Source organism: Streptomyces sp. NPDC088725 (assembly GCF_044751305.1).
Taxonomy (GTDB): Bacteria; Actinomycetota; Actinomycetes; order Streptomycetales; family Streptomycetaceae; genus Streptomyces.
This window is the reverse complement of record NZ_JBIVLO010000008.1, coordinates 170,292-227,962: the sequence shown is the minus strand read 5'-3', so window position 1 is coordinate 227,962 and position 57,671 is coordinate 170,292. Positions and strand designations below refer to the sequence as shown.

44 protein-coding genes, 1 tRNA gene and 4 pseudogenes (2 of these 49 cut by a window edge) are annotated in these 57,671 nt (G+C 70.5%); 28 read left to right on the top strand and 21 right to left on the bottom strand.

Annotation, left to right across the window (positions count from 1 at the left end; translation table 11 throughout):
* The 4 genes from ACIP6N_RS21675 to ACIP6N_RS21660 all read right to left on the bottom strand — a co-directional run.
* Nucleotides 1-636: the 5' portion of an alpha/beta fold hydrolase gene (locus ACIP6N_RS21675; RefSeq protein ID WP_401817679.1), read on the bottom strand. The gene continues 363 nt to the left of window position 1, outside the view; the window shows 636 of its 999 coding nt (coding positions 1-636); it begins with the start codon at nt 634-636; its stop codon lies off the left edge, out of view.
* Nucleotides 633-1,151, bottom strand: a complete 519-nt coding sequence (locus tag ACIP6N_RS21670) for a phage holin family protein (RefSeq protein WP_401817677.1) — start codon at nt 1,149-1,151, stop codon at nt 633-635. Before ACIP6N_RS21670 ends, ACIP6N_RS21675 begins: the two co-directional genes overlap by 4 nt.
* Before the next feature lie 275 nt (nt 1,152-1,426).
* Nucleotides 1,427-3,391 (bottom strand): acetate--CoA ligase, encoded by a 1,965-nt coding sequence (gene acs / locus ACIP6N_RS21665; protein ID WP_401817675.1) that lies wholly within the window; start codon nt 3,389-3,391, stop codon nt 1,427-1,429.
* Between the two features lie 245 nt (nt 3,392-3,636).
* Nucleotides 3,637-6,231, bottom strand: a complete 2,595-nt coding sequence (locus tag ACIP6N_RS21660) for a bifunctional SulP family inorganic anion transporter/carbonic anhydrase (RefSeq protein WP_401817674.1) — start codon at nt 6,229-6,231, stop codon at nt 3,637-3,639.
* A 292-nt stretch (nt 6,232-6,523) separates the two neighbouring features.
* Between ACIP6N_RS21660 and ACIP6N_RS21655 the strand changes: the two genes are divergently transcribed.
* On the top strand, nt 6,524-7,783 hold the full coding sequence (locus ACIP6N_RS21655) for a hypothetical protein (RefSeq protein ID WP_401817672.1): 1,260 nt from the start codon (nt 6,524-6,526) through the stop codon (nt 7,781-7,783).
* Between the two features lie 26 nt (nt 7,784-7,809).
* Here ACIP6N_RS21655 and ACIP6N_RS21650 read toward each other — a convergent pair whose 3' ends face one another.
* Nucleotides 7,810-8,796, bottom strand: a complete 987-nt coding sequence (locus tag ACIP6N_RS21650) for an ATP-binding protein (RefSeq protein WP_401817670.1) — start codon at nt 8,794-8,796, stop codon at nt 7,810-7,812.
* A 101-nt stretch (nt 8,797-8,897) separates the two neighbouring features.
* Between ACIP6N_RS21650 and ACIP6N_RS21645 the strand changes: the two genes are divergently transcribed.
* Complete coding sequence (locus tag ACIP6N_RS21645) at nt 8,898-9,776, top strand: oxidoreductase (RefSeq protein ID WP_401817667.1); 879 nt, start codon at nt 8,898-8,900, stop codon at nt 9,774-9,776.
* Nucleotides 9,777-10,160: 384 nt separating this feature from the next.
* Here ACIP6N_RS21645 and ACIP6N_RS21640 read toward each other — a convergent pair whose 3' ends face one another.
* Nucleotides 10,161-10,997 carry an HAD family hydrolase gene (locus ACIP6N_RS21640; RefSeq protein ID WP_401817665.1) on the bottom strand — a complete coding sequence of 279 codons (837 nt, stop codon included), beginning with the start codon at nt 10,995-10,997 and terminating at the stop codon, nt 10,161-10,163.
* Nucleotides 10,998-11,522: 525 nt separating this feature from the next.
* On the opposite strand from ACIP6N_RS21640, the gene ssd reads away from it, so the two are divergent.
* From ssd to ACIP6N_RS21605, 7 genes are all read left to right on the top strand, one after another.
* Complete coding sequence (ssd, locus tag ACIP6N_RS21635; RefSeq protein WP_401817663.1) at nt 11,523-12,623, top strand: septum site-determining protein Ssd; 1,101 nt, start codon at nt 11,523-11,525, stop codon at nt 12,621-12,623.
* Nucleotides 12,620-13,768, top strand: coding sequence for a TadA family conjugal transfer-associated ATPase (locus tag ACIP6N_RS21630; protein WP_401817662.1), 1,149 nt, complete (start codon nt 12,620-12,622; stop codon nt 13,766-13,768). Before ssd ends, ACIP6N_RS21630 begins: the two co-directional genes overlap by 4 nt.
* A gap of 11 nt (nt 13,769-13,779) precedes the next feature.
* The gene (locus tag ACIP6N_RS21625) at nt 13,780-14,655 is read left to right on the top strand and encodes a type II secretion system F family protein (protein WP_401817661.1); all 876 of its coding nucleotides are present in this window, start codon (nt 13,780-13,782) and stop codon (nt 14,653-14,655) included.
* Nucleotides 14,652-15,425 (top strand): type II secretion system F family protein, encoded by a 774-nt coding sequence (locus ACIP6N_RS21620; RefSeq protein WP_401817659.1) that lies wholly within the window; start codon nt 14,652-14,654, stop codon nt 15,423-15,425. Before ACIP6N_RS21625 ends, ACIP6N_RS21620 begins: the two co-directional genes overlap by 4 nt.
* A 106-nt stretch (nt 15,426-15,531) precedes the next feature.
* A complete protein-coding gene (locus tag ACIP6N_RS21615; protein ID WP_401817658.1) occupies nt 15,532-15,687 on the top strand; it encodes a DUF4244 domain-containing protein in 156 nt (51 codons plus the stop codon).
* A gap of 28 nt (nt 15,688-15,715) precedes the next feature.
* Nucleotides 15,716-16,051 (top strand): TadE family type IV pilus minor pilin, encoded by a 336-nt coding sequence (locus ACIP6N_RS21610; protein WP_401817657.1) that lies wholly within the window; start codon nt 15,716-15,718, stop codon nt 16,049-16,051.
* Nucleotides 15,937-16,458, top strand: a complete 522-nt coding sequence (locus ACIP6N_RS21605; RefSeq protein WP_401817656.1) for an Rv3654c family TadE-like protein — start codon at nt 15,937-15,939, stop codon at nt 16,456-16,458. Before ACIP6N_RS21610 ends, ACIP6N_RS21605 begins: the two co-directional genes overlap by 115 nt.
* Here the strand turns inward: ACIP6N_RS21605 and ACIP6N_RS21600 are convergent.
* Nucleotides 16,349-18,889 (bottom strand): DEAD/DEAH box helicase, encoded by a 2,541-nt coding sequence (locus tag ACIP6N_RS21600; RefSeq protein WP_401817655.1) that lies wholly within the window; start codon nt 18,887-18,889, stop codon nt 16,349-16,351. The genes ACIP6N_RS21605 and ACIP6N_RS21600 overlap by 110 nt on opposite strands.
* Nucleotides 18,890-18,969: 80 nt before the next feature.
* Here ACIP6N_RS21600 and ACIP6N_RS21595 point away from each other — a divergent pair, with 80 nt between their 5' ends.
* From ACIP6N_RS21595 to ACIP6N_RS21520, 16 genes and pseudogenes are all read left to right on the top strand, one after another.
* A complete protein-coding gene (locus tag ACIP6N_RS21595; RefSeq protein ID WP_003967428.1) occupies nt 18,970-19,323 on the top strand; it encodes an STAS domain-containing protein in 354 nt (117 codons plus the stop codon).
* A 103-nt stretch (nt 19,324-19,426) separates the two neighbouring features.
* Nucleotides 19,427-19,873 (top strand): ATP-binding protein, encoded by a 447-nt coding sequence (locus ACIP6N_RS21590; protein WP_401817654.1) that lies wholly within the window; start codon nt 19,427-19,429, stop codon nt 19,871-19,873.
* A 258-nt stretch (nt 19,874-20,131) separates the two neighbouring features.
* Nucleotides 20,132-20,713, top strand: a complete 582-nt coding sequence (locus ACIP6N_RS21585; RefSeq protein WP_401817653.1) for a small secreted protein — start codon at nt 20,132-20,134, stop codon at nt 20,711-20,713.
* 132 nt (nt 20,714-20,845) lie between these two features.
* Nucleotides 20,846-22,450, top strand: a complete 1,605-nt coding sequence (locus ACIP6N_RS21580; RefSeq protein WP_401817652.1) for a methyltransferase — start codon at nt 20,846-20,848, stop codon at nt 22,448-22,450.
* Nucleotides 22,451-22,690: 240 nt separating this feature from the next.
* On the top strand, nt 22,691-22,888 hold the full coding sequence (locus ACIP6N_RS21575) for a hypothetical protein (protein WP_401817650.1): 198 nt from the start codon (nt 22,691-22,693) through the stop codon (nt 22,886-22,888).
* A 380-nt stretch (nt 22,889-23,268) separates the two neighbouring features.
* Entirely contained in the window at nt 23,269-26,112 is a 2,844-nt protein-coding gene (gene topA, locus ACIP6N_RS21570) for a type I DNA topoisomerase (protein WP_401817649.1), read from the top strand.
* 181 nt (nt 26,113-26,293) lie between these two features.
* Complete coding sequence (gene tmk, locus ACIP6N_RS21565) at nt 26,294-29,659, top strand: dTMP kinase (protein ID WP_401817647.1); 3,366 nt, start codon at nt 26,294-26,296, stop codon at nt 29,657-29,659.
* A 189-nt stretch (nt 29,660-29,848) separates the two neighbouring features.
* A complete protein-coding gene (locus tag ACIP6N_RS21560; RefSeq protein WP_401817645.1) occupies nt 29,849-31,054 on the top strand; it encodes a DNA polymerase III subunit delta' in 1,206 nt (401 codons plus the stop codon).
* 177 nt (nt 31,055-31,231) lie between these two features.
* Nucleotides 31,232-32,785 (top strand): alpha/beta hydrolase, encoded by a 1,554-nt coding sequence (locus tag ACIP6N_RS21555; protein ID WP_401817644.1) that lies wholly within the window; start codon nt 31,232-31,234, stop codon nt 32,783-32,785.
* Between the two features lie 96 nt (nt 32,786-32,881).
* A tRNA-Thr gene (locus ACIP6N_RS21550) sits at nt 32,882-32,955 on the top strand.
* A gap of 233 nt (nt 32,956-33,188) precedes the next feature.
* A pseudogene (locus tag ACIP6N_RS21545) lies at nt 33,189-33,254 on the top strand (hypothetical protein); the annotation flags it as partial.
* 163 nt (nt 33,255-33,417) lie between these two features.
* Nucleotides 33,418-33,978: pseudogene (locus tag ACIP6N_RS21540) on the top strand (IS3 family transposase); the annotation flags it as partial.
* 213 nt (nt 33,979-34,191) lie between these two features.
* Nucleotides 34,192-34,608: pseudogene (locus ACIP6N_RS21535) on the top strand (2,3-diaminopropionate biosynthesis protein SbnB); the annotation flags it as partial.
* A gap of 78 nt (nt 34,609-34,686) precedes the next feature.
* Nucleotides 34,687-34,962, top strand: a complete 276-nt coding sequence (locus ACIP6N_RS21530; RefSeq protein WP_401817888.1) for a YbaK/EbsC family protein — start codon at nt 34,687-34,689, stop codon at nt 34,960-34,962.
* 19 nt (nt 34,963-34,981) lie between these two features.
* A pseudogene (locus ACIP6N_RS21525) lies at nt 34,982-35,943 on the top strand (TauD/TfdA family dioxygenase).
* Between the two features lie 244 nt (nt 35,944-36,187).
* Nucleotides 36,188-36,664 carry a response regulator transcription factor gene (locus ACIP6N_RS21520; protein ID WP_401817643.1) on the top strand — a complete coding sequence of 159 codons (477 nt, stop codon included), beginning with the start codon at nt 36,188-36,190 and terminating at the stop codon, nt 36,662-36,664.
* A 153-nt stretch (nt 36,665-36,817) separates the two neighbouring features.
* On the opposite strand, the gene ACIP6N_RS21515 is transcribed toward ACIP6N_RS21520, so the two are convergent.
* The 3 genes from ACIP6N_RS21515 to ACIP6N_RS21505 all read right to left on the bottom strand — a co-directional run bounded on the left by ACIP6N_RS21515 (nt 36,818) and on the right by ACIP6N_RS21505 (nt 38,702).
* Nucleotides 36,818-37,387 carry a hypothetical protein gene (locus ACIP6N_RS21515; protein ID WP_401817642.1) on the bottom strand — a complete coding sequence of 190 codons (570 nt, stop codon included), beginning with the start codon at nt 37,385-37,387 and terminating at the stop codon, nt 36,818-36,820.
* An 89-nt stretch (nt 37,388-37,476) separates the two neighbouring features.
* On the bottom strand, nt 37,477-37,770 hold the full coding sequence (locus tag ACIP6N_RS21510) for a chorismate mutase (protein ID WP_401817640.1): 294 nt from the start codon (nt 37,768-37,770) through the stop codon (nt 37,477-37,479).
* Between the two features lie 482 nt (nt 37,771-38,252).
* On the bottom strand, nt 38,253-38,702 hold the full coding sequence (locus ACIP6N_RS21505) for a 4'-phosphopantetheinyl transferase family protein (RefSeq protein ID WP_401817639.1): 450 nt from the start codon (nt 38,700-38,702) through the stop codon (nt 38,253-38,255).
* A gap of 874 nt (nt 38,703-39,576) precedes the next feature.
* Here ACIP6N_RS21505 and ACIP6N_RS21500 point away from each other — a divergent pair.
* Nucleotides 39,577-39,924, top strand: coding sequence for a hypothetical protein (locus ACIP6N_RS21500; protein ID WP_401817638.1), 348 nt, complete (start codon nt 39,577-39,579; stop codon nt 39,922-39,924).
* Nucleotides 39,925-40,061: 137 nt separating this feature from the next.
* Here ACIP6N_RS21500 and ACIP6N_RS21495 read toward each other — a convergent pair whose 3' ends face one another.
* From ACIP6N_RS21495 to ACIP6N_RS21485, 3 genes are all read right to left on the bottom strand, one after another.
* Nucleotides 40,062-40,937: a hypothetical protein gene (locus tag ACIP6N_RS21495; protein WP_401817636.1), complete on the bottom strand. Its 876-nt coding sequence runs from the start codon at nt 40,935-40,937 to the stop codon at nt 40,062-40,064.
* Nucleotides 40,934-41,674, bottom strand: a complete 741-nt coding sequence (locus ACIP6N_RS21490; RefSeq protein ID WP_401817634.1) for a hypothetical protein — start codon at nt 41,672-41,674, stop codon at nt 40,934-40,936. The genes ACIP6N_RS21495 and ACIP6N_RS21490 overlap by 4 nt, the downstream gene beginning before the upstream one ends.
* Nucleotides 41,675-42,627: 953 nt before the next feature.
* Entirely contained in the window at nt 42,628-44,016 is a 1,389-nt protein-coding gene (locus ACIP6N_RS21485; protein WP_401817633.1) for a hypothetical protein, read from the bottom strand.
* Nucleotides 44,017-44,239: 223 nt separating this feature from the next.
* On the opposite strand from ACIP6N_RS21485, the gene ACIP6N_RS21480 reads away from it, so the two are divergent.
* The gene (locus ACIP6N_RS21480) at nt 44,240-47,296 is read left to right on the top strand and encodes an AfsR/SARP family transcriptional regulator (RefSeq protein ID WP_401817632.1); all 3,057 of its coding nucleotides are present in this window, start codon (nt 44,240-44,242) and stop codon (nt 47,294-47,296) included.
* Nucleotides 47,297-47,418: 122 nt separating this feature from the next.
* Here ACIP6N_RS21480 and ACIP6N_RS21475 read toward each other — a convergent pair whose 3' ends face one another.
* The 5 genes from ACIP6N_RS21475 to ACIP6N_RS21455 all read right to left on the bottom strand — a co-directional run bounded on the left by ACIP6N_RS21475 (nt 47,419) and on the right by ACIP6N_RS21455 (nt 52,904).
* Nucleotides 47,419-48,993, bottom strand: coding sequence for a glycosyl hydrolase (locus ACIP6N_RS21475; protein WP_401817630.1), 1,575 nt, complete (start codon nt 48,991-48,993; stop codon nt 47,419-47,421).
* 107 nt (nt 48,994-49,100) lie between these two features.
* On the bottom strand, nt 49,101-50,039 hold the full coding sequence (locus ACIP6N_RS21470; protein ID WP_401817629.1) for a hypothetical protein: 939 nt from the start codon (nt 50,037-50,039) through the stop codon (nt 49,101-49,103).
* Between the two features lie 195 nt (nt 50,040-50,234).
* A complete protein-coding gene (locus tag ACIP6N_RS21465) occupies nt 50,235-51,131 on the bottom strand; it encodes a hypothetical protein (RefSeq protein WP_401817628.1) in 897 nt (298 codons plus the stop codon).
* Nucleotides 51,132-51,289: 158 nt separating this feature from the next.
* Nucleotides 51,290-51,751: a DUF4913 domain-containing protein gene (locus ACIP6N_RS21460; protein WP_401817627.1), complete on the bottom strand. Its 462-nt coding sequence runs from the start codon at nt 51,749-51,751 to the stop codon at nt 51,290-51,292.
* A gap of 118 nt (nt 51,752-51,869) precedes the next feature.
* Nucleotides 51,870-52,904, bottom strand: a complete 1,035-nt coding sequence (locus ACIP6N_RS21455; protein ID WP_401817625.1) for an NlpC/P60 family protein — start codon at nt 52,902-52,904, stop codon at nt 51,870-51,872.
* 186 nt (nt 52,905-53,090) lie between these two features.
* Between ACIP6N_RS21455 and ACIP6N_RS21450 the strand changes: the two genes are divergently transcribed.
* A complete protein-coding gene (locus ACIP6N_RS21450) occupies nt 53,091-53,483 on the top strand; it encodes a hypothetical protein (protein WP_401817624.1) in 393 nt (130 codons plus the stop codon).
* A 60-nt stretch (nt 53,484-53,543) separates the two neighbouring features.
* Here the strand turns inward: ACIP6N_RS21450 and ACIP6N_RS21445 are convergent, their stop codons facing one another.
* The 3 genes from ACIP6N_RS21445 to ACIP6N_RS21435 all read right to left on the bottom strand — a co-directional run.
* A complete protein-coding gene (locus ACIP6N_RS21445) occupies nt 53,544-55,316 on the bottom strand; it encodes a type IV secretory system conjugative DNA transfer family protein (protein ID WP_401817622.1) in 1,773 nt (590 codons plus the stop codon).
* Nucleotides 55,313-56,827, bottom strand: a complete 1,515-nt coding sequence (locus ACIP6N_RS21440) for an ATP/GTP-binding protein (protein ID WP_401817886.1) — start codon at nt 56,825-56,827, stop codon at nt 55,313-55,315. Before ACIP6N_RS21440 ends, ACIP6N_RS21445 begins: the two co-directional genes overlap by 4 nt.
* A gap of 317 nt (nt 56,828-57,144) precedes the next feature.
* Nucleotides 57,145-57,671, bottom strand: partial view of an SCO6880 family protein gene (locus ACIP6N_RS21435; RefSeq protein ID WP_401817620.1) — the 3' end only. The gene runs 967 nt beyond the window's last position; the window shows 527 of its 1,494 coding nt (coding positions 968-1,494); its start codon lies beyond the right edge, outside the window; its stop codon occupies nt 57,145-57,147.

The following is a 57,671-nucleotide window of genomic DNA, read 5'->3' as shown; positions in this document are numbered from 1 at the left end:
CCACTCGTTTATCAGCTGCCCCACCAGTGCGGCGTTGTCCGCGACGAGCCGGCGCTCCGGAACCCACGGCCGCTGGAAGCCCCAGATGTACGAGCCCGCCCTGGTCTGCGAGAAGTCGGAGAGCATCGAGGAGCGCCAGCGGCGCGGGTGCGGCATCGACGACACCGCGAGCCTGCGCACCAGCTTGGGGCGCATCACCGCCGCGGTCCAGGCGAGGTACCCGCCGAGGTCGTGGCCGACGAGGGCCGCGTCGGGCTCGCCGAGCGAGCGCACCACTCCCGTGATGTCGAGGGCGAGGTTGGCCGGGTCGTACCCCCTGGGCGTACGGTCGCTGCCGCCGACGCCTCGGAGGTCCATCGCCACGGCCCGGTAACCGGCGTCCGCGAGCGCCGTCAGCTGGTGGCGCCAGGTCCACCAGAACTGCGGGAAGCCGTGCAGCAGCAGCACCAGCGGCCCGTCGCCCATCTCGGCGATGTGGAAGCGCGCTCCGTTGGCCGCCACGTCGCGATGGGTCCACGGACCGTCAAGGCGTACGGCTGAGGCAACCGTCGCGCCGGGAGTCGCGCCGACGGAAGCACCGGCGGTCGCGCCAGGAATGGATCCGGCGTCACCGGGGCCGTTATCAGGGGCGGTCATGCAGACGAGCGTGCCACAGACTTGGTGCTCCCCCCGACCTCTCGGGGAAGGCTCGGGGCGACGTCCCTGGGGTGAGGTTTCACGTTCTGCAGCACGGACGCCGTCTCCTTGGCCGACGCGATGGACTTCTCCGGTGGCTTGACCTTCTTGAACTTCGACATGGCGATCAGCGCGAGCAGCCCGGCGAGGACCAGATACGCTCCGCCCACGATCAGGAACGACCAGGCGAGGCCCAGGCCCAGATTGTGGATCCCGTACGCGGCCGCGAAGCTCAGCACCGGCAGCGAGAAGAGGGCGAACACCCCCGCGATCCCGATGGCGGCGCCGCCCATCACGCCGCGCTTCACGTCCTGTCGTACCTCAGCCTTGGCGAGCGCGATCTCGTCGTGCACAAGACCGGACATCTCCGCGGTCGCGCTGGCGACCAGCTGACCGATGCTGCGGTCGGCACTGACGGCTTCGACGACAGTGCCGGTCCGCACATCATCGGCAACTTGCTTGCCGGGGTCGCTCATCGGTGACTCCCTCTTCATTGCTTCTTGCCCAAGGAATTACTTCTTGTCCAAGGACCCGTTCGATGGATCCGTTGTCAGATCATGCCGGACTGGCGCCTTCCCCGCGCGTTGCCCCGCGAGTCCGCACACCGGCGGTGAGGCACGTACCCGCGGGAGCGGCCGTGAGACGGCGAGGGCATCCGGCCCGCTGTGCCGGACGCCCTCTACCAGGTGTTACGGGTGTGACAGGTGCTGACGGGCCGGACGAGTACGGCGGACAGCGGTGCCGCGGATGCTCAGTCCTCGCTGCCCGCGCCGGCGGCACCGGGCAGCTGACTCTGGATCAGCGTCATCACGGAGGAGTCGGTGAGCGTCGTGACGTCGCCCAGCTCGCGGTTCTCCGCGATGTCCCGCAGCAGCCTGCGCATGATCTTTCCGGACCGGGTCTTGGGCAGCTCCTGGACCGGCAGAACACGCTTGGGCTTGGCGATCGGGCCCAGTGTCGCTCCCACATGGTTGCGCAGCTCCGCGACGAGCCCGTCGTCCACGGACGCCGTGCCGCGCAGAATGACGAACGCGACGATGGACTGGCCGGTCGTCTCGTCCGCGGCGCCGACCACAGCCGCCTCGGCGACCTTCGGGTGCGAGACGAGCGCGGACTCCACCTCCGTGGTGGAGATGTTGTGCCCGGAGACCAGCATGACGTCGTCCACCCGGCCGAGCAGCCAGATGTCGCCGTCGTCGTCCTTCTTGGCACCGTCGCCCGCGAAGTACTTGCCCTCGAAGCGCGACCAGTAGGTGTCGATGAACCGCTGGTCGTCGCCCCAGATCGTCCGGAGCATGGACGGCCACGGCTCGGTCAGCACGAGATAGCCGCCGCCTCCGTTCGGCACCTCGTGCGCCTCGTCGTCCACGACCGTGGCGGAGATGCCCGGCAGCGCGCGCTGGGCAGAGCCAGGCTTCGTGGCCGTGACACCCGGCAGCGGGGAGATCATCATCGCGCCGGTCTCGGTCTGCCACCAGGTGTCGACGATCGGCGCCTTGCCGGCGCCGATGTGCTCGCGGTACCAGATCCACGCCTCGGGGTTGATCGGCTCACCGACGGAGCCGAGCACGCGCAGGGACGACAGGTCGAACCGCGCGGGGATGTCGTCGCCCCACTTCATGAACGTACGGATCGCGGTCGGCGCCGCGTAGAGGATCGTGACGCCGTACTTCTGGACGATCTCCCAGAAGCGGCCCTGGTGCGGGGTGTCGGGTGTGCCCTCGTACATCACCTGCGTCGCGCCGTTGGCCAGCGGCCCGTACACGATGTACGAGTGGCCCGTCACCCAGCCGACGTCCGCGGTGCACCAGTACACGTCGGTCTCGGGCTTGAGGTCGAAGACCGCGTGGTGGGTGTAGGCCACCTGGGTGAGATAGCCGCCGGAGGTGTGCAGGATGCCTTTGGGCTTCCCCGTCGTGCCGGACGTGTACAGGATGAAGAGCGGCTGCTCGGCCCCGAACGCCTCCGGGGTGTGCTCGGCGGACTGGCGGCCGACGATGTCGTGCCACCACACGTCACGGGTGTCGTCGAAGGCGGTGTCCTGGCCGGTGCGCCGGACCACCAGTACGTGCTCGACCTGCGGGCACTTCGCCACGGCGTCGTCGATCGCGGGCTTGAGCGCGTTCGGCTTGCCGCGGCGGTAGCCGCCGTCCGCGGTGATGACGAGCTTGGCGTCCGCGTCCTGGATACGGGAGGCGACGGCGTCGGCCGAGAAGCCGCCGAAGACCACGGAGTGTGCGGCCCCGATCCGGGCGCAGGCCAGCATGGAGATCGCGGCCTCGGGAATCATCGGCAGATAGACGGCGACGCGGTCGCCCTTGCGGACGCCGAGCTCGGTCAGCGCGTTGGCCGCCCGTGACACCTCGTCCTTGAGCTGGGCGTACGTGAGGGTACGGCTGTCGCCGGGCTCTCCCTCGAAGTGGATCGCGACCCGGTCGCCGTGGCCGGCCTCCACATGGCGGTCCACGCAGTTGTACGCGATGTTCAACTCGCCGTCGGCGAACCACTTGGCGAACGGCGGATTCGACCAGTCCAGTGTTTCGGTCGGCTCGGTGACCCAGGTGAGCCGCCTCGCCTGCTCGGCCCAGAAGCCAAGCCTGTCCGCCGCGGCCTGCTCGTACGCCTCCGCCGTCACATTGGCGTGCGCGGCCAGCTCGGCCGGCGGTGGGAACCGCCGGTCCTCTTTGAGCAGATTGGCCAGGCTTTCATTGCTCACGGCATCTCCCTTTCCCAGGGCGTCTTATGTGTCCCCGGCCTAGCTCATCAGCCAGATGCCCGGGTGACAAGGGGCGTCCGGAAATTGGTTTAGACCTATGCGTCTCTGTGGTGCGTACGCCTGTGGTGATGTCCCCGCCCTATCACGCGAGGGCGGGGAACGGAGAACGGCCCGCTTTTCCCCCGCCGAGGATCAGCGCTCACTCACACTCACGGGCGCGGTACGGGCGCGGTTCAGACCCGCTTTCAGGAACGGCCCCAGGTGACCGGGGAGGCGGTCGGGGCGACGCGGTCGAACACCTCCTCCCCGCCGCCGGAACCCGTACCGGCATGCGTGGCGTCCGCCAGGAGATACGCCTGTGCCTCGCCGACGTGGAAGTACATCCCGTGCAGCTCCAGACTGCCTTCGGCGATACGGCGCGCCACGGCCTCATGGGCGCGCAGGTGCTCCAACTGCTGGACGACATTGGTGAGACAGAGCTGCTCGATCGCGTCGGCGGGCAGCCGGCCGGCGATCCTGGCCCAGGAATGCCGGGGGCTCCGCATACGCTCCAGGCTCGGCTGACCGTGCCGCAGCCAGCGACGCAGCGGCGTCCGGGGCGTTCCGGTGTCCGCGGGCGCGTTGAGCAGAGCCTGCATGGCACCGCACCCGGAGTGCCCGCATACGGTGATGGAATCCACCCGCAGAACCTCGACGGCGTACTCGATCGCCGCTGCCACCGAGTCGTCGGCACCGTCCGTCCCTGGCAGGGGTACCAGATTGCCGACATTCCGCACGGTGAAGAGATCGCCCGGACCGCTTGACGTGATCATGCTGGTGACCAGGCGGGAGTCGGCGCAGGTGAGGAAGAGCTGCGAGGGGCGCTGTCCTTCGCGCGCCAGCCGCGCCAGCTCGTCCCGCACATGCGGCGCAGTATTGCGCTGGAAGGAGCTGATCCCGCTGGCCAGTTGGCGACCGCTGCCCTTGCGGACCGTCGTCCGGCCCTCTACCTGGCCGAAGTCCGGGCTCGCGCCCTCAGGGTGAGTGGTGCCGGGGCGAGCGGTACCGGCGTGAGCGGTACCCGGCGGTGTCGTATCGGCCCGCCTGATGGCGGGATCCGTTTCGTCGCATCGCAGTTCGGCGTCGCCGGCGAGGATCCGGACGGCGCCCGTCTCTTCCGCGCCGGGGCGCTCGCCGCAGTGGTGATTGCGCCAGGGTGTCCAGGGCCGGCAGCAGGCATGCGCCCCGGTGGCGGGCTCGGCGATCCGCCCGCCCGACCGGCCGGTGAAGACCGCCGTGCCGCCGTGCGCGGTGTGTGCCCGCTGCCAGTCGTGCAGGGCCTCGTACGCCGCGTGGTCCATGAAGGACCCGTCCAGCTCGACCACGCAGTGGGTGTCATGGGGCACTTGGTGCAGCACGCGGATCAGCCGCGGCACCGCCAGGAACGTCAACTGGCCCCTGGCGTGCACGCGGTGGACCCCATCCAGCTTTTCCACGGTGATCCGGGTCCTGGCCAGCCGGTGCATCGCGACCGCCACCGCCGCCGCGATGCCGAGGATCACGCCGTGCAGCACGCCGAAGAGGATCACCCCGGCCACGGTCGCCACGTACACCAGGAACTCGCGGTGCTTGTGGACGTTGCGGATATGGGCGAAGGACACCATCTGGACGCCGACCACCATCACCAGGGCGGCGAGCGCGGCGAGGGGGATCCACTCCAGCGCGGAGACGAGCAGCGCCGCGGCGAGCAGCACCCACACTCCGTGCAGCACGGTGGAGGCCCGGCCGGTCGCCCCGGCCCGTACGTTCGCCGACGTGCGCACCGCGCCACCGGACACGGGCAGGCCTCCGAGCAGCCCGGACAGCGCGTTGGAGACGCCTTGCCCGCGCAGCTCGCGGTCGAGGTCGGACCGGGACCGGCCGGGGGCGCCGGGCCGGTGGGCGGCGAGCTTGTCCACGGCGACGGCGGAGAGCAGTGACTCCAGGCTCGCCACGAGCGTCACCGTGAGCACCGCGGTGACCAGCGACAGGACGGGGCCGTGCGGTGGCTCCGGCAGCGCGTGCGAACTCCACGACGGCAGGTCCACGCGGGCGATGCCCGGCGCGGCCACGGCGGCCACAGCGGTGGCGGCCAGCACGCACGCGAGCGCCGCGGGGATCTTGCGGAGCGCTCGTCCGGTACGCCCGGGCAGCCGCGGCCACAGGATGAGCACCGCGATCGTGAGCGCGCCGATGAGAGGCGCCGCCGGGCCGACCCGGCCCAACTGGTCGGGCAGCGCGAGGGCGTTGTCGACCGCGGAGCTCTGCGGGGAGCCGCCGAGAACGATGTGCAGCTGGGCGAGAGCGATGGCGACGCCGATGCCGGCCAGCGTGCCGTGCACGATGGCGGGGCTGACCGCGAGCGCGGAGCGGGCGGTCCTGAGCGAGCCCAGGGCGATCTGAACGAGGCCGGCGCCGACCGTGATGGCGCAGGTGGTGCGCCAGCCGTACTGCTGGATCAACTCGGCGGTGACGACGGTCAGTCCGGCGGACGGGCCGCTCACCTGGAGGGGGGAGCCGCCGATCAGGCCGGCGACGATGCCGCCGACGGCGGCGGCGATCAGGCCGGCTCCCAGCGGGGCGTCCATGGCCACGGCGAGACCGAGAGACATGGGGACGGCGATGAGGAAGACGGTGACGGAGGCGGACAGATCGGCGCCCGTGATCCGGAATTTCCGTCCGCCCCTCGGCGGGCCGTGCGGGCGCCCGAAGCGCGGTACGCGTGAGTGGCGTACGGCGGGTGTGGTGTCGGTCTGTTCGACGGGCTCGGCGCGGTCGGTGTGAGCGGCGAGATCGGTGCGAGTGGGTACGCAGGCGGACATAAGTCTCGTCTCCTCCTGGCGGCGCGGTCGGTGAATAGCGCGGAATGAGGGGTCGGAGCCGGTGAGGCGCGGCACGCGGTTGCAGGACGCGTGGATCAACTCTTGGTAAATGGATCGTAATCCAGAGTAAAGACTCTGGCATGAATTTCGGGGCAAATGGCGCAATCATTCACTCGCACTGGTGAATAGTAATTTTGTCTGGCTTGTCGTTTCTTCCTATTTTCATACGAACTGCGATGTTGGCGGTGCTCGGCGTCGTGCCGGCGAAGGACTTGAGGGAAGAGGTGGGCAGATGATGACCGCCGCAAAAAGGACCGCCTTCAGCGCCGCCGTCGTGGCGCTGGCGGTGGGAGTTGCCGGATGCTCCGGCGCGTCCGCGGACAAGCAGGAGATGGAGAAGGGTGCTCCGGGCGCCAAGAAGGCTCCCGCGGCCCCGAAGGCCGCCGTGCAGCTCATCGGCGACGGTTCGACCGCGTACACCGGCGTCCAGCCCGGTCAGCGGAAGCCGGAGAAGCTGAAGCCCGGCCAAGCGCCGCCGCAGTTCGTGGTGTTCTCCTGGGACGGCGCGGGGGAGGACAGCCAGCAGCTCTTCTCGCACTTCCGCGAGGTGGGCAAGAAGTACAACGCGAAAATGACGTACTTCCTGAGCGGCGTCTATCTGCTGCCCAAGGACAAGGCGAAGGAGTACGACCCGCCTCACCACGCGATCGGTTCGTCCGACATCGGCTTCAACGACACCAAGGGAATCAAGGACACCCTGCGGGAGTTGCGAGGGGCCTGGGAGGACGGCAACGAGATCGGTACCCACTTCAACGGCCACTTCTGCGGCGCGAACGGTGGCGTGGGCACCTGGTCCGTCGACGAGTGGAAGAGCGAGATCGACCAGGCCAAGTCCTTTGTGAAGACCTGGAAGGGCAACTCGGGTCTGAGAGGCGAGGCGCCGCTGCCCTTCGACTACGACAAGGAACTCGTCGGCGGCCGCGCGCCCTGTCTGGAGGGTCAGGCGAACCTGATGCGGGCGGGAAGCGAGATGGGCTTCCGCTACGACTCCAGCGGTACCGGCACCCAGGTCTGGCCGGGCAAGATCGACGGGCTGTGGAACATGCCGCTGCAGGCGGTCCCGGTGCCGGGCCGCGCCTTCGAGACGCTCTCGATGGACTACAACTTCATGTACAACCAGTCGAAGACGGTCGACGGCGATCCGTCCCAGCACGAGTACTGGGGCAAGCAGATGCGCGACGGACTGGTCGAGGCGTTCGACCGCGCCTACCGGGGCAATCGCGCTCCACTCATCATCGGCAACCACTTCGAGTCCTGGAACGGCGGCACGTACATGCGCGCCGTCGAGGACACGATCAAGACGGTGTGCGTGCAGCAGGACGTGCGGTGCGTGTCCTTCCGGCAGCTCGCCGACTGGCTGGACGCGCAGGACCCGGATGTCCTCGAGCAGTTGCGCGGACTCGAGGTCGGAGAAGCGCCGAAGGGCGGCTGGGGGGCGTTTCCGCCCGCAGCCGCCCCGGCTCAGGCAGGCGCGACCCCCGAGCGGCGCTGAATCGCGTCCGGTTCACCGCCGCGTGCTCAGTACGGCTGAGGCACGGCGAGTGATTCGTTGAGGACGAAGCCGGGGTCGATCTGAGCCGCCAGGTCGGCCCCCGTCTTCGCGTTGCCCCAGCTCTCCGCGTTCCTGAGGTGGAAGTGGACCATCTGGCGTGTGTACCGCTCCCAGTCGCGGTTCTCGTACGAGTCCTCCGCAGCGTCCTGAAGAGTCTGCAGCGCGCAGCGGTTCTCTGCCTCCAGCAGCTCGAAGCGGGCGGGGCGGCCCTTCTCCATCGCGCGCACCCAGTCCGAGTGGCCCACGGTCACGAGCAGGTCCTCGCCCACCTCCTCGCGGAGGAAGTCCACGTCGTCCCGGCTCTGCACCTTGTTGCCCACGACCTTCAGCGCGACGCCGAAGTCCCGGGCGTACTCCTTGTACTGGCGATAGACGGATACGCCCTTGCGGGTGGGCTCCGCCACCAGGAACGTCATGTCGAAGCGCGTGAACATCCCGGAGGCGAACGAGTCGGAGCCGGCCGTCATGTCGACCACGACGAACTCCTCGGGGCCGTCGACCAGGTGGTTGAGGCAGAGTTCGACCGCGCCGACCTTGGAGTGGTAGCAGGCCACCCCGAGATCGGACTCGGTGAACGACCCCGTGGCCATCAGCCGGATCTCGCCGTCGTCCAGCATCACGGGGCGGGCACAGGCTTCGTAGACCGGGTTGTCCTCACTGACTCGGAGCAGCCGGGAGCCCTCGCCCGGCGGTGTCGTCTTGATCATCGTCTCGGCGGACGTGATCCGCGGGTTGGTACCGCGCAGATAGTCCTTGATCAGAGGGAGGTGGGCGCCCATGGCGGGCAGCGTGGCGATCTCGGCGTCGCCGAGTCCGAGCGCGGCCCCCAGGTGCTGATTGATATCGGCGTCCACCGCGACCACGGGGGCCTCGTTGGCGGTCAGATGGCGGATGAAGAGCGAGGACAGCGTTGTTTTGCCGCTGCCGCCCTTGCCCACGAAAGCGATCTTCATGTTCACGCAGGGTAGTGGAATTGTCGCGCGCTGTGGTTTCGTTGCGTGAAGAAGACCACTCCATCGTGGCGCGTGGTGCGGGGCGCGTAGCCTCGCTGCCTATGAGTACGACTGCTCCTGATGCCGCCTCCGCCCCACGGCCGGAGGATCCGCTGGCTGCGCTCGCCTCTTTGCCGGGGGTCCCGGAGGCGGTGGACTCCGTACGCCGGGCCGTCGACCGTGTCTACGGGCACCGCGTCATGCGGCGCCGCAGTAACGAGGTCACCTCGGAGGCCGCGCTGCGCGCCGCGCGTGGATCCGCAGCCCTGTCGGGCGCCGACTGGGCGCTCGAAGAGGTGCGCAGGCGAAGCGACTTCGGCGCGGAGGCGCAGGCCCGCACGGTCGGAGCGGCGCTGCGGCTGACCGCGGAAGCCGGTCAACTTCTCTCCATCTGGCGGCAGTCGCCGGTACGGGTGCTGGCCAGGCTCCATCTGGTGGCCGCGGGGAGGGTGGACGCCTCCGACGAGGCGGTGGGGCGGCCTCGGCTGGCCGGCGAACCGGTCGTCGAGACGCCGGGGGCCGACCTCCGCGGACCGCTGACCGAGGCCCGGCTGCCCGGTGCGGACGAGGTGGCGGGACGGCTGGAAGGGCTGTCGCGTCTGGTGATCGGCGGTACGGCGGCTCCGGCGCTGGTGACCGCGGCTGTGGTGCACGGAGAACTGCTGGCGCTGCGCCCGTTCGGTTCTTACAACGGGCTGGTGGCGCGGGCGGCCGAGCGGATCGCGCTGGTCGGCAGCGGCCTCGACCCGAAGGCCATCTGTCCCGCCGAGGTCGGCCATGCCGAACTGGGGCGGGCGGCGTACGCGGCGGCGTTCGAGAGCTATCTGTCGGCGACTCCGGAGGGGATGGCCATGTGGATCGCGCACTGTGGGCGCGCTGTCGAGCTGGGTGTCAGGGAGTCGACGGCCGTCTGTGAGGCGCTCCAGCGCGGAGCCGCCTGAGCGAGAAAGGCGGCCGAACGAGGAGGACGCCTGAACGGGGAACGCATGAACGAGGAACGCGGCTGAGCAAGGGACGGCGGCGCCGTAGTTGGCGCCGCCGCCGACATGTCCACCGAGTTACCAGGCGTCCTCGTAGCTGTGCCCATCAGGTCGGGATCTTGGCCCGTCTCCTGGTGCGGCTGGCCCGTAATCGACGGGTCGACGTCGCGTGGGTGCTCAGCTTTCATGCTCGGTCCGTGGGGCCTCTTGCGTGAAAAGGTGATCCTCTCGGATGCCCTTGGTCTCGCGGGCCGTTGAATCCTTTGTACTCCTGTCGGCGCGGAGGGGAAACCCCTGGCCGCACTTCTTTACTTTTGGGGGCAAACGTGGGCATAGGGGTGTGAGTCAGGAGAGTGTGGACTGACGGCGCCTGCTCGCATACCAGACAAGGCCGGCGGTGGCCGCCGCGGCGCCCACCGCAGCCGCCGTGACCAGTGCGGGCCGGGCGGGCATGGTGAAGCCGGGCAGCCGTTTCTTGAGCCGGACAGGCCGGTCGAAGACGAGAACCGGCCAGCCGCGCGCCGTTGCCTCTCGCCGCAGTGCCCGGTCCGGATTGACCGCGTAGGGGTGGCCGACCGACTCGAGCATCGGCACGTCGGTGATGGAATCGCTGTACGCGTAACAGCGCGGCAGGTCGTATCCCTCGGACCCGGCGAGAGTCCTGACCGCTTCCGCTTTGGTCGGGCCGTAGGCGTAGTACTCCACCTCACCCGTGAAACAGCCGTCGGCGCCGACGGCGAGCCGGGTGGCCACGACCCGGTCGGCCCCCAGCAGTTCCCCGATCGGCTCGACGACTTCCGCGCCCGAGGTGGAGACGATCACGACGTCACGTCCCGCCGTGTGGTGCTCCTCGATGAGAGAGGCGGCCTCGTCGTAAATGATCGGGTCGATCAGATCGTGCAGGGTCTCGGCGACGATGTCCTTGACCTGCTGGACGTTCCAGCCCTTGGAGAGCGCGGAGAGATACTCCCGCATGCGTTCCATCTGGTCGTGATCGGCGCCTCCCGCGAGGAAGACGAACTGCGCGTATGCGGTGCGCAGCACAGCGCGGCGGTTGATCAGACCGCCTTGGTAGAAGGACCTGCTGAAGGTGAGCGTCGATGACTTCGCAATGACCGTCTTGTCCAGGTCAAAGAAGGCTGCTGTGCGCGGCAAGGAGTGGTTTTCCACGAACCCGAGCATATGCGCCCACCATTCGGCGTAAAGTAAGGCGCGTGGGTTTGCCTGAGAAGGCCGTCGGGTACACCATGGAAGTCACGGATCGTTCGCGACCGTGCACCACGCGGTCCGGCTCCTCCCCCCCCGAGTCGGCCGTGAAGACGACCCCCGCTCTCCCCCCCGGCGGGGGTCGTCGCATGTCCGGGCACCTTTTCGGCTCTCGAATCCGGGCATCTTCTCTCCTTTGAGTCTCTTCGGCGGGCCTGTGCGCACCGCCGTCTCCCCAGTCATGCGCATCACGGTGTGTAGTGAATCCTGCGCTCTCCGGAAGTCACCGGTTTGAGCTACCGAGTTATTCACAAGCGCTGAGTTGTCCACAGTTTTCAAGCAAGATCCACACGATTTTCCGTAAGTGCTGCACGGTGATTCCGGCCGCAAAGTTCGCGGTTAGCCGGAATGACAGTTACCGGAAGAGCGCGAGATCGCTTACTCAAGCACGCGCAGACCGGGATCGAGCAGAGATAGGGGGCGGAGATCGTGGCGGGATCCATGACATCCGATCGATCGCAGGTCGCCGAAGGGCGCCGGGCGGGACCGCTGATCGTCACCGAGGATGTGGAACTGCTCGATGATCTGCTGCGGCTGTGCGCCGCGGCGGGGGCGGAGCCGGAAGTGCACCACATGGTGCCCGAGCGGAAGGGGAGTTGGGAGGACGCGCCCCTGGTCCTGGTGGGCGACGACGCCGCCGCGCGCTGCCGCGGCGCCGTGCGTAGGCGGGGCGTGATGCTCGTCGGGCGTGATCAGGACGACCCGGACGTGTGGCGGCGGGCGGTGGAGATCGGTGCCGACTGCGTGCTGCGGCTGCCGGACGCGGAGAGTTGGCTCGTCGACCGGATCGCGGATGCGGCCGAGGGGGTGGGACGGGCCGCGCTCACGGTCGGCGTGATCGGCGGGAGGGGTGGCGCCGGCGCGTCTACCCTGGCCTGTGCCCTGGCTGTTACGGCCGCGCGGGCCGGTCGCCGCAGCATGCTGGTCGACGGCGATCCCCTCGGCGGCGGGCTCGATGTGCTGCTCGGCGGCGAGCAGGTGGAAGGAAGGCGCTGGCCGGATTTCGCGGCTTCCAAAGGACGGGTGGCGAGCGCCGCGCTGGAGGAATCCCTCCCCAAGCTCCATGAGTTGCGCGTACTGAGCTGGGACCGCAGCGATGCCGTGGTGATCCAGCCCGAGGCCATGCGGTCCGTACTCGCGGCTGCCCGCAGGCGTGGCGGTGTCGTGGTCGTGGACCTCCCGCGCCGGGTGGACGAGGCTGTGGCGGAGGCCTTGGCACAGCTGGATCTCGGGCTGATCGTGGTGCCCGGAGAGCTGCGGGCCGTCGCCGCGGCGGGGCGAGTGGCCTCCCGGGTCGGCATGGTGCTCAAAGACCTGCGCGCGGTGGTGCGCGGACCGTACGCGGCCGGGCTCGACGAACAGTGGATCGCTGACGCGCTCCGGCTCCCGCTGGCGGGCGAACTGCCCACGGAGCCCGGCCTCGGTGACGCGCAGGACGGCGGCTCACCTCCGGGATCACGGGCGCGCGGACCACTGGCCGCGTTCTGTACGGCCTTCTGGGAGCGGGCATTCGTCGCCGGGGACGGGAGCGTGAGGGCATGAGTGCCGGGCTGCTCGACGCGGTGAGGCAGCGGCTCGCGGAGAGCGGGGCCGAGCCGACTCCGGCACGGGTCGCGGCGGCCCTCAGGGCCCAGGGACAGCTGCTCGGAGACGCGGAAGTGCTGGGCGCGGCAGAGGAGTTGCGATGCGAGCTGGTGGGGTCGGGGCCACTGGAGCCGCTGCTCGCCGACGCTTCCGTGACGGACGTCCTGGTGTCCGCGCCCGACCGGGTGTGGGTGGACCGGGGCGGCGGGCTTGAGCTGACGCCTGTCTCGTTCCCCGACGCCGCTTCCGTGCGGAGGCTGGCCCAACGGCTGGCCGCGGTGGCCGGTCGCAGGCTGGACGACGCCAGGCCGTACGTGGACGCGAGGCTGCCCGACGGGACGCGCATGCACGCGGTCCTGCCGCCGGTCGCGGTCGGCTCGGCGTATCTGTCGCTGCGGGTGGTGCGGCCGAAGGCGTTCTCCCTGGCTGAGTTGACGGCGGCCGGCACCGTACCGCCGGGCGGCGAACGACTGTTGCGGGCGCTGATCGAGGCCAGGCTGTCGTTCCTGATCAGCGGGGGTACCGGCTCGGGAAAGACCACGCTGCTGTCCACTCTGCTCGGACTGGTGGGCGAGCGCGAACGGATCGTGCTGGCCGAGGACTCCGCGGAGTTGAGGCCGGACCATCCGCATGTGGTGCGGCTGGAGTCCCGTCCGGCCAACCAGGAGGGTGCGGGCCTGGTCACGCTGGAGGACCTGGTCAGACAGGCGCTGCGCATGCGTCCCGACCGGCTGGTCGTGGGAGAGGTGAGAGGCGCCGAGGTGACTGACCTCCTGGCGGCTTTGAATACCGGCCATGAAGGCGGGTGCGGCACGGTCCACGCCAATACGGCGGCGGATGTGCCCGCACGGCTGGAGGCCCTCGGGACAGCGGCGGGTCTCGACCGTGCGGCGCTGCACAGCCAGTTGGCGGCCGCGCTGTCGGTGGTGATCCATCTCGTGAGGGACCGGGGAGGGCAGCGGCGGATCGCCGAGATGCATGTGCTGGAGCGGGACGCGGCGGGGCTGGTGGTGCCGGTGCCCGCGCTGCGCTGGGGCACGGAGGGCTTCGCGTACGACCGGGGCTGGCCGCGGCTGCTGACGCTCATCGGGGGTGCGCTGTGACGGCGCAGGCCATGACCGTGTCCGTGCCTGCCTCCGCCTATGCGGCGGCGCTGTGCGCGGGTGCCGCCGCGTGGCTGATGACCGACCGCGACCGGGGAGTGCGGCGGGCCAGACAGTTGTTCACGGGCTCTGGCGCCGAAGGGCCCGGGGCGGACACGACGCCATGGGAGCGGTGGCGGGCGAGGCTGCCGGTCTGGGCGCGGGCGCCGCGCCGGGAATGGCTGTGCGTGCCGGCGGCGCTCGTGCTCGCCGTGCTGGGCCAGTCGGTGCTGCCGCTCGCCGGTGCTGTGGTGGCGGTGCCGCTGGCGGGTCGGTGGCTGCGAGCCCGGGAGCGGAGGCGGGCGCGGGAGGAGCGGGCTGAGGAAGTCGTCGCGCTCTGTGGCGCTGCCGTGGGCGAGCTGAGAGCAGGCAGCCAGCCTCTTCAGGCGCTGTTGGCCGCTGTGCGTGCCGGTGGTGGGCTCGGCGGCTCGGAGAGCGCTGTACTGGCCGCCGCGCGCTTCGGCGGTGACGTACCGGACGCGCTGCGACGGGCGGCCCGGGAGCCGGGAGCCGAGGGCCTCGTCGGGGTCGCTGCCTGCTGGCGGGTGGCGGTGGACGGAGGGGCGGGTCTCGCCGCCGGGCTCGACCGGCTGGACCGGGCGCTGCGGGCAGAGCGAGACCGGCGGGAAGGGCTGCGCGCGCAGTTGGCGGGTGCCTGGTCGACGGTCGTGGTGCTCGCGCTGCTGCCGCTGCTCGGTCTGCTGATGGGCTGGGCGATGGGCGCCGAGCCGTTGCGCGTTCTGCTGCACACGCCGGCGGGGCTGGTCTGCCTGGCCGTGGGTCTTCTGCTGGAGGGCACGGGGCTGTGGTGGGCGGAGCGGATCGTGCGGTCCGGGGAGGCACCATGACCGGGAAGGACATCCACAGCCTGTGGGTGGCGGTCTCGGCGCTCGCCGCCGCCGGGTCCCTGGCCTTCGCGGCGGCGGGCAGGCGGCGCGACCGGAAGGCGCGCGGCCGGATCGCCGCCCTGCTCGGGGTGGCCGCAGCTCACGAGCGGCGACGAGCGCGGCCCGCCATACCGGCGTGGCTCCGGCGCTGGGGTCCGCCGCTCTGCGTGGTGATCGCCAGCTGCGCGCTCATCGGCGGAGCGGTGGGTCCGGCCGTGGGGATCGCGGCTGCGTACGCGGTGCGGCGCCGGCTGCGTACGAGGATGCCCGACGACCGCCGGCTGCGGGAGGAGGTGGCACGTCAACTGCCTCTGGCGGCAGACCTGCTGGCTGCCTGCATCACTGCGGGGGCGGGGCCGGGGCAAGCGGCGGAGGCGGTCGGACAGTCGCTGGGCGGGCCGGTGGGGGATCAACTGGCCAGGACCGCGGCGGAACTGCGGCTGGGAGGCGAACCGGCCGGGGCGTGGGGCCGGTTCGGCGGCATACCGGGTGCCTCGGGGCTGGCCCGCTGTCTGGAGCGGGCCGGGTCCACGGGAGCGCCGGCGGCCGAACCGGTCTCCCGGCTGGCCGAGGGCTTCAGAGCGGAGCGTGCCCGGGCTGCCACGGCCAGGGCTCAGCGGGTCCAGGTGTTGATCACAGGTCCGGTCGGACTGTGCTTCCTGCCCGCCTTTCTGGCGGTGGGGGTCGCACCGGTGCTCATCGGCCTGGCGAGCGGGTTGCTGCACGGCTGAGCTTTTCGGCCGGCGATTTCGGATCACTCAATTGACGGAGGTCGACATGCGGGTACGAGCGGGACTGAGGCGCGTGGCGCGGACGGCGCGGACGCGGTTGCGTCGGATGCGTACGGATACGGGAATGGCGACATCGGAATACGCGGTGGGGACGCTCGCGGCCTGCGCCTTCGCCGCGGCTCTCTACAAGGTGGTTTCGAGCGGGATCGTCTCCAGGGGCTTGGAGTCGGTGATCGGCAAGGCACTCGATGTGCAGTTCTGAGACGCGAGCCCCAGGAGACCGCGGCGCCGTGACAGCGGAGGCGGCGGTGGCCGTACCGGCGCTGCTGGTGTTCGCGATGGCCCTGCTCTGGGCCCTGACGGCGGCCGGGGCACAGCTTCAGTGCCAGGACGCGGCGAGAGCGGGGGCGCGGGCCGCCGCGCGGTCGGAGCCGAGGACCGTGGTTCTGGAAGCGGCACGTTCCGCCGCCCCCGAAGGGGCGAAGGTCGTGCTGGGGCACGCGAACGGCCTGTGGCGGGTCCGGGTGGCGGCCCCGGCACCCGGACCCGGTGTACTCGCCCTGACGCTGTCTGCCGAGGCGGTGGCCTCGGCAGAGGATGCCTCTGCCGAGGGAGTGGCGCCGTGACCAGGGACCGGGGCTCGGCGACCGTGTGGGCTGCCTTGGCGGCGACCACGATGTGCGTCGTCTTCGCAGCGGTGCTCGCCCTCGGACAGGCGATGGCCGCCCGCCACAGAGCGGCGGCGGCAGCCGACCTGGCGGCCCTCGCGGCGGCCGACCACACGCTTCTGGGGGAGGCGGACGCCTGCGGCAGAGCGGTCGCAGTGGCCGAGGCGCAAGGGGCGGAGGTGGCGCGCTGCGCGCTGCGCGGCGACATCGCGGATGTCACGGCCCGGGCGCGCTTCGGTCCCTACACGCCGGCGATCAGGGCCCGGGCGGGGCCGCCACTCCCGCCGCCGGAGTCGCTTCCGGATCCTCCGGCCTCTCCGGTGCCTCCTCCGATACCGCCACCGCTTCCAGCGGCGCGCCCCTGAGCAGTTCGCTCAGCAGCCGTACGGCGCCTCGCTTGTGCAGCGGATCGTTGCCGTTGCCGCATTTGGGGGACTGGATGCACGAGGGACAGCCGGCGTCGCATTCGCAGGAGGCGATGGCCTCACGGGTGGCGGTCAGCCATTCGCGGGCCGTCCGGAAGGCGCGCTCGGCGAATCCGGCGCCGCCGGGGTGACCGTCGTACACGAAGACCGTCGGCAGCAGGGTGTCCGGATGGAGCGGTACGGACACGCCGCCGATGTCCCAGCGGTCGCAGGTCGCGAAGAGCGGGAGCATGCCGATGGAGGCGTGCTCGGCGGCGTGCAGCGCGCCGCCCAGCTGCTCCGGGTTCACCCGGGCCGCGTCCAGCTGGTCCTCGGTGACCGTCCACCACACGGCGCGGGTGCGCAGCGTCCGCGGCGGCAGATCGAGCTTGCTCTCGCCGAGCACCTCGCCCGTGATGAGCCGGCGTCGCAGATAGGAGACGACCTGGTTGGTGACCTCGACCGAGCCGTAACAGAGGCGTCCTTCGCCCCAGGGGATCTCGGTGTCGGTTTCGAGCACGGAGATGGCGGTGGTGTCGCGGGCGGTGGTGGAGTACGGCGGACTTGCCTCCTCGACCAGAGCGACGGAGTCCGCCAGATCCAGTTGCTTGACCAGATAGGTCCGGCCCTGGTGGAGGTGTACGGCTCCGTCGTGGACGGCGGTGTGGGAGGCCTGCTCGTCGACCGTGCCGAGCAGCCGTCCCGTCGCCGCCTCGACGATCTGTACGGGACGTCCGCCCTCGCCCCGGATGTCGGCGAGATCGGCGGCCCGCTCACGGCGTGTCCAGTACCAGCCGGCCGCGCGCCGCCGCAGCAGCCCCGCCGTCTCCAGCTGCGGGAGCAGCGCGGGCGCGGCCGGGCCGAAGAGTGTCAGGTCTGCCTCGGTGAGCGGAAGCTCGGCGGCGGCAGCGCACAGATGGGGGGCGAGGACGTACGGGTTGTCCTGGTCGAGCACGGTGGATTCGACAGGCTGCCGGAACAGCGCCTCGGGGTGGTGGACGAGGAAGGTGTCCAGCGGGTCGTCGCGGGCGATCAGGACGGCCAGCGCGCCGTGACCCGAGCGTCCCGCACGGCCGGCCTGCTGCCATAGGGAGGCGCGGGTACCGGGATAGCCGGCGATGAGGACGGCGTCCAGGCCGGAGACGTCGATGCCCAGTTCGAGGGCGTTGGTGGCGGCGAGGCCGAGCAGTTCGCCGGAGTGCAGTGCCCGTTCCAGGGCGCGGCGCTCCTCGGGGAGGTAACCGCCCCGGTAGGCGGCCACCCGGTCCGGCAGGGAGCGGTCCACCTCGGCCAGACGTTCCTTGGCGATCACGGAAATGAGTTCGGCGCCGCGCCGGGACCGTACGAACGCCACCGTGCGGACGCCCTGGACGGTCAGGTCGGTCAGCAGGTCGGCGGTCTCGGACGTGGCCGTACGGCGTACAGGAGCGTTGTTCTCGCCGTGGAGGTCGGTGAGCGGGGGCTCCCATAGGGCGAAGACCAGTTCGCCGCGGGGTGAGGCGTCGTCGGCGATCTCGCGGACGGGCAGGCCGGTGAGCCGTCCCGCGGCCAGGGCCGGCTGGGCGGAGGTCGCGGAGGCCAGGAGGAAGACCGGGTTCGCGCCGTAGCGGGCGCATATCCGGCGCAGACGGCGCAGCACCTGGGCCACGTGCGAGCCGAAGACACCCCGGTAGGTGTGGCACTCGTCGATGACGACATAGCGCAGGGCGCGCAGGAAGGAGGACCAGCGGGGGTGGGACGGGAGAATTCCGCGGTGCAGCATGTCCGGATTGGTCAGCACGTAGTTCGCGTACTGGCGGACCCACTCGCGCTCCTCGACAGGTGTGTCGCCGTCGTAGACGGCGGGACGCACCTTGTTGCCGAGCGGGGCGGCGAGCGACTTGACGGAGCGCCGCTGGTCGGCCGCGAGCGCCTTGGTGGGGGCGAGGTAGAGGGCGGTCGTGCCCCGTCCGTTGGGGGCCTCGGAGCCGTCGAGGAGCGACGACAGGACGGGGGCGAGGTAGGCGAGGGACTTGCCGGACGCGGTGCCGGTCGCGATGACGACGGACTCGCCGTCCAGGGCGTGCTCGGCGGCGGCGGCCTGGTGGGCCCACGGATGGTCGATCCCGGCCTGTTGAATGGCGTTGATCACTTCGGGGCGGATGCGATGGGGCCAGACTGCATGACGCCCCGCCCTCGGGGGCAGGTGCTCCGTATGGGTGATGCGCGCAGCACGGCCCGCCCCTGCGGCGAGCCGGTCGAGGACCGTACCGGGGGAGGGGCGATTGTCCCCGCTCTCGGGGGGTTCGCTGGGGCGGTGATTCTTGGCCATCGGCATCGAGTGTGTCACTGGCATGACGGACAATGGCCCCAAGGCGTCGTGCATGACTGCTTGTAAGTGATTGAATGCCATGGCGGCTGGCGATACGTCCCCTGGCTCCGTCGGGGAGACCCCGAGGGGCGACCGCTCGATAGCAAGGTGCTGGAGGATCCGTGGACCTGTCCCTGTCGACTCGCAATGTGTCCGGCCCTGGTGGCGACCGTACGGTCGTCGAGGTCGGTGGCGAGATTGATGTGTATACCGCGCCCAAGCTGCGCGAGCAGTTGGTCGAGTTGGTGAACGACGGCAGCTATCACCTGGTCGTCGACATGGAAGGCGTGGACTTCCTGGACTCGACCGGCCTCGGCGTGCTGGTGGGCGGCCTGAAGCGGGTGCGCGCCCACGAGGGCTCGCTTCGCCTCGTCTGCAACCAGGAGCGCATTCTCAAGATCTTCCGGATCACCGGTCTGACCAAGGTGTTCCCGATCCACACCACGGTCGACGAGGCCGTAGCGGCCACCGACTGACGTCGGTCGCAGGTTTCCGGAGGAATGGGCGGAGGCACCGGGCGTCATGCCCGGCTGCCCGCGCCCCTTGAGTTTCCGCGCTCGTACGTTCGAGGGGAATCGCATGGCCACCGTTGAGCTCCGCTTCAGCGCCCAGCCGGAGCATGTCAGGACGGCCCGTCTGGTGGCGGCCGCCGTGGCACGCAGGGCAGGGGTCGATGAAGCTGTGTTGGACGAGGTCAGACTGGCGGTCGGTGAGGCGTGCAGCCGTGCGGTCGGGCTGCACAGGAGCCATGGCATCACCGCCCCGGTGAGAGTCGTGCTGACCGAGGAGGAGAAGACCTTCTCCATCGAGGTCGGGGACGAGGTGCCGAGCGGAGACGGCTCGGCCGCGGGGTCGGGCGACGGGGAGCCCCTGGGCGCCGTTCCCGACGCCGAGGGAGACGGTGAGGACGAGATGGGCCTCGCAGTCATCAGCGGGCTCGTCGACGACGTCAAAGTCACCTCGGACGGCGACGGCGGCGTGATCCGGATGACCTGGCCGACGACACAGACGGTGGCGATTCCTTGATCGCCGTCGTGCTCACGCGCGCCCAGCTGTGAATTCTTGAACATCGCGAAGAGGGGCCCTGGCGGACAGGGCCCCTCTTCGTCTTCGCCCCGGTCGCTTTCCGCCTGTTTCCCGCCTTCGCAAGGCCGCAATGGGGTGAGGTGTCTCTCTCCTGGTGCAAATGGCCGCAATCGCCCACGTACCGGATGTCCGGCGTGCGGTTGTAGCCCAGATGGCGTGTAAGTTCCGGGGCCGAGAGCCTTGGAAGGGACCAAACCGGTGAACAAGAAGCTCGCAGCCGCGCTGTCAGGCGGCGCGGTAATGGTCATCGCGCTGTCTGGCTGCAGCGATGACAGCGACAGCAAGGTGAACGACTGGGCCAAGCAGGTCTGCGACAAGGTCCAGCCGCAGCGCAAGAAGATCACGGACGCCGGCGCCTCCATCCAGAACGCGACCTCGGACCACGACACGCCGACCGACGTCCAGAAGATCGACTCGGCGGCCTTCCAGTCCATGTCCGACGCCTACAAGGCGCTGGGATCCGCTGTGGACAGCGCGGGCCCCCCGCCCGTCGACGGAGGGGCGAAGACCCAGCAGGCCGCCGTCAGGGAACTCGACGACACGTCAGTGGCGTACGGCCGCCTCGTGAAGAAGGTCGACGCGCTCGACACCAAGAACCAGTCGAAGTTCGCCGACGGCCTCTCAGATGTGGCCAACGAGCTGGCCACGCTCAGCAAGAGCGGTGACAAGGCCCTGAAGGCGCTTCAGTCCGGCGAGGTCGGCAAGGCGATGGCGCAGCAGCCCGGCTGCCAGCTCCCCTCCCCCTCGGCCGGCGCGGCGTCTGCGTCCCCGGTGACGTAACCGCCGAGTCGTCCGCGGCACACCCCGGGAGAGCGGCCCGGTACGGCGATTGGCGGCCTGTTCCCCGAACGGGGCGCCGGGCCGTCGGCCGTTGTCCGGGCCGTTGTCAGTGGAAGCAGCCACAATGGTGGGGTGAGTACGACCGACCTCCCCGCGCCCGACCACTCGCCCCGACTCCGCGACGCGCTGCTCGCGGCCGATTTCACCGCCGACGGCCTGCTCGAGCTGCTCGGCGCCCCCGCGTACACCGCGCTGGCCCGGAGCGAGACCGTGCCGGCCCTGCGCGCCACCCGCGGCGATTCCCCGCTTGAGACGCTCGTACGGCTGTTCCTGCTTCAGCGGACTGTCCCGGAGGAGCGGGCGCGAGCCGCGCTGCCCCTGGACGAGGCGCTGGCCGACGGCTGGGTCGTACGGGACGCCGAGGCCGTGCGGAACGGCCCGGGGGAGGCGCACACGCCGTTGGGCACCCCGTCGGAGACGGCCGAGGACACGGCCGGGATCCGCGCGGCCGTTGACGTACGGCCTTACAGCGGGCCGGAGGGGCAGGACTGGTTCATCGTCTCGGACCTGGGCTGCGCCGTCGGCGGAGCCGCGGGTGCGAGGGGGCATGACGCGGGGGTGGTGCTCGGCGTCGGAGGCGCCTCCACCACCCTGGCGGGGCTCACGGTACGTACGCCGGTCGCGAGCGCGCTCGACCTCGGTACCGGCTCCGGGATCCAGGCGCTGCACGCCGCCCAGCACGCCACGCGCGTCACCGCCACGGACCTGAACCCGCGCGCCCTCGGCTTCACCCGGCTGACCCTGGCCCTCTCCGGCGCGCCCGCCGCCGAGCTGCGTGAGGGCTCGCTCTACGAGCCGGTCGCCGAAGAGACGTACGACCTGATCGTCTCGAACCCGCCGTTCGTCATCTCGCCGGGTGCGCGGCTCACCTACCGGGACGGCGGGATGGGCGGGGACGATCTGTGCCGGACGCTCGTTCAGCAGGCGGGGGAGCGCCTGAACGAGGGCGGGTTCGCGCACTTCCTCGCCAACTGGCAGCACGTGGACGGGGAGGAGTGGCAGGAGCGGCTGCGTTCGTGGGTGCCGCGCGATTGCGACGCGTGGATCGTGCAGCGCGAGGTCCAGGACGTGACGCAGTACGCCGAGTTGTGGCTTCGCGACAGCGGCGACCACCGTACGGACCCGGAGCGGCAGGACGGTCCTGAAGGGCCCGAGCAGTACGCGGCCCTGTACGAGGCGTGGCTCGACGAGTTCGAGGCGCGCAAGACCAGAGCGGTCGGGTTTGGCTGGATCACGCTCAGGAAGTCGGGCGCGGCGCAGCAGTCGATCGTCGTGGAGGAGTGGCCGCACCCTGTCGAACAACCGCTCGGCGAGACCGTACGAGCACATTTCGAGCGCCAGGACTACCTGCGGACGCACGACGACGCGGCGCTGCTCGCCGACCATTTCGTACTGGCGCCCGAAGTCATGCAGGAGCAGGTCGGTCTGCCGGGGGCCGAGGACCCGGAGCATGTGGTGCTGCGTCAGAACCGCGGCATGCGGCGGGCCACCAAGGTCGACGCCGTCGGCGCGGGATTCGCGGGCGTCTGCGACGGGACGCTGAGCGCGGGGCGGATCCTGGACGCGATCGCGCAGCTCATGGGGGAGGATCCGGTGCTGTTGCGTGACCGCACCCCGCAGGCGATCCGGCTGCTGGTGGAGGAGGGTTTCCTGGAACCCGCCGCTGCTCCGCTGTGATCCCGGCGGGTGCCTGCCCGTGGCGATCTTCGCGGGCAGGCAGGCTCACGCGAGCGTGAGCGTTCACGCGGAATTCGCGACCCTGACGTCCTGGCGTGCCAGTCTCTGCCCCCTGGGCCTCACGACGCCACGAGACGTCGGGACGGCAGGACGCGGAAACGCGACGCGCGAACACGGCGCGGGACGGACGACGCGTGAGACGCGACGTCGGACACGACGCGGGACGGGCGAGGTACGGGCATGGAGAGCGGGCCGGCGGTCTTCGCGGGGACGGCGTTCGCGCTGTTCGGCGCCTTCCTGCTGCTGTGGACGGGGACGCGCGTCCTGCACCGGGCGCCGGTGGCCCACCGGGTGAAGCCCGCGGTCTCCCTCACCACCGCGACACTCTCGGGCGTGGTATTTCTCGCGCTCGGCGTCTGGTGCCTCGGTCGTATGTGACTCCGAGTTCCCGGCCCTGAGCGGAATCTCCCGACGGACCTTCCGGGAGCCGCCGCGCCGCGCCGTCAGGCCGCCGGACCTGCACCGCGTCGTCCGCCGGGCCCCTCGGGAAGATCTTCCCGAGGCCCCCGCGGAACCCCGTCGGCCAGGCCCCGACGCGGCAGACAAAGAGGTCCGGGCGGCACGAATGCCCGGAGTCGGGTTACGGTTCGAGTGGCTGTTGCGGGCTTTTGCCGTTTGACACGGGGGCGGGTTGTACCGTCACACTCCGCAGCGGAGCAGCGTCAGGCGAGGCCGCGCCATGTCTCGCCACGACGCACTGCCGTACTCGCGCACTGCTGTACGGGCCCACCGAGCGTCGACCGGAGAGAAGAGCGAAGTTGTCCCCGACAAGCGAAGCCGCACACGGCGGCCGCCGACTCGTCATCGTCGAGTCGCCTGCCAAGGCGAAGACGATCAAGGGCTACCTCGGCCCCGGCTACGTCGTCGAGGCGAGCGTCGGGCACATCCGCGACCTCCCGAACGGCGCCGCCGAGGTGCCCGAGAAGTACACGGGTGAGGTACGCCGCCTCGGTGTGGACGTGGAGAACGACTTCGAGCCGATCTACGTCGTCAACTCCGACAAGAAGGCCCAGGTCAGGAAGCTCAAGGAGCTGCTGGCCGAATCCGACGAGCTGTACCTCGCCACAGATGAGGACCGCGAGGGCGAAGCCATCGCGTGGCATCTCCAGGAAGTCCTCAAGCCCAAGGTCCCCGTCCACCGGATGGTCTTCCACGAGATCACCAAGGACGCGATCCGCGCCGCCGTCGCCAACCCGCGCGAGCTCAACACGCGCATGGTCGACGCCCAGGAGACCCGCCGAATCCTCGACCGTCTCTACGGCTACGAGGTTTCGCCCGTCCTGTGGAAGAAGGTCATGCGTGGCCTGTCCGCCGGACGCGTGCAGTCCGTGGCGACCCGTCTCGTCGTGGAGCGCGAGCGCGAGCGCATCGCGTTCCACACCGCCGAGTACTGGGATCTGACCGGCACCTTCTCCACCGGCCGGTCCGGTGACGCCTCCGACCCGTCCTCGCTGATCGCCCGGCTGAACGCGGTCGACGGCCGCCGTGTCGCCCAGGGCCGCGACTTCGGTTCCGACGGCAGGCTCAAGTCCGACCAGGTGCTGCATCTGGACGAGCAGAACGCGCGAGCGCTGGCCGCCGCGCTGGAGAACACCTCGTTCGCCGTCCGCTCCGTCGAGTCCAAGCCGTACCGCCGCTCGCCGTACGCGCCCTTCCGTACGACGACGCTCCAGCAGGAGGCCTCGCGCAAGCTGGGCTTCGGCGCCAAGTCCACGATGCAGGTCGCGCAGAAGCTGTACGAGAACGGCTTCATCACCTACATGCGTACGGACTCCACGACCCTCTCCGAGACGGCGATCTCGGCGGCAAGGGCGCAGGTCACGCAGTTGTACGGGGCGAACTACCTGCCGGACAAGCCGCGCACGTACGCCGGGAAGGTCAAGAACGCGCAGGAGGCGCACGAGGCGATCCGCCCCTCGGGCGATCGCTTCCGTACGCCTGCCGAGACGGGTTTGAGCGGGGATCAGTTCAGGCTCTACGAGCTGATCTGGAAGCGGACCGTCGCCTCCCAGATGAAGGACGCGGTCGGTAACAGCGTCACCGTGAAGATCGGCGGACGGTCGAGCGACGGACGTGACGCGGAGTTCTCCGCGTCCGGTAAGACGATCACCTTCCACGGCTTCATGAAGGCGTACGTCGAAGGCGCGGACGACCCGAACGCCGAGCTGGACGACCGTGAGCGCAGGCTGCCGCAGGTCGCCGAGGGCGACGCGCTGTCCGCCGAGGAACTGTCGGTCGACGGCCACTCCACCAAGCCGCCGGCGCGTTACACCGAAGCCTCGCTGGTCAAGGAGCTGGAAGAGCGCGAGATCGGCCGCCCGTCGACCTACGCCTCGATCATCGGCACCATCCTCGACCGCGGCTACGTCTTCAAGAAGGGCACGGCGCTCGTCCCGTCCTTCCTCTCCTTCGCCGTGGTCAATCTGCTGGAGAAGCACTTCGGCAGGCTCGTCGACTACGACTTCACCGCGCGGATGGAGGACGACCTCGACCGCATCGCGCGGGGCGAGGCCCATTCCGTGGGCTGGCTGAAGCGTTTCTACTTCGGCGAGGGCGGCGACGACGCGGGAGCCGCCTCCGGCGCGGGCAACGGCGACGGCGACCACCTCGGCGGGCTGAAAGAGCTGGTCACGGACCTCGGCGCGATCGACGCGCGTGAAATCTCGTCGTTCCCGATCGGCGACGGGATCATGCTGCGCGTCGGCCGCTACGGCCCGTACGTGGAACGCGGCGAGAAGGAAGAGGAAGGCCACCAGCGCGCGGACGTGCCGGAGGACATGGCGCCCGACGAGCTGACGATCGGTTACGCGGAGGAGCTGCTGGCCAAGCCGAGCGGCGACTTCGAGCTGGGCACCGACCCGGTCAGCGGACACCCGATCATCGCGAAGGACGGCCGGTACGGCCCGTACGTCACCGAGGTCCTTCCCGACGGCACCCCGAAGACCGGCAAGAACGCGGTCAAGCCGCGCACGGCGTCCCTCTTCAAGTCCATGTCCCTGGACACGGTCACCATCGACGACGCCCTCAAGCTGATGTCGCTCCCCCGGGTGGTCGGCGAGGACGCGGAAGGCGTCGAGATCACCGCGCAGAACGGCCGCTACGGCCCGTACCTGAAGAAGGGCACGGACTCGCGGTCGCTCCAGACCGAGAACCAGCTCTTCGACATCACGCTGGACGAGGCGCTCGCGATCTACGCCCAGCCCAAGCAGCGGGGCCGCGCCGCGGCCAAGCCGCCGCTGAAGGAGCTGGGCACGGACCCGGTGAGCGGCAGCCCGGTCGTGGTGAAGGACGGCCGCTTCGGCGCGTACGTCACGGACGGCGAGACGAACGCCACGCTGCGGACCGGCGACAGCGTCGAGGAGATCACGCCCGAGCGGGGCTACGAACTGCTCGCCGAGAAGCGCGCCAAGGGCCCCGCCAAGAAGACGGCGAAGAAGGCACCGGCCAAGAAGAGCACCGCGAAGAAGGCCCCGGCGAAGAAGACGACGACGGCGAAGAAGGCCGTCGCGAAGAAGACCGCCGCCACTACGGCCGCGAAGAAGACCACGGCAAAGAAGACGGTGGCGAAGAAGACGACCGCCTCGGCGAAGACGGACGAGTAGCAGGTCGGTCCGGGCAGGGCGGGCAGGGCGTGAGCCGGAGTACGGACGGCCCGCGCCGGTCACGGTCTCGCACCGGACGAGTGGTTTGAATGAGGGCCGAACAGGAGGAGTGACCCCCCTGTTCGGCCCTCAGTTCGGACGTGGTCTCCGAACTGTCATCGGCTCCGGATAGGCTGAGCAGATGACGCGAGCCGAGCAGCCAACGGTCGTGAGCCCCACCTCCGACTCCGACGCACTTGCCGCAGACTCACGAGAGCGCGCCGTACGCTCACTGCTGCGCCTCCCTCCGCTCAGGCGGTTGTGGGGCGCCCAGTTCGTCGGCAGCGTCGGCGATGTACTCGCCGTACTCGTGCTTCTGCTGTTTTCGTTGCAGGCGGCGATCGGTGAGGGCTCATTCGGTACGGGGTACCGGGGGGCGGCATTCGCCGTCGCCGCGGTGTTCGGGGCCCGGATCCTTGCCACGGCGTTGTTCGGAACGGTGCTTCTCGGTCCGCTCTCGACGCTGATGGCGCCCGGGAGCCGTACGGACCGGACGAAGAGGCCCACCGCCCCGGACACGTCCCCGGACACCTCCGCCACATCGGCCGGGGCCACGGGCGTGGGCAGGCCCACCCTCGACGCCAAGCGGGCCAAGGCGCGGAAGCCTCCCAGGGACGGTGGCCCGCTGGACCGCCGCTGGACGATGATCGTCGCGGACGGTCTGCGCCTCGCGCTCCTGATCGTGGCGCCGCTCTGGCTCGACTGGACTCCGGAGCGCGCGCTCCCGATCCTGCTGAGCACGGTCTTCGTCGCCGGTGTCGCCGAGCGGTTCTGGACGGTCGCCAAGGAGAGCGCGGCCCCCGCGCTGCTGCCGCCCCCGCCGCCCGAGGGCGCGTCCGTACGCCCGATGCCCGACCACCTCGACGCGCTGCGCAGGCTCTCCCTGCGTACGACCTTCCTCGCCGTTCCGGCGGCGGCCGCGGTCCTGCTGGTCGCCACACTGATCGGCGAGCTGCTCGGTACGGGCATCGACTGGTTCTCGCTGCACCAGGCGGCGCTCGGTTCGTACGTCGCGGCCGGGCTGTTCGCCGCCTCCGTGTCGACTCTGTACTTCCTCGAACTGCCGGGCGGCCGCACGTCCAGGCCGCGTTCCCTGCTCGACGGCCTGCGCAGGCCGACCGCGGGCGGCTCCGGCGGTGGCGGCGGCCTGGACAAGGGCCGTACGGGCGCCATCCCGCTGCTCGTCCTCGCCTGTGCCGCCGTCGCCGCGGCCATCGCGTCGGCCGTGGCCGTTTCCGTACTCCACGCCAAGGATCTGGGCGGCGGCCCCGTCGCGTTCGCTCTGCTCGTCCTCGCCCTCACGGGCGGTACGGTGCTGGGTATCCGCGGCGCGGCGAAGGTGCTGCCCGCCCTGTCCCGGCGCCGGCTGATCGCCTTCGCGATCGCGATCACCGGCATCGCGCTGCTCGCCATGGGGCTCGTACCGGACACGGCGACGGTGCTGTTCCTGGCGCTGCTCGCGGGCCTGTCCGCCGGGGTCGCGGTGAGTACCGGCCACACGCTCATCGATCTGGAGTCCGAGGAGTTCCGCAGGGGCCGGATCGCCGATCACCTGCACGCCGTCGTACGGATCTTCATCGGTCTCGGCGTGGTCGTCGCACCGCTGGTCGCGGCCGCCATCGGCCCGCACCGCCTCGCCAACGGAGACTTCGTCTTCGCCCATGACGGTGCCGCGTTCACCCTCATGCTGGTCGGCGCACTGCTGCTGCCCGTCGCGGCCGTCGTCCTCGCCAGGACCGACGACCGCTCGGGCGTTCCGCTGCGCCGCGATCTGCGTGACGCGCTGCTCGGCGGCGCGGACCCGGCGCAGGCGCCCGCCGCCACCGGTTTCTTCCTCGCGGTCGAGGGAGGCGACGGAGCGGGCAAGTCGACGCAGGTCGAGGCGCTGGCCGAGTGGATCCGCGCCAAGGGCCACGAGGTTGTCGTCACCCGCGAGCCCGGCGCCACCCCGGTCGGCAAGCGGCTGCGCACGATCCTGCTGGACGTGTCGAGCGCGGGTCTCTCGAACCGCGCGGAGGCCCTGCTGTACGCGGCCGACCGCGCCGAGCACGTCGACTCGGTCGTACGGCCCGCCCTGGAGCGCGGCGCGATCGTCATCTCCGACCGCTACATCGACTCGTCCGTGGCGTACCAGGGAGCGGGCCGCGATCTCTCCCCGACGGAGATCGCCCGTATCTCGCGCTGGGCGACGGACGGTCTCGTGCCGAATCTGACCGTGCTGCTCGACGTCTCCCCGGAGACGGCGCGCGAGCGCTTCACGGAGGCACCCGACCGGCTGGAGTCGGAGCCGGCGGAGTTCCACCAGCGAGTGCGTTCCGGCTTCCTCACCCTCGCGGCGGCCGACCCGGGCCGCTACCTCGTGGTGGACGCCGGACAGGACCCCGAGGCGGTCACCACCGTCGTACGGCACCGCCTCGACCAGCTGCTGCCGCTCTCCGAAGCCGAGGTGAAGGCCCAGGAGGAAGCGCGCAGGGCCGCCATCGAGGAGGCGCGCCGCAGGGCCGAGGCAGAGGCCGCGCGCAAGGCGGAGGAGGAGCGCCTGGAGCGTCAGCGCGAGGAGCAGCTGGCCAAGCTCCGTGCCGAGGAGGAGGAACGCAAGCGCCGCGAGCTGGAGGAGGCGCGGCAGCGCGAGGCCGACCGGCAGGCGGAGGAGGCCGAGGCCCGTGCCGAGGAAGCACGCGTGCGCGCCGAGGAGGACCGCAAGCGCCGTGAGGCCGAGGACCGTGCGCACGAGGCGGAGCAGGCGCGCCTCAGGAAGCAGGCCGAGGACGAGGCCAGGCAGCGTGCGGAGGCCGAGGAGCGGCGCCGCGAGAAGGAGCGCAAGGCCGAGGCCGCGCTGCTGCGGGCCGAGGAAGCGCGACGGCGCGAGGAGGAAGAGGCGGCTGCGGCTGCCGCCGCCGAGAAGCCGACGGTCTCTCCGAACGAGCTGACGGTCCCCACTCCGGTCGTCCAGGAGCCGGAGACCGAGCGGCAGGATCGCACGGAGCGGCAGGATCGCACGGAGCGCCAGCGGCCCGAGCGGCCGGACGACGAGCCGCGCGACCGCAGGCAGGAACAGGGGTACGGGCAGGGGCCCGGACGCCGTCCGAGGGTGACCCCTGACGACGTGACGCAAGAGGTCCCCGTCGTACGCCCCGAGGACCAGCGGCCCCAGGACCGCGGGTCCGACCCGGCGGAGACCGCGGTGTTCCCGAGGATCACGGACCAGTCGCCGGACGAGACCGCGGTGCTCTCGCGCGTATGGGACGCCCGTCCTGCCAACCGTTTCCCGGCGGACTACTTCCGCAAGCAGGACTCGGCCGCCGCCTCGCCCGCCGAGGGCGGGAACGACCGTACGCGGGAGATGCCGCAGGTCGATTCGGACGGCGAGACGCAGCGTACGGCGCGCGTGGAGCAGCCGCGCCGTCGCTCGGACTGGGCGGAGGAGACGCCGCTCGACGACCTTCCGACCCTGGCGGACGAGCTGCTGGGACCGCACGACGAGGGCGACGGCGGCAACCGGGCGTAGGCCCGGTTGTCCGGACGTTCTTCGGAGAACGCATGCCACCGGCGGTATTTCCGCTGGTGGCATGCGTGTGTGAGGGGGCCGTCGCTGCCTGTGCGGAGGTGTTCCGCCGCCGGTGGATCCGGATTGTCAGACCCTGGCCCCACAATGGATCGCGACGGACCACACATGGCACGAAGGCGGTGACGGCGCATGACCGTATGGGACGACCTGGTCGGGCAGGACCGCGTCCGCGAGACGCTTTCCGACGCCGCGCGCGACGCCGACGCGCGCGTCACCGCCGAGTCCTTGGGCCACACGCCCCCCGAGGCATCGAGGATGACGCACGCCTGGCTGTTCACGGGACCGCCGGGGTCGGGCCGTTCCACCGCGGCCCGTGCCTTCGCCGCGGCGCTCCAGTGCACCAGCCCCGACCGCGCGCTCGGCGGTGAACCGGGCTGCGGGTTCTGCGACGGCTGTCATACGAGCCTGATCGGCACGCACGCGGATGTCGACGTGATCCGCACCGACCTGCTCTCCATCGGGGTCAAGGAGACACGCGAGCTGGTCCGCCGCGCCGGGCTCTCCCCGGCCGGGGGACGCTGGCAGGTCAACGTACTGGAGGACGCCGACCGCCTCACCGAGGGCGCGGGCAACGTTCTGCTGAAGGGGGTCGAGGAGCCGGCCCCCCGTACGGTCTGGCTGCTCTGCGCGCCCTCCTTGGAGGACGTCCTGCCCACGATCCGTTCCCGCTGCCGCCATCTCGTACTGCGCACCCCGCCCGTGCAGGCCGTCGCCGACATCCTGATCCGACGCGACGGCATCGACCCCGAAGCCGCGCACGCGGCGGCCCGCGCCACCCAGGGACACATCGGCCGCGCCCGCCGCCTCGCCACCGACGAGCGGGCCCGCGCCCGTCGTACGACGGTGCTCAAGATGCCGCTGCGCGTGGCGGACATCGGCGGCTGTCTCAAGGCGGCGCAGGAGCTGATCGATGCCGCGACGGAGGACGCCAAGCAGGTCTCGGAGGATGTCGACGTCAAGGAGACCGAGGACATGAAGGCGGCGCTCGGTGCCTCGGCCGGCGGCCGCATGCCGCGCGGCACGGCAGGCGCGATGAAGGAGCTGGCCGACCGTCAGAAGCGCCGTTCCACGCGTACGCAGCGCGACAGCCTCGATCTCGCGCTCACCGACCTCACCGGCTTCTACCGCGATGTACTCGTCCTCCAGATGGGTTCGCGCGTCGGGATCGCCAACGCCGACGTGCGGGACGCGCTGGAGCGTGTCGCCCGCGATTCCACGCCCGAGCGCACCCTGCGCCGGATAGAGGCGGTCGTCGCCTGCCGCCAGGCGCTCGACCGCAATGTGGCGCCGCTGCTCGCGGTCGAGTCGATGGCGGTGGCGCTGCGCGCGGGCTGACGTGACGCGCGCGGCTGCCCGCGTGCCCGGGCCGCTTGGGACTTGGGGCCGCTCAGCCATGCGTCTGCCGGCGCGTCAAGCGCTTTCACGCGCACTCTCACTCGTATGGGAAACGGGAATCACCCGTACGAGCGGTTGACACGGACTCGTGCCGGTTGTTGCGGCTAGGCTCCCGGGATGGACACCAGGCGCCTGTTCCGTATCGCCGCCACCGCGTTCGTGGCGGCCGGCCTGCTCACCTCCGGTTGCAGCTCCGGCATGGCCTCGGGGTCGTCGGCGGGCGCGGAATCAGGATCGGGTCCGGGATCGGGCTCCGCGGATCCGGCGGCGCTGAAGAGCTTCTACGAACAGAAGCTGAAGTGGCGTGACTGCGAAGTCGCGGGTTTCCAGTGCGCCACGGTGAAGGCTCCGCTCGACTACGCGAAACCGGGCGGGACGAAGATCGATCTGGCCGTCGCCCGCAAGAAGGCGACCGGCCCGGGCAAGCGCCTGGGCTCGCTCCTCGTCAACCCCGGCGGCCCCGGCGGCTCGGCCATCGACTACCTGCAGGGCTACGCGGGCATCGGCTACCCCGCGCCGGTCCGGGCCCGGTACGACATGGTCGCCATGGACCCCCGCGGTGTCGCCCGCAGCGAGCCCGTCGAATGCCTCAGCGGCAAGGAGATGGACGCGTACACGGAGGTCGACCAGACCCCGGACGACCAGGCCGAGACCACAGCCCTGACGACCGCCTTCAAGGAGTTCGCGCAGGGCTGTGAGAAGCGCTCGGCCAAGATCCTCCCGCATGTCTCCACGGTCGACGCGGCCCGTGACATGGACATCTTCCGCGGCACGCTGGGCGACAAGAAGCTCGCGTACGTGGGCGCCTCGTACGGCACGTTCCTCGGCGCGACGTACGCGGGCCTGTTTCCCGAGCGCACGGGGCGGCTCGTCCTCGACGGCGCGATGGACCCCTCCCTCCCGGCCCGCGAACTCAACCGCGATCAGACGGCGGGCTTCGAGACGGCCTTCCGCTCCTTCGCCGCGGACTGCGTCAAGCAGACCGACTGCCCGCTCGGCTCGAAGTCCGTCGCGGACGTCTCCTCCCGCATGAACGCGTTCTTCACGACCCTGGACGCCAAGCCGGTCCCGACAGGGGAGAGCAGGGAGCTGAGCGAGTCGCTGGCCACGATCGGTGTGATCGCCGCCATGTACGACGAATCAGCCTGGCCCCAGCTCCGCCAGGCCCTCGCGGCCGCCATGGGCGGCGACGGAGCCGCGCTGCTGACCCTGGCCGACTCGTACTACGAGCGCGAGAGCGACGGCACGTACGCGAACCTCATGTACGCCAACTCCGCCGTCAACTGCCTCGACCTCCCCCCGGCCTTCACGGGCCCCGACGAGGTCACCAAGGCCCTGCCCTCCTTCGAGAAGGCATCACCGGTCTTCGGCAGGGGCCTCGCCTGGGCGTCCCTGAACTGCACCTACTGGCCCACGAAGGCCACCGGCACGCCCCACCGCATCGAGGCGAAGGGCGCGCCCCCGATCGTCGTGGTCGGCACCACCCGCGACCCGGCCACCCCGTACAAATGGGCCCGGTCCCTGGCGGCCCAGCTCTCCTCCGGCACGCTCCTCACCTACGAGGGCGACGGCCACACGGCATACGGCCGCGGCAGCGGCTGCGTCGACACGGCGATCAACACGTACCTCCTGGACGGCACACCGCCACCGAAGGCCAAAAAGTGCACCTGACCTGCGCAAATCCCCCATCCTCCGCCGTGTACGGAGCACCCCTCGAAACTGTGTAGACTTGGCGTCGCTGCTGACCCACCATGGTGCAGACGGCAAGCCGCCTTAGCTCAGTTGGCCAGAGCAACGCACTCGTAATGCGTAGGTCTCGGGTTCGAATCCCGAAGGCGGCTCAGCGAAACCCCAGGACTCACTCGCCGTGACCTGGGGTTTTGTGCTTTCCGGGATCTTTCTTCCGTCGGTGCGTCAGCCCAGAAGCGCGGTCGGATGCCCACCCGTGGCCATTCCGTGGCCAAACGTGCAACGGCCGTGCAGCAGCCGTGGCCAAAGGTGTTGCTGGAAGTCGGCAGATGGCCGCTCGGCTGTTGTTCCATCCCTACAAGGTCTTAGAGTTCCGTGAGGGGCTGTGCGGATCGTCACGGAGACCGGCAAGACGATCGCAGAGGTCGCCGAGGACCTGGGGATCAACGAGACGACTCTGGCGAGCTGGGTCTCCCGTGCCCGTCGGGCAGGTACACCGCACCGGCCGGCGGGAGTGACGAGCTGGAGCGGTTGCGGCGGGAGAACGCCCAGCTCAAGCGGGACAACAAGGAACTGGTCATGGAGCGTGATGTCCTCAAACGCTGCATGCTCCTGTGGGTGAAGTAGCCGTGGCGGACCCGGCGTCCGTCGTCGGGGTGATCAGCGACTTCAGGACCGAGCACGGCATTTCGCACCGCGTCTCGTGTCGCGCCTTGGGCGTGAGCGAGTCGTGGTTCTACAAACACCGCACCCGTCAGCCCACCAGGCGTGAGCTGCGCAGACAGCACGTGAAGGGAGAGTTCGACACGTCCGGCGGCACCTACGGCTCGCCGAAGATCTGGATCAGGCTGGTGAGGCAGGGCTGGCGGGTCTCGGTGAACACCATCGCGAGGATCATGGCCGAGCTGGGCCTGGTCGCGCGGAAGGTGCGCAGACGGCGGGGGCTGACCCGGCCGGGCAAACGGCCGGCCGCCCCGGACTTCGTGCGCCGCGACTTCACCGCCGAGGCACCCGACCTGGTCTGGTGCGGGGACATGACGGAGATCGAGACCGGCGAGGGCAAGCTGTACCTGGCCACGGTCATCGATCTGTTCTCCCGGTGCCTGCTCGGCTATGCGATGGGTGCCCGTCACGATGCCGAACTGGTCGTCGCCGCCCTGCACATGGCCGCGACGACCCGCGGGGGGACGTGTGCGGTGTCATTTTCCATACGGACCGCGGCAGCGAGTACGGCCCCGAAAGGACTGCCCGCACCGCCTGTTTCCGCTGTTGATCCTGGGGCGCCCGGTGCGGCCCGCCGGCCACGTCCTGCCGTGAACCAGGGCCCGTTCGCACCCCGCGCGGGCCCGGCCGTACTCGCACTGCCCACCAGTCACGGAGACCCACCCATGTCACAGACCCCCTCGTTCGCGGTGATCCCCGGCGCCGACGTAAGCCGCGTCCTGGACAGACGGCACCGCGAGGCCGTCGGCATCATCGAGTCCGCCTACCGCATCCACGGCCAGGGCGACACGGTCAACCCGCCGTCGTACTTCCTGCGCTTCCCCGACCGGCCCACCTCCCGGATCATCGCGCTGCCCGCCTCGGTGGGCGGCGTCATCCGGGCCGACGGGATCAAGTGGATCTCCAGCTTCCCGGAGAACGTCGCCGCCGGCCTGCCCAGGGCCTCGGCCGTCCTCATCCTCAACGACCCGGACACCGGCTATCCGCTGGCCTGTCTGGAGAGCTCCATCATCAGCGCCGCACGGACCGCCGCGTCCGCCGTGCTCGCCGCCGACAAGCTGACGGTCGGCCGGGCTCGTGGTGCGGGTCGCACTGGGGCGCAAGAAGTCCCGATACATCCTGGCCGTGATCCCCGGCGACAGAAGGGCCGACCTGGGGCCGTGGCCGCGGTGGCGGGCGGGGTCCGGGCTGGTTTCGCCGACCGGGCCACCGCCGAACGGCTCACCGGCTGCGTCAGCGGGGCGATCGTGCCGTTCTCCTTCGACGCCGACCTGGCTGTCATCGCCGACCCTGACCTGCTCGACGAGGACGAGATCTACTTCAACGTCGCCCGGCTCGACCTCTCGGTCGCGCTGCCGGTGGCCGCCTACCGCCGGCTCGCCGCACCCTTGGTGGCGTCCATCACCGAACCGGCTTCCGCAGTTCAAGCCACCTGATCAGAAAGCGAATGTACGCATGACTCTGATTCTGGACATCAGCGCGACCACCCCGGCGGTCACCGTCGGCGCGGACCGCGCCCGCGACATCGAGAAGGCGGCGCGGCGGTTCATGCCGGTCGCCGGGGGCCGGGTCGACAGCCCCGAGTGGGTGGCCGCTGCCCGCGACAGCTGGGCGGACCTCCCGTCCGAGCTGCGCAGACCGCTGGCGGCCTTCCGGCGGGACTCCGGGCCCACCGGTTCGCTGCTGCTGCGCGGACTGCCGGTGGCGAGGCGGCGCTGCCCGCCACTCCGGCCGCCGACGGCTCGGCCCAGCACTCGGCCGACGTCTCAGCGGCTGTCCTGGTGATGATCGCCGCCGGGCTCGGCGACCCGGCGGCCTTCCGCCCGGAGAAGGGCGGCGCCCTGTTCCAGGATGTGGACTTCCAGGGCAACGCGGGCTCCGTACTGCTCACCTTCCACACCGAGAACGCCTTCCACCCGCACCTGCCCGACTTCGTCATGCTGCTCTGCCTGCGGGCGGACCATGAAGGGAACGCCGGGCTGCGCACCGCCTGTGTGCGGCAGGCGCTCCCGCTGCTGTCCCCGGACGGACGGGCGGCCCTGTCCAGCCAGGAGTTCATCACGGCGGCCCCGCCGTCCTTCGGGGCTGCGGCGGGCGGCACCGCGTCGCACGCCGTGCTGACCGGATCGGCCGAAGACCCGGACGTACGGGTCGACTTCGCGGCCACCGAGCCGCTCACCGAGCGGGCCAGGGAGGCGCTCGCCGAGCTCCATGAGATCTTCGACCTGACTGCGCAGACCGCCTACCTCGCCCCCGGTGACCTCGCCATCGTCGACAACCGGGTCACCGTGCACGGCCGCACAGCGTTCCGGCCGCGCTACGACGGCCAGGACCGCTGGCTGCGGCGAGGCTTCGTCCTGACCGACCTGCGGCGTTCACGGGCGGTGCGGCCGTCCGACGGCTATGTCGTCGACTGACCCGAGCCGCCCGCCCCTCCGTCACCGAGCTGAGAGAAGGTCGACCGCCCATGCGCATCGTCATCGCCGAGGGCTCCGCCGTGCTGCGGGCCGGACTGGCCCAGGTGCTCGCCGAGCGCGGTCACCAGGTGAAGGCCGTCGGCGATGCCGGTGCGCTGGGTGTGCAGGCCGGCGCCCACCGGCCCGATGTGCTGGTCGCGAACGCCGCCCTGCCGTCGCCCGTACGGACGACGGCATCCAGGCGGTGCTCGCGGTTGGCCTGCGGTGGCCGCGCGGCGGGCTCCTCGTCTACTCGGCGGTGCCCGACCCGCGCTGTGCGGCACGCCTCTTCGCGGGCTCCGGCCGCCGGACCGGGGTGGGGTACCTCCTCCAGGAACGCATGTACGATGCCACCTCCCTGCTGGAGGCGGTGGCCGCCGTCGCGGCGGGCGGCACGGTCGTCGGCTCCCTGGCGGCCGGCGGCCCAGCGGACGACGAGCTGGGCGTGCTGAGGTGCAGTGAGCTGGAGGTGCTCGAACTGATGGTCCAGGGCCGCACCAACAGCGCGATCGCCCAGCGGCTGAACGTGTCGCCCGGCACCGTGGAGAAGCGGGCCGCCGCGGTCTTCGGCAAGCTCGGCATCCCCTGCACCAGGGACGACAACCGCGGGTGCTCGCCGTCCTGCGCTACCTCGGGGCCTGCCCCGGCGCGCTTACCGGCCGCGAGTCCCGGATGGCACTGACCGACGTGGCCTGAGGGCTGTCCCGTACGCCCCGGCGGTGGCATGACGCCGGGGCGTACGGGACAGCCCTCGGAGTCTTCGGTCCAGGACAGCGCTCTGCCCCCGGCGGTCGGCCGACCGCCGGGGGCAGAGCGCTGTGTCCGGCGTGGCCGGTCAGCCGGTGCCGATGATGCTACGGGCCACCCGTACCTGCCAGTTGGTGAACGCGATGATGAGCCAAGGGCCGAAGAAGAAGGCCACCACACCGGCCGCGAAGTGCAGCGCCACCGCACCGGCCGGGCTGGGGCCGCCCCACGCCGGGTCGGGGTAGGGCGCCCAGCCCCAGATCGGGTACGTCAGATTGCGCGCGGACACGATGAACCAGCCCACGACGAGGGCGAACGAGACGGAGCTGATCAGCAGGTTGACCAGCATGAATAAGAGGCCGCGGCCGATCCGTCCGACACCCGAACGGTGCCCGATGTCCTCCCCGAGCAGCAACTGCGCGCGCAGCCGCTCGACCATGGGCCCGGTGAACGCGACCACCACCAGCATGATGAGCAGGACCAGCACGCCCATCTGCTGGCGTCCGTGGGCCTGGGTGGACTTCATGGCGTACGGGAGCACGACCAGCAGCAGCGGACCGAGCGCCACCAGCGCGTACAGCACATGCCGCCACGTCCGTGGCCGGAACGGCCCGGTCAGCAGCCGGAGGCGTCCGGAGCCCGAAACAGAGGTGGACATGGTGAAACTTCCTCTCGTGGGGGATGAGCGCCGTGGGCCCGGGAGCGAGCCAGCAGGGCGCCGGCCCGCTCCCGGGCCGCAGGGCGGAGTCAGGCACCCGCCACGGCGGCCCGACCGTGGGCCGCGGAGGTGCGCTCGGCCTGACTCAGCGCCCGCAGTTGCAGGGCGATGGCGGTACCGGGCTGGCCGAGGGCCTCGTGGTATTGGCTCAGCACGTCGTTCTCACGCGTCAGCTGGAAATCCCGCTGGCCCGCCATCCGGCGCATGGCTCTGAGCTGGGCGGCGGTCTCCGCCCGCTCCCGGGCCAGGCTGATGAGGGACCGGTCCAGTTCGGTGAGCCGGCTGTCCAGTTCGGTGATGGGGCCGGTGGTGACCGGGGACATCTCTGACCTCCAGAGGACGTTCGCAGGGTGGGTGGCCGCCGGGCTCGCAGGCCCGGACGGGGCCGCTCGCCCCCCTTCAGCAGCTTGGGCGGTACGGCACACACAAGTACGGAACTGCGGCGCTGAACAGGGGGACCGCCGGCCACGCGGACATGACGGGGCGCCGGCCGGCAGGGGGTCGGCTGTTCCCTGGAGCTCTCGTCACGCCGTGCCTCCGATGGTCGGCTGTCTCGGCACGCTTGAGGGGCCGAGCACGATGATGAGGCTACCCGGGCGGGTTTTCTTTCCGTTATCGAAAGATAAGGGGCGCGGACGGGGCCTGTTGAGGGGGCAGCGCCGAGCGAGGGGCGCCGCGCGGACCAGGCCCGCGACCGCGCGGCCGGCCAAGCGGCGAGTCAGCGCCGAGGAGGAAGCGCCCGCGTGGTCGGCCCTATGCGGTCGGCGCTGCGCCGCTAGTACTGCGCCGCGTCGGTGCCGTGCGGTCAGCTGTTTGCCGTCAGCCCCTCGCCGGTCGCCTTGAGGGCGGCTTCCTTGCACGTCCAGTACGTCATGAAGGCCGCCGCCCGCTCCGCCCGGGGCAGCGGTATCACCGCCGCGCGTTCCTCCGCGGTGAGAACCAGCTCGTACTCGGGGGGCAGACCGGCCTCCGGTGGGGGCTCCGGCGGGTCGTCCAGCCGTTCGACGTCGAGCCCGACCGGGAAACCTTGGGTGACCGCGACCGCGACCACATCGCCGGAGTGCATGAGGGACAACTCCCACCGGGCGGCGCCGCCCAGCGCCTGCGGCTTGCCGTGCGCACCGCCGCACCCGGGGCAGCGGGTACGCCGTACGGCTTCCGGTTCCGTACCGCAGAGCAGCGCGAGCGCCGACCTGGCGAGGACCCGGCCGGTGACGTAACGGGCAAAATCCAGCTCGTGCAGAAGGCGGAGCAACGCGCCAGCTCGGCCGAGTCCAGCAGGCGGAACCAGTCGGCGGGCCGCGACAGCAGTGGCAGCGACCAGATGTGGCAGTCGGCCGCGGCGGTGCCCGCGGCTGCGGTTCCGGAGGTGCCCGGCTCCCGGACGGGTGTGGTCAGCGGCGTCATGTTCCCCGGTGTCGGCCGCCCGGGGCGCTCCGGGAAGACCGGAATCCCTCCGTACCGCCGGAGGAAAACCCGCCCCGAACCTTGGCGTTAAAGGCCGACGAGGGAAGGAAGGGCGACTCCGGGAGCACATCCGCAGTCGCCGGGCAACGCTCCGTTGCGAGCGGTATTGGGGGTTCCTATAAACAGGCGGTGTTACGGCGCCGCTTGTTGGAACATCGGTCGGTCAGAAGATCACGGTGGAGGATCCGGTAGTGAACGTGATGCGCTTCGACACGGAGGCCGGAGAGTTCGTCCCTTGGTGTCCGGGAGGAGAGCGTGCAGCTCCTGCGGGGCAAGGGCACGATCTGTCTCCAGATGGGGCTTGAGGTGAAGGCGCCTACCGCGGCGAAGGCCAGGCAGGGTCCTGGCGCTGCAGACCGGCCTGTACGGGATCGGAAACTCCTACGAGCGGATGCTCGTCGGACGAGGCACTGAGTGGCTCTCGTTTACGCCCGAGAGGGGAGTCGAGCGCCCGGTCCTCAAGTTCCTCCTCACCTCGGCCCAGCTCCACGCCATCAACGAGGCCCGCGACGGTGACCTTCGAATGGAACTGGAGGTCACCGGAACGCTCCCGCAAGCCCCCGGCTTCCCCGGCAGCACGAAGGAGGTTCTGCGCTTCCGCGTGGCCAAGAGCCGCTGGATCGATCAGATCACCGCCCTCGGTCCCGCGGTCGCGTTCGAGATTGCAGGTCCCGTTCCCGCTGGAGGACTACCCCCGCGCGGAGCCCGCCCGGCACCTGCGTGCTGCCCAGCGCCGACTTCTGGACTGTGACGTCGACGGCGCGATCCTGGAGGCCCGTCGCGCGCTGGAATGGATCAAGGATCACAGCGGCTGGATGTGGCCCGGCGGTAAAGACAGATTGCAGCGCACGCAGGACGAACGCTGGGCCTGGATTCGCTTCGCCGTCGAGGACCAGACGAGCGCAGCGGTACACAAGGACGCGGTGACGTCGGCGTTCTCGTACAGTCACAACCTAGAGTCTCGACCAAACCCGGAACGGTTCTGTATAGGAAGGACTCCACAGTTCTAGGGGATTGACACCGCAGGCTTCCTTTCGCGGGCGGCTCGGAAGGTGATGAGCCGCCACAGCAGGCAACGGCTCTCCTCGGGCTGTACGAGGAGAGCCGCCTGTGTGTTCGCCGAGGTCAGCAGAGGGACCTTGCCGTGTCACCAGGGCAGCGGGTCGGGGCGGCGGTTCCACCACCAGCCGAGTGCCGAGTCCCTGTCGTCCGGACGAAGCAACTCCTTGCGGAGCAGACCGGTGTCCCCCACCGTCAACTCGGCGAACAACGTGTCCAGGGGCTCAAGCGCACTCTGAAGCAACGCGACTACGTTCTCGGGGAGTTGATCCCGCACCTGGTCCAGCTCGTCTCGTGCTTCCAGGCGTTCGCGGTAGAGATCGGGCGGGCACCAACCGGACGGCGCCCAGCCCGATTCCAGTTGTCGGACCAGTTTCTCCCAGGCACACAGGCGATCATTCGCAAGCCACTGCGGAGTCCCTGGAGTCCTGCTCTCCTCAGGGTAGAAGCGCTGAATGTGTGCGTTGAAGGCGGCAGCGAGAGGTGTGGCGATCAGCTGCTCGCGGACCACTTCGGGGATACGGGCGACCGGTACCTGCGGTAGCCGCGCCACGGAGGACTCGACGGTGTCGATCGTGTAGCGCGACTCTTCGTCATCGGAGGCATTCAGCCGTACCCGTGTGACAAGCCCGTCCTCTGCCGCCAGCCAATAGGCACTCGGCGGGGCTTCCTCCGCTGGGAAGAGGACCAGAGCAGGTACCACCTGCGCAAAAGCGGACGCCAGTTCACGCTCGGTGGGCTGTGGTTGCACGGAATCCTGGACGTAGATGTCCAGGGACGTGGAGACATCGCCCGACACCATCGTCTTCTCGCACAGCACCAGGGCATCCCAGTTGCGCAGGTCCTGATCGGTGTCCTCGTCGGCGACGTCCACGTCCTGGACACTCACGCGCAGGCACTGCGCGAGTGCCGCGGCGACGGTGTCAAGGTGGAGCGATTCCACGGTGAGGAGGTTGTACGTCATGATGGATAGGTCCCGTTGTAGATGTCCAGGGCCTTCTGAACGATGCCCGGGTTATTTGTGAAGCGGGGGTTCCTGGTCAACTGCGGCGCAGCGCTCAGGTCACCTTTGGCCTTGACGATCTGCTGCAGGGCGGCGTACTCGTTCGCGTCGAGCTTGGCGATGCCCGTGCCGCTGTCTGGATAGGTCCTTCCGGTGTTCTCGACGCCGTACGTGCGTCCATTGATCTCGTAGCGGTTGATGGCCTTCTTGTAGGTGGCCTTGCCAGCGGCTATGTCGGCGATGTCTTGGGTGACGTCCTTTTCGTAGCCGCGAAGGATGATGCTGCTCACCTTCTTGACCTCGCCACCGCCTGCCCCCGGGACTGTATGCCGGGGATTTGGGGGCTTGAGGTCCTTGCCGGCTGCGGGTCCCTTGACACTGCTCACCGAGGGCCAAGGGCCCTTTCCAGAGCCTGTACCCGCACCGCCGCCGGAACCGCTGACTCGCATCGCGTACGCATCACCGGTTGCGAGGTCGCCAGAGACTCCCGAGAGGTCGCCCGGGACTCCGGCGAGAGCCATGCGCGGTCCCCCGAGGCCGACGTCGATGCTGTCGAAGAAACTGGAGAACCCTCCAGCCCTGGCTGCCCGGTAGGTGGCGCCGGCTCCGCCGAGGAGACCACCGGTCAGTGCGCCGTACACCCCTGCGTCCTGGGCCTCGTCGAGGTTGAGCCCGCCCTTCTGCTCGCCGGTTGCCATGGCGATGGGCTGGGTGACGGCGAGGTCGACGGTGACGGACTCGATGCCGGCGAAGGCGGCGGTGGCGAGGGTGGTGCCGGCGATGGTGGCGATCTCGGTGGTGACGGCGACGCCGAGGGTGCCGGCGAGTTCGGTGATCGTCGCCGCGGCGGCGAGGGCGGCGCCTTCCGAGATACCCGCGGTGAAGATGGCCAGGGCGGTGCCCGCGACGATGGTCGCGCCGACGATCTCCAGCTCGTGTTCGAGTTTCTTCTTGGCTCCGTGTAGGAGGGCGGCACGGGTGGGTCATGCGGCAGGCGGGTTGCGTACCGTCGCGCTCTTTCAGGCCATCTCGAGCTCGAACTTGCAGGTCAGGTCTGGCAGTAGGTCCGCCCGGCCTGGGTGTAGTCCGCCTCGCAGCCCGAGATGGGCTTGACCACCTGTGGCCGGAAGCCTTTGGACGGTGCATCACGGGGTGGTACAGGTCGCCCTGTGACGCATTTTCTCATCAGGTAGAACGTCATTGGGCAGCATTATGGGGCACGGCGCAACACAACCACTCACGGTCTCGTAATACGCAGGTCTCGGGTTCGAATCCCGAAGGCGGCTCAGCGAAACTCCGGGACTCACTCGCCGTGACCTGGGGTTTTGTGTTTTCCGGGATCGGGTCGCGGCAGCTGGACGCCTCTGCTGGGGTGCCATGATCGCCACCGGTGGAGAACCGGGTGGGCAGGCGTGCGGCGAGCGTGTGGAGCGGTGGGCCGCCGGCCGCCCGATGGCGCGCGGCCTGCCGGGCCGGGGTTTCGCGCCGGATCTATGAGGACGGTCCGGCACCGGCGACTGGCCGGCGGGCATCGCCCGGCCGGTGAGGGTGGTGGCGTGGTGCGACGCCGGTTGAGCTGTCCGGCCTGGTCGTCGGCCCGGGCCCTGTCCGGTTCGGGTGCCGGACAGGGCCTTCGTGCTGTCGCTGTCATTCACACCGTGAACTTCACGGCCTCCAGATACACGTCGTTGCGGAGAGTGCCGCCGAAGGTGTAGTTGGGGCGTGGGTCGGTGCAACCGGGCTCTCCGAAGCTGCCGTTGTGGAGGAGCGCGGCCTGGCAGATCGTGCCGTTGCCGACGTTGATGGCGTACCCGAGCATGTTCGGGGCGCCCTGCTTCGAGCTGCCGATGTAGAAATCCTTGCCCTCGGTCACGGGGGACCACGGCGTCTTCCACTGACCGTTTCCGTCGGTCGACTCGGGATAGTGGACGAAGGCGTTGGCAGCCGAGCCCCCGACACCCCGCACCGCGATGTTGATGGCCTTGAGCGCCCGGTTCCGGCCCGAGGTGCCGGCCATCGTCCCGTCGCACACCGGCTTCTGCCAGCCCTGTCCTGAGACGTAGGCGCGGTAGCAGATGTGCCGGCCCGAAGGGTCGTTCTTGGCAAGGCGGTTCACGGCGGTGGCGGCGGTGTCCTGCTGCGGCTTCGCCGTCACCGTCGCCGTGGCCTGCGGGGGTCTCGCGGTCACGGTGACAACGCCGCCTCCGGGCTCCTTCGCGTCCGCCTTGTGCTTGGGTTCGGGCTTGGGCTTCGGCGTCGGTGACGGTGAGACGCTGGGCAGCGGCGGCAGTGTGACGGGGGAGACGGAATGCGTCGGCTCCGGCTTCCTGCTCGGAATGCTGCTCGTCGCGCTGCTGGAACGGGCGCTCTGCTTCTCGTCCTCGCCGCCGCTGCCCAGCATCACCAGCGGAACGATGACGAGGGCGGCCACGACGAGTGCCACTGGGCCGACGAAGAAGGGCCTGCTGAGCAGGCCGGGACCCTTGTACTCGTCGTCCGACTGGCGTGATTCGTTTCTGCGGACGATCTTCGGCGCGGGAGCGGGCGCGGGCGCGGGCGTGGGCGCGGGTCCGGCCTCTGCGGACGGCGGCAGCGCGTTCGTCTCGTCTTCTTCATGTTCGTGATCGAAATCGTTGCCACCGCCGTCATCGTCGCCGTCGAGATCCTCGTTGCGATCGAGATCGGCGTCGTCGTCATCGGCGGGCGGCAGCGGCTGCTCCTCCTGCCGCTCCTCCTCCTGCTGTTCCAGCAGCCTGCTCGAACCGTCGGGCGTGACCTCGACGTACGCCACGTACCCTGCGGAGGGATCCGAGATGGCCGCCGTCACAGGGGCGTTCCGGTCGCGTGCGCTGCGGTGCAGTGTGTCGAGGATCGCGGCGTCGACCGGCTCACCCTCCCCGGCCTCCACAGGTACGCCGTCGATGGCGGCTGAGCCGTCGCCGGTGATGACCACGGCGAAGTGGGGCGACGGCCGCGGTTCCGCGGGTACGGAGCGGTCGCCTCCTGTGCTCGGCTCGTCCGTCTCTTCACCCTCGCTCATACGCACCCCTTTCCTTGGGACAAGGGCCGCTCGGCCCGGGCGGGTACGCACACGGCGAACCCTGCGTACCGCAACGCACACCGCGCCGGAACGGTTCAATTTCCGGGCCGCCGGACCTGAAGATCTCGCGGAGAAGGTGCCCAGGTAACACTGATCGGGGACGGAACCAGATATTCCGTCAAGGTGGTGTGAAGGACAGCCGCCGCTCAGTAGAGTCCGCGATGTGAACGCCTATACGAATTCCGTACGCTTTGCCGTGCTGGGGCCGGTCCGGGCGTGGCGCGGTGAACGAGAACTGGGCCTCGGCTCGCCCCAGCAAAGAGCGGTTCTGGTGGCGCTGCTGTTACGCAGGGGGCGCCCCGCCACGCTCGACGAACTTCTGCACGCCGTATGGGGCGAGGACCGGCCGGCGGCCGCCGTATCCGTCCTGCGGACCTATGTGTCGCGTCTGCGCAAGCTGTTGGAGGCCGGGCGCGAAGCGGCCGGATCCCCACGGATCATCGTCTCGGTCGGCGACGGATACCTCGCCAGGTTCCCGGAAGACGCCCTGGACCTCGCGGTGTTCGAGCGACAGGTCACCGAGGCGAAGAAGCTGCGCGCCGCGGGTGAGCTGTCCGAGGCGGCCAAGCTGCTGCACACCGCGCTCGCCGGGTGGCAGGGGCCGGCACTCGCCGGAGTCCCGGGCCCACTGGCCGAGTCGGAGCGCTCCTGGCTGAGCGAGGAGCGGCTGACAGCGCTGGAGGCACGGCTCGATGTCGACGTCGAACTCGGCCGCCACGAGGAGGTGATCGCCGAACTCGTCTCACTGACCGGTCAGTACCCACTGCGTGAGCAGCAGTGTCAACTGCTCATGCTGGCGCTGTACCGGTCGGGAAGACAGGCCGAGGCGCTGGCGGTGTACCGCACGACCCGGCGCACCCTGGTGGCGGAGCTGGGCATCGAACCCGGCTCGGCACTGCGGGAGATGCACGACCGCATACTCGCCGCCGACGCCTCCCTCGTACCCGGTCGGCGCCGCCGTTCCGACCCGTCCGGCGAGCCGGATTCGCCGCCGGTGCCCCAGCAGGCCTGCCCCGCTCAACTGCCCGCCGATCTCGCGACCTTCGCCGGACGGCACACCGCACTCGACAGGACCCGTGCGCTGTTGCCGGCCGGCGGCCACGCCCCCGCGACGGTGGTGATCAGTGCGATCGGTGGCATGGCGGGCATAGGCAAGACCACACTGGCCGTGCACTGGGCCCATGAGATCGCGGACCGCTTCCCCGACGGACAGCTCTACATCAACCTGCGCGGCTTCGACCCGACCGGTTCGGTCGTGACACCGGAAGAGGCCATCCGTACCTTCCTCGACGCGCTCGGTGTTCCCCCGATGCGCATCCCCACCGGTCTCGCCGCCCAAGCGGCGCTGTACCGCAGCATGCTCGCTCAGCGGCGGGTACTCGTCCTCCTCGACAACGCCCGCGACACCGAACAGGTCCGCCCGCTGCTGCCCGGCTCGCCCGGCTGTGTCGTCATCGTCACCAGCCGCAACAAGCTCACCGGCCTGATCGCGGGTGAAGGGGCCCATCCGCTGACGCTGGACCAGCTGACGCCCGGCGAGGCGCACGATCTCCTGGCGCGCCGCCTCGGCGCCGAACGGCTGGCGGCCGACCCGAAGGCGGCCGACGAGATCATCGCGCGCTGCGCCCGGCTGCCGCTGGCGCTGGCCATCGTGGCCGCCCATGCCGCCGGGTGTCCCGACTTCCCGCTCAGTGCCATCGCCGGGGAACTGCGCGACAGCAATGGCAGTCTCGACGCCTTCGCGGGCGGCGACGACATCACCACCGACGTACGGACCGTCTTCTCCTGGTCGTACAAAGCACTGTCCGCCCCGGCCGCACGGCTCTTCCGGCTGCTGGGCCTGCACTCCGGACCCGATGTCTCCGCGCCTGCCGCAGCCGGTCTCGCCGGGCTCCCCCTGCGTGAAACCCGTTTCCTGCTCGCCGAGTTGACCCGCGCTCATTTGCTCACGGAACGCTTCCCCGGCCGCTACACGCTCCACGACCTGCTGCGTGTCTACGCCGCCGAGCGGGTCGGCGCCGAGGAGTCGGCGCGGGAGCGGGAGCGGGCCGTCGAGCGGCTGCTCGCCTGGTATCTGCACACCGCGGACGCCGCGTACACGCACATCACACCGCGCCGCCTCCGGATCCGCCTCGACCCGCTGCCCGACGCGTGCCGGCCGCTGGTGTTCACGACGTACGAACAGGCTCTGGACTGGTGCGAGACCGAACGGGCCAATCTGGTCACCGCGGTGAACCAGGCCGCCGCTTCCGGGCACCCCGGCATCGCGTGGCGGCTGCCCGCCGTCCTGTGGGGGTTCTTCTACCTCCGCAGCCATGTGCACGACTGGGTCGACACCGCGGCCGCCGGACTGGCCGCCGCACGCGCGGCCCGGCACAGCCGGGGCGAGGCCCAGGCCCTCGCCGACATGGCAGCGGCGCTGCGCAGCGCCAGCCGGCTCGAAGAGGCCATCGACCACCTGCATCAGGCGATGGTCGCCTACCGGGAACTCGGGGACGCGGACGGCCGCGGATCGGCCGTGGCCAACCTGGGCGACCTCTACCTGCAGACCGGCCGGCTCGCCAAGGCCGTCGAGTACACCCGCAGAGGACTGGTCGTCGAACGGGCCATCGGCACCGTGTGGGGTGAGGGAATCCTGCTGAGCAACCTGGGCGACGCCTATCAGCGGCTCGGCAGGTTCGACGAAGCCGTCGCATGCCTGGAGGAGTCGCTGGCCATCCTGCGCGACAGCGGCAACCGCTGGGTCGAGGGCGTGGCCCTCGACATCCTCGGCACGATCCACCGCAGGCTCCACCGCTACGACGAGTCGGTCGAGTACTACCAGCAGGCGCTCACCACGCATCGGGACGTCGGCAACCGGTGGGGCGAGGGCCACACCCTGGGACATCTCGGTGATGTCCATCTGGAGGCCGACGAGCCGGAGGCCGCTCGCGTCAGCTGGCGCCAGGCGCTCGCGATCTTCGTGGACTTCAACCATCCGGACGCCGAGCAGGTCCGGGAGCGGCTCGGCCGGTTGGCGGGCGGCCCGACGGAGGACCGGGCGGAGGGCCGGGCGGGCGGCGCGACGGAGGACCGGGCGGGCGGCCCGGCATCCGAACCCACTGGCTGGTCGGCCGAACCCACTGACGGTCCTGCCGACCACACCGACAGTCCGGCCGCACCCACTGAGGGGTCGGCCGACGCGCACGCCCCGGGCGCCTCGCCTCAACCGACCGCCTGACATGGATCTCCCCCGATCATGGCTCGCCGTGGCCCCGTAGCAGGCCACGGCGAGCTTGCACCCGAACAACGGATCGCAGGTGCGAACGGTTCAACGGCCAGGTCGGCCCACGTCGCGGTAGGTCAGCCCACGTCGTGGTAGGTCTGGCCGCTGGCGTTGGGGGTCGTGCCGTTGTACAGACCCGTCGGGCTGGTCACGGTGGAGAGCGTGAACCACGCGTAACGCTCCATGAAGTCAAGGCCGTTCATCATCGCCGTCGATGACTTGATGAAGTCGGTCTGCTCCTGCTCGCTGGGATAGCGGGGGGAGCCCTGGGAGAAGTCGATCAGGCCGAACTCGGTCAGCCAGATCGGCTTGTGGTAGCGGTCGTACACCGCCTGGAGGTAGCCGCGCAACTGGTTGGCCGCGTCGGGGCCGAAGTCGCCTCCGTACCAGTGCAAAGGGATGAAATCGACGCGCAGGCCGCGCTCCGCGGCTCCCTGCATGAAGCGGTCCAGCCAGCCGCCGGCGACATCGGCGCCGTACGAGACCGCGGGAGCGCCCAGGCGCAGGCCGGTGGACTCCAGCCGGGGCCAGAGGTCCAGGGCCTGCTCGGGGCTCATGTTGGCCTGGGTGCCCGAGTCGGGTTCGTTGAAGCCGAGCAGCTCCGTGCCCTCCTGGGCGGCATGCCCCAGCTCGTCGTCGGTGACCGACCCGGGACCCCAGATCATCGGGACGTACTCGACACCGTCCGGTTTGGCGACCTCGCCGCTGGACGAGGCCCAGTTGAAGTACCAGGAAGCGCCGGACCCGGCGAGTGCCTGGGAGGCTCCGTCGACGGGGTTGAGGCTGACCCCCTTGCGGTTCGACGCCGGGGCGGCGGTGCCGGGCGGGGGCGGGTTGACGGCCTCGGGAGCGGGCGGCGGGGCGCTGCCGGTCCCGAACGAGACGGTCAGGCCAGTGCACTTGGTGCACTGGTACATGACCTTGTTGCCCGGCTCGGCGTCCTGCTTGGACCAGGCGTACGCGGTGGGGCACTTCTGGTTGATCATGTCGCTGTACGGCGTCTTGGCGTCCCGGTTCGGGTTGACGCACACCAGCGGACTGCCCGTGGCCTGGTCCTTCTGCAGATTGTCGGCCGGGCAGCCGGACAGCAGATCCTCGGCGCAACCCGCCACGGCGCACTCGCCGGCCGCGGGTGGTTCCACGTCGTCGGGTGTGATGGTGACGGGTGCCGAGACGGCGTTGACGTAACTGACGTCGTACCAGGGCGCCAGCGAATCGGCCGGGTCGAAGTTGAACTCAGCCAGCCCCGTGGGCTGTTCGCCGAGGGAGCAGTGATCGACGTAGGGCCCGCAGTCACCGACGGCGCAGTGGAACGTACTGCCGTCCTCACCGTCGCAACCCTGGCGGGCGAAGAACGTGCCGCGCCAGTGCCCGGCGCCCTCCTGCTCGGGGATGGTGATGGACGCCGCCTGGCCGGGATCCAGCACCGGCAGCCCGGTGAGCGCTGCCGAGCCGTCGGCGTTGACCCTGCTGCCGACCCAGATGCGGCTGTCCGTCCTGTTCTGCAGGGTGATGGTGTGCTCGGCGACGGCGGCGGCCGGCGCTCCGATGCTCCCGCTGTCGGAGCGGTGTGCCTGAACCGCTACGGCGGTGCCTGTCACACCGACGATGACCAGGAGCAGAGCCAGCAGAAATGATGTGCGTCTGCGCATAGAGCGTGCCTCTCCATCGGGCTTGCGCTGGTTGATTGACCGGATTTCCTTGCGCAGGCACGACGGATGGGCACGGTGGATGGTTCACCCGGCGACGGATGTCATGCTCATCGCCGTGCCTGACCGTGCGAATTCGGCCTGACGGGCTTCCTGCCGACCAGTGATGACGATGCGTCAGAAAATCGTGGCGTCGAGGGGCCGGAGGGACTGTCGTACGACTCGCGGACGATCGCCCGCCCCTCGCTGCTGAGCAGGGGGTGCGGAAAGTCGAACGATCCGGTGGGCGATTCGGGGGAGCCCGGCGGCGAGACCGGGCTCGGTGGAGGAGATACGGACGCGGACGCGGATGCGCTGCTCCCGAACACTTCCCGTCGTTCGGCGGCAAGGAAGGTGTGACCGTCGGTGAGATCGTCCCTGCGCGGTGTCGAGGCAGTGGCGGCGGTTCTTGCCGCCAGGTTTCTCCGTTCGGCCGCTTCGAAGTTCTGGCCGTCGGTGAAGTCGCCCTCGCCCGGGCCCTGAGAACCGTGCGCCGGGGTGTCCTGGGAGGAGACGGCCCGCGTCGTCGCCGTACGCTCCCAGCGCTCCCGGGTCCGATCGGTCCGCCGCTCCTCGGGAGCGCCGCGCCGCAGCTCCCTCATGAACGCGTTGTTGGCGTACTCCGCGACCGTCGGCATGCTCGCCGGTGACTTGTCGTACGCCTTCCGCCACTTGGTCCCGGATCTGAGCTGCGCGAGAACCGCGTCCTCGAAAGCCTCGCGTTCGTGCTCCGGCAACCGGCTGACCGCGCCCTCGAAGTCGGCTCTCCCGACAGGCACCGGCTGCTGCGGCCCGTCCTCGGTGCCCGGCGCCGCCGTCGACGCCGACTGCGACGGCGACGGCGAGCGGCCCCTGAGACGGTCCAGGAGGCGGCTCAACTCGGCCGCCAGCCCGGTCCAGGCGCTGTCCGTGCCCCTCGAAGCCGCCCGGCGGCCGAACCGCCCGCCTCTCAACCCGTACTCGGTGTTGATGAGGTTGCGCGCCAGCGCGACCGAGTCAGCGCCCGCCATGGCGCCTCTCTTTCAGGCAGAACCGGAATCCGCCGGCGTCCGACGCGAACCGGCGCCGCGCCGGCAGACCGCTCGGCGCGGATCGCCACACACGGGCAGTGGACATGTGCGTACCTCCCCGACCTGTCGGCAGTGGTCCCGGCATAACGGCCGCGCCCCGGGGACGCGGCCGTCGTGCCGGTCCGGTGGGTGCGATCAGCGCTTGGCCTTCTTCTTGCCTTCCTTGTTACTGGTGTGCCGCCTCTGCGAGACGTGGCCCGACGACGGTCCGGCGGCGGATTCCCTCTGAGGGGCCGTGTTGCCCGCCGGCGGGCTGTACGCTCCGGCCGGCGTGCCGAGGGGCGACTGCGGCTGGAGGGACGAGGTGGACGACTGCGGCTCCGAAGCCGGCTCGTAGCCGGGCGGGTACTGACCCGGCTGGTATCCGAGCTGCGGATTGTTGTGCATCCCGTACATCTCGTACCCGGGGTCCTCCGCCGCCCGGCCCGGATCCGTGTGGGCGTGGTGCACCGCGTCAGCCGCCGTCGCGCCTCCGGCCACCCAGGTGCCCGCGCCGTCGACCATCGTGGTGCCCGGGGCACTCTGGTTGGCGGCGGCACCGTACGTGTTCATTCCCGCGGACGCCAGACGGGCCGCGCTTGTGGCCACCTGGTACGGGTCGACGTGGCCACCTGCCTGGTACTGCTGGTACTGGTCGTAGAGCTCCTGCCCGCCCACGATGCCCTGAGCGGCGATTCCCACGCTCCTCGTGATCGTGGCGGCCCGGCCGGTCATGAAATTGGAAGCACCCTGGATGAGGCTGGGTGTCGCGTCCACCAGGGCCCGCGCGATGCGTGTCCTGTTCTCCGAGACCCACTGCACCGCGCGCTGGTCCCAACGCGCGACAGCATTGCCGTTGACCGCGTAGAACTCCCGGGCGTTCGCGTCGTAGACACCGGTCCCGGCTCCCTCGAAGAGCTGAGGGGCACTGTCCGGGACGGGCGAACTTGAGCTTCGGACCGACGTCGACCGCCTGCCGTCGTCGATCCTGACGGAGTGGAAAGAACTGGCATTGGAATCGCCGCTGTCGTGTGAACCTTGTGAGCCTGGCATTTCACCCTTCCTTCTGGGTGGATGGTTGCTCCGTACGGAGCCTGTGGCGGCGCCGTGTCCCGGCGCAGCCGACCGGACACGTACTCCGCTCGCCAAGCACAACGGGGCCGCCGCGGCCTCGGTTCACCTCCTCCTGCCCCAGGCCCTGTCCGGCGGGTTCAGCTCGGCTGTTGTGGCGGTGGCCTTTCCCAGCCCCGCGGGGGCGGGGGCGGCGGTGGTGGCGGCGCGAACGGGTCGATCGTGTCGATGGGAGGAGTCTCCTTCGGGCGGTGCGTGCCGGACTTGCAGCCCGCGAAGGGGCCTTGTGGGTCGCGCAGGGTGTCCATGACGGTCGACAGGTAGTCGCGGTGCCAACTGGCCGGCCCGGTCATCTCGGAGCCGGGCCCCGTCAGATGGCCCCAGGCCAGCCACAGGCCGTGGAGCTGCGCCACCGCTTCGGGATGCTCCCACCAGCGGGGGCACCAGGGCGAGGCGGACGTGACTTCCCTGCCGTATACCGGGAGCAGCACGTGGTGTGTCCACAGGGTCAGCTGCCGCAGCGTCCACGCGTAAGCGGGCCCCTCCAGGTAGAGGATGAACTTCGCCGGTTCGGGGGGCTCCTCCGGCTGGGTGGTGGACATGGGCCCTCCTGTCGGTTGGTTCAGGCACCGACTCGGTTCGTCAGTCGGTGGGTTCAGGCGCCGCTTCGGGGCGTCAGTGGGTTCGGACGTACGGGGCTCAGGCTTACGGGGTTCAGGCTCAGGCGTCCGGGCGTACCGCTCCGAGGATCTGCATCGAAGCCGCCGGCGCCACGTACACCCACCGCCCGGGGCGCGGGGCCTGGATGATTTTGCCGTCGCCGATGTAGAGGGCGACGTGGCTGGCGTCGGAGAAGTAGATGATGAGGTCGCCGGGGCGCATGTCCTCGACAGGGATGTGCTTCAACTGCCGCCACTGTTCCTGCGATGTGCGGGGGATGGGGTGGCCCGCCGCCAGCCAGGCCTGAGAGGTGAGGCCGGAACAGTCGAAGGAGTTGGGGCCTTCGGCGCCCCAGACGTACGGCTTGCCGATCTGCCGGGTGGCGTAGGCGACGGCCTTGCGGCCCGCCGGAGTCGCCTCGGTGCCGACCTTCTTGAGGACGCCCGTGCTCACCCACTTCGTCTGGGCGTCGTCCGCGTCCTTCTCGTCGAGGGCCGCGATCTGCTGGAGTTCCGCCGCTGCCAGCTGCGACTCCAGCTTCTTCGCCGCTGTGATGTGCTGCTCGATCGTGTGCTGCTCGTTCTTCCGGGTGTGGCGGGTCGCCTTCAGATGCTTCAGTTCGTCGGAGGCGTCGTCGGTGCGGCGGCGCAGGTCCTCGCGTGTGGTGCTCAGAGCGGTCAGCACACTGTGCCTGGCCTGCTGAGCCTCGCGGTTCAAGGACGCGTTGTCCAGGGCGGTCGCCGGGTCGTCGTCGAGTACCAACTGCATCTCGGCGGGCAGCCATCCGCCCCGGTACTGGGCCCTGGCCATCGCCCCCGCCTGCGAGTTGAGGACGGACAGCTTCGCCTCTGCGGTCTTGACCCGGGCGTTGAGTACGTCGACCCGCTTCTGCTGCGCGGCCACCTTCTCGTCGGCGGCGTTGTACTTGTCGGTGGCGACTTCCGCGTCGTGGTACAGGCCCGCCAGTTGGGCACGTACCCGGGTGAGGGTCGGGGGGTCGGCGCGGGCGGCCTGCTGGCTCGTCACCGTCAGGCCGCAGGCCAGGACGACGGCTGCCGCCGTCCGGTAGCTGTGTGCGCGCAGGGGCCGTCTCATCTGGGCCGAAGCTCCCTTCGTCCGCGTCGATCGGGGTCGGGCCCGAGACGCGACCCAGGGCCCGACCCCACAACGGGCCGTGCCGTCCGGTGGTTCAAGGAGACGTGAACCGGAGGAGACGTGAACCGGACTCGGCCCGGCGTCCCTTGTGCGTGAGAGGGCCGTACGTCGGATGAAAGGGTCGTTGTGGAAGTGGAGTTGCTGCTGCTGGCGCTGTGCACGGGGTCCGGTCTCGGCTTTCTGCTGCTCGCCGTGCGGTCGGTTCTGGCGGCCCTGCGGCTGCGGTTGCGCGGACTGCGCGTGATGGGTGTGGTGACGGCGCGCGGCAAGGCCGACCGGCGCCGCGGCGGGCTCGTGATGTTCGCCGACCACCTCGGGCGCAGCCTCGTCCTCGACCCGGGCAGGCGCGGCCCGTGGTGCGGGCTGCCGCGCCCGGGCCGCAGCGTGCCCGTGGTCTACGCGCGGAACCGGCCCACGTCGGCCGGGCTGTGGACGGTGCGGTATCTGCTGGCGCCGGCGTTCGGGTGGTTCCTGTCCTCGGCCCTGGCGTTCGGCGCCGGGGTCCTCGTGACGCCGTGACCCCGCACGCCCGTGATGCCTCATTCCCACAACCGATCTATGCCCGTGGGCACTTGGTGGTCAGCCGGCGAACGGCTTGCCGAGGCTCACTCCCTTCAGCCCGGCCGCGGCCCGCGCGGTGATGGCCGCGGTCTCCGCCTTCGCCGCCGCCGAGATGGCGCCGGCGCCCGGCTCCTTGTACCAGGGGCGCAGCCGGATCAGGGCGGGCTTGACCCCGGTCGCGAGGAGCAGCGCGGTGCCCTTGGGCAGGGCCCGGATCCTGTCGGGCGGCAGGACGGACTCCTGGCGGTACGAGTACGAGCGCGACGTGCCGTCCTTGCTGCGGGAGACGCTCGGTGTGCGCACGTCGTACTGGCCGACGAGCGTGGAGATCTTCTGTACGAAGTCGGCGTCGTCCAGGCCCGCGCCGAGCAGCTTGATGGTCGCGGCGCTCCACAGCGCGTCCATGCCCGCGTCACCCCACACCCGGGCACCCTGACGGTAACTCTGCAGCAGCGTGACGACGTTGATGCCGCGCGAGCCGAAGTGCGAGTAGAGGTCGGGCAGGTCGGAGATGCGGCACACGTTGGCCGCCTCGTCGAGGACCGCCGTCAGTGGCGGGTCGAGCCGGCCGCCCATGCGTTCGGCCGTCACCACGCCCGCCCGCATCGTCGCGTCGGCGATGCCGGCGATGACGCCGGCCGCCGAGCCGCCACCGTCCTTGGACAGCAGGTACAGGGTGTCCTTGCCCAACACATGGCGGTCGGGCCGGAATTCGGGCAGTGAGCGGTCGGGCGTGACCCAGGCGAGGATCGCGGGATCGAGGAGGCAGGACACGGTCTGGCGCGCGGTCTCGAAAATGCCGTCCCTCGTCTCCACGGCGCCACGGACCGTGCCCTGCAACTGCTCTGCCATCGCGACGAGCCCGTTGTCACGGAGCAGGTCGACCGGGGTCCGGTCGGCGGGGTCGGCGAGCCAGCCGAGCAGGTCGCGTACCGGGGTGTTGCTGCGGGCCGCCGCGAGGAAGAGAGCGGTGAGGGTGTTCTGGGCGGCCGAGATCCAGAAGTCCTTCTTCGCCGTGTCGTCGTTGACGGAGGCCACGAAGTGTCCCGCGAGCCTGCGGGCGCCTTCGGTGGTGTGGCATTCGGCGAGCATGTTCCACCACATGGCGCGCGGACTGTGCGCGATGCCCTGCGGGTCGAACGTCCAGACCGTGCCTGCCTGTTCACGCGCGGCGCGCGTCACGGCGTACACGTCGGACTTGTTGGAGGTGAGCAGCACGGCGCCTTGGGCGCGCAGTACCCGGGGAACGGCGATACCGGTGGACTTGCCGGCCCGCGGCGCCATGAGGTCGAGTTCCACATCCTCGTAACTGCTGCGCAGTTCCGGCCCCCTGGGAGCGAGTTCGCCGAGGAGGTTGCCCGTCTCGTCCGGGTGCAGCCGCTGCCGGCCCTTGAGGGTCGGGCGCAGTTCGCGGGCGCGTGCCTCGATGCCCTTGGGGCCCAGCGCGGCGAGATCGCGGCTGCCGGCCAGGCCCTTGGGGCGGCGCGTACGGCCGGTGAGCAGGATCACGGCGAGGACGAACGGGACGGCGACGACTGCCAACAGTCCTGCTATGCCCGCGTAGACGGCTGTGGGCGGTGTTGTGGGCCACAGCGCGACCGGACCGTCCGACACGAGGCTGGAGACGGTCGACATGGCGAAGGGCGGAGCATCCCAGCCGTGTCCCGAGACGCCGGCGCCGATGGTGCCGCCCGACCAGGCGACGGTGAACATGACGAGGCCGGTCCCCGCGACCGCCACGATGGCCCACGGAAGCAGATCGTGCAGATCACCGCCACGCTGTCCGCTCACGCGGTCCACCCCCCGGCCGATTCGGTGCCGGTGCCGGTGCCGGTTCCGGGGGCGCCGGGAAGGCGGTACGTCCCTTCCAGGGCGGCCCGCTGAACCTGCCCGGTGGCCTTGGCCACGGCCTCTTCGACCGTCTGCTCGTTGGGCGTCCAGCGGGTGTTGGTGTTGTGCAGCCGGCGTTCCGCGTCGGTGATGGCGACCTTGATCGGGATGCCGGGGCGGCCGCCGACCTTGATGAGGAAGCGGCCGCGGCCCGGCGGTTCCTCGTCCTCGCCGTTGACACCCCAGCCGGGGGGTGAGGACCAGGACGAGACGAGTTCGATCTCGCGGCGCGACAGCCCGACGACCTTGCCGAGATCCTCCATCTCGGTCCTCGGCAGCCCGGCGCACACCACCATCCCCGCCCGCTCGACGAATCCGCGTGCTTTGGCGCGGTCGGCGTCGGTGCCGAGCGCCTCGGCGTCCTTGAGGGTGTGCGTGATCTTGGCGTCGCCGAGGCCGAGTGAGCGGTTGAGGCGGGTGAGCGCGTCGATGCGGTCGACGATGCCGGACGCCGCGCGCAGCGGGCGCCACAGCTCGTCCAGCACGGTGAAGAACCAGCGCCGCGGGGCGAGTCCGGCGTCCGCGAGGGCGTGACAGGCGGCCACGGTGCCGAGCCCGTCGGACCAGGCGGCGAGCATCGCCGCCGCCGTCAACTGGGTGTCGGCCTCGCCGATGCCGGAGATGTCGATGCACACGGCGGGCGCGTCGGGGTCGATATGGGTCGACGTCTCGGAGGCGAAGGTGTCGCCGAGCGGGCCGTCGAGGATGCCGAGCAGCGAGCGGTGCAGCGGGTCGACGGCGTCCCGGTAGCGGGAGTCGTCACCCCGGTCGAGCGTGACGGCGCGCACCCGGGGCGGGCCCTCGGTGAGGATCCGCAGGACATCGGGCAGCAGCACGGTGTGCCCGGAGGGCGTGCGTTCGCGCAAGTGGTGCAGGACGGCGGAGAGTACGGACTGCTCGTGGTCGTCCATGGGCCGGCCGCGCACGATGGTGATGAGCGCGGCGACCATGTTCAGGACCCGGCCGTGGGCCTCGGCCTTGAGGACTTCACCGGCCTCGCCGCCGATCTTCGCCGCCGCGGCGCCCATGGCGCCCGGGTCGAGGACGTTGATGCCGCCGCGGCCGCGGCCGATGGAGATCACCTGACCGCCGAGCGCGCGCACCGTGTCGGCGTAGTCCGGCTTGAGGTCGCCGAGTACCAGCGGTACGACGCCGGTCGCCGCGAGCCCGATCAGCATCCGGTTGACGAGGGTGGACTTGCCCAGGCCCGGCATGCCGAGCATGAACAGCGAAGGGTTGGAGATGTAGCGGGCCCGGGTGAACCAGCTCAGCGGGTCGCCGCAGACCGTGGCGCCGGTGAACAGGTGCTGTCCGAGCGGCACTCCGGTCATGGGCGAACCGGAACCGGCGGCGAACGGCCACATGCCGCAGGCCTGCACGGTCGTGGCGCGCCACATGGTGGGCGGGTCCATGTAGCCGACGCGCCCGCCGCCGGCGCCGTACCAGCCACGGGGCGGGACGTAGAGCTCCTTGGGGCGGGGCGGTGTCTTCTGCTTCCCGCCCTGCTTGCCGCTCTGCCCGCTACCCTGCTTCCTGCCCTGCTTGCCGTTCTTCGTGCCGCTCTGCCCGTCGCCCTGCCGCGTGACGGACTTCGACGCGGTCGGCTTCTTCCGCCCCGGCTTCTGTGCCCAGGGCGACTCCGGCGCGGGCAGCTCCCCGGGCGGCAGGGCGCTCGCGCGCTCCTCGGCCAGCCGGTCCGCCCGCTCGGCCAGCTTCTGTTCGCGCCGGCTCACAACGCCTCCTGGAGTTCGTGCGGGACGAGGGTCTGCTCCCACGGCAGGATTCCGGCGGGCAGGGTGCAGGTGAACGCCGCCGCCTGCATCCGGTCGGCGGGCCGCATCTGTACCCGGGAGGCCGCCGTCAGGTTCCTTATGGTGACGCTCGCGTCGGCCAGCTCGTCCGCGTTGTCGACGGTGACCGTCAGCATCAGCGAGAACTCCACGAGCCCGGCGCCCGACGCCTCCTCGTTCGCGGTCTGTTCCGCGGCCCGCACCTCGGAGGCCGCGCGAGCCTGCACCATGCCCTTGCCGGAGGTCGCCATGAACTGGGCGCTGCGCCGGTCGGCCTCGACGATCCGCGCCGAGGTGGCCGGGTCGATGGGCCGGTAGACCAGGGCGACCCGCTTGCGGCGGGTGCCGGGGGCCGCTTCCAGCATGCCCCGCATCACCGAGGACCGGACGGTGCCGCGCGGCGCCAGGGTCAGCATCCAGGTACGGGAGACTCCGGAGTCGTGCTGGTAGCTGTTCACGGTCTCCA

Coding starts and splice junctions, on each gene's coding strand:
- ACIP6N_RS21670 (WP_401817677.1), bottom strand. CDS start 1,151: ATGAGCGACCCCGGCAAGCAAGTTGCCGATGATGTGCGGACCGGCACT.
- ACIP6N_RS21660 (WP_401817674.1), bottom strand. CDS start 6,231: ATGTCCGCCTGCGTACCCACTCGCACCGATCTCGCCGCTCACACCGAC.
- ACIP6N_RS21655 (WP_401817672.1), top strand. CDS start 6,524: ATGATGACCGCCGCAAAAAGGACCGCCTTCAGCGCCGCCGTCGTGGCG.
- ACIP6N_RS21650 (WP_401817670.1), bottom strand. CDS start 8,796: ATGAAGATCGCTTTCGTGGGCAAGGGCGGCAGCGGCAAAACAACGCTG.
- ACIP6N_RS21645 (WP_401817667.1), top strand. CDS start 8,898: ATGAGTACGACTGCTCCTGATGCCGCCTCCGCCCCACGGCCGGAGGAT.
- ACIP6N_RS21640 (WP_401817665.1), bottom strand. CDS start 10,997: ATGCTCGGGTTCGTGGAAAACCACTCCTTGCCGCGCACAGCAGCCTTC.
- ssd (WP_401817663.1), top strand. CDS start 11,523: ATGACATCCGATCGATCGCAGGTCGCCGAAGGGCGCCGGGCGGGACCG.
- ACIP6N_RS21630 (WP_401817662.1), top strand. CDS start 12,620: ATGAGTGCCGGGCTGCTCGACGCGGTGAGGCAGCGGCTCGCGGAGAGC.
- ACIP6N_RS21625 (WP_401817661.1), top strand. CDS start 13,780: ATGACCGTGTCCGTGCCTGCCTCCGCCTATGCGGCGGCGCTGTGCGCG.
- ACIP6N_RS21620 (WP_401817659.1), top strand. CDS start 14,652: ATGACCGGGAAGGACATCCACAGCCTGTGGGTGGCGGTCTCGGCGCTC.
- ACIP6N_RS21615 (WP_401817658.1), top strand. CDS start 15,532: ATGCGTACGGATACGGGAATGGCGACATCGGAATACGCGGTGGGGACG.
- ACIP6N_RS21600 (WP_401817655.1), bottom strand. CDS start 18,889: ATGGCATTCAATCACTTACAAGCAGTCATGCACGACGCCTTGGGGCCA.
- ACIP6N_RS21590 (WP_401817654.1), top strand. CDS start 19,427: ATGGCCACCGTTGAGCTCCGCTTCAGCGCCCAGCCGGAGCATGTCAGG.
- ACIP6N_RS21575 (WP_401817650.1), top strand. CDS start 22,691: ATGGAGAGCGGGCCGGCGGTCTTCGCGGGGACGGCGTTCGCGCTGTTC.
- tmk (WP_401817647.1), top strand. CDS start 26,294: ATGACGCGAGCCGAGCAGCCAACGGTCGTGAGCCCCACCTCCGACTCC.
- ACIP6N_RS21560 (WP_401817645.1), top strand. CDS start 29,849: ATGACCGTATGGGACGACCTGGTCGGGCAGGACCGCGTCCGCGAGACG.
- ACIP6N_RS21555 (WP_401817644.1), top strand. CDS start 31,232: ATGGACACCAGGCGCCTGTTCCGTATCGCCGCCACCGCGTTCGTGGCG.
- ACIP6N_RS21515 (WP_401817642.1), bottom strand. CDS start 37,387: ATGTCCACCTCTGTTTCGGGCTCCGGACGCCTCCGGCTGCTGACCGGG.
- ACIP6N_RS21510 (WP_401817640.1), bottom strand. CDS start 37,770: ATGTCCCCGGTCACCACCGGCCCCATCACCGAACTGGACAGCCGGCTC.
- ACIP6N_RS21495 (WP_401817636.1), bottom strand. CDS start 40,937: ATGACGTACAACCTCCTCACCGTGGAATCGCTCCACCTTGACACCGTC.
- ACIP6N_RS21490 (WP_401817634.1), bottom strand. CDS start 41,674: ATGGCAACCGGCGAGCAGAAGGGCGGGCTCAACCTCGACGAGGCCCAG.
- ACIP6N_RS21485 (WP_401817633.1), bottom strand. CDS start 44,016: ATGAGCGAGGGTGAAGAGACGGACGAGCCGAGCACAGGAGGCGACCGC.
- ACIP6N_RS21475 (WP_401817630.1), bottom strand. CDS start 48,993: ATGCGCAGACGCACATCATTTCTGCTGGCTCTGCTCCTGGTCATCGTC.
- ACIP6N_RS21470 (WP_401817629.1), bottom strand. CDS start 50,039: ATGGCGGGCGCTGACTCGGTCGCGCTGGCGCGCAACCTCATCAACACC.
- ACIP6N_RS21465 (WP_401817628.1), bottom strand. CDS start 51,131: ATGCCAGGCTCACAAGGTTCACACGACAGCGGCGATTCCAATGCCAGT.
- ACIP6N_RS21460 (WP_401817627.1), bottom strand. CDS start 51,751: ATGTCCACCACCCAGCCGGAGGAGCCCCCCGAACCGGCGAAGTTCATC.
- ACIP6N_RS21455 (WP_401817625.1), bottom strand. CDS start 52,904: ATGAGACGGCCCCTGCGCGCACACAGCTACCGGACGGCGGCAGCCGTC.
- ACIP6N_RS21440 (WP_401817886.1), bottom strand. CDS start 56,827: ATGGACCCGCCCACCATGTGGCGCGCCACGACCGTGCAGGCCTGCGGC.